Annotated in this window: 54 protein-coding genes and 4 tRNA genes (1 of these 58 only partly in view); 22 read left to right on the forward strand and 36 right to left on the reverse strand. The window is 72.5% G+C overall.

Annotated features, from left to right (window positions below; translation table 11 throughout):
- Positions 1 to 82: 82 nt before the first annotated feature.
- The 4 genes from ACRWNP_RS04970 to ACRWNP_RS04985 form a co-directional block, all read right to left on the reverse strand.
- Positions 83 to 862, reverse strand: coding sequence for a GAF and ANTAR domain-containing protein (locus ACRWNP_RS04970; RefSeq protein WP_431959699.1), 780 nt, complete (start codon positions 860 to 862; stop codon positions 83 to 85).
- 494 nt (positions 863 to 1,356) lie between these two features.
- On the reverse strand, positions 1,357 to 3,471 hold the full coding sequence (locus ACRWNP_RS04975) for a SpoIIE family protein phosphatase (RefSeq protein ID WP_431959700.1): 2,115 nt from the start codon (positions 3,469 to 3,471) through the stop codon (positions 1,357 to 1,359).
- A 135-nt stretch (positions 3,472 to 3,606) separates the two neighbouring features.
- Positions 3,607 to 3,679: transfer RNA gene (locus ACRWNP_RS04980), tRNA-Lys, on the reverse strand.
- On the reverse strand, positions 3,642 to 3,965 hold the full coding sequence (locus tag ACRWNP_RS04985) for a LuxR C-terminal-related transcriptional regulator (RefSeq protein WP_431959829.1): 324 nt from the start codon (positions 3,963 to 3,965) through the stop codon (positions 3,642 to 3,644). Before ACRWNP_RS04985 ends, ACRWNP_RS04980 begins: the two co-directional genes overlap by 38 nt.
- On the opposite strand from ACRWNP_RS04985, the gene ACRWNP_RS04990 reads away from it, so the two are divergent.
- From ACRWNP_RS04990 to ACRWNP_RS05010, 5 genes are all read left to right on the forward strand, one after another.
- Positions 3,877 to 4,176, forward strand: a complete 300-nt coding sequence (locus ACRWNP_RS04990; RefSeq protein ID WP_431959701.1) for a hypothetical protein — start codon at positions 3,877 to 3,879, stop codon at positions 4,174 to 4,176. The genes ACRWNP_RS04985 and ACRWNP_RS04990 overlap by 89 nt on opposite strands.
- A gap of 159 nt (positions 4,177 to 4,335) precedes the next feature.
- Complete coding sequence (locus tag ACRWNP_RS04995; RefSeq protein WP_431959702.1) at positions 4,336 to 4,707, forward strand: hypothetical protein; 372 nt, start codon at positions 4,336 to 4,338, stop codon at positions 4,705 to 4,707.
- Between the two features lie 293 nt (positions 4,708 to 5,000).
- Positions 5,001 to 5,147 carry a hypothetical protein gene (locus ACRWNP_RS05000; RefSeq protein WP_431959703.1) on the forward strand — a complete coding sequence of 49 codons (147 nt, stop codon included), beginning with the start codon at positions 5,001 to 5,003 and terminating at the stop codon, positions 5,145 to 5,147.
- 270 nt (positions 5,148 to 5,417) lie between these two features.
- Positions 5,418 to 5,711: a hypothetical protein gene (locus ACRWNP_RS05005; protein WP_431959704.1), complete on the forward strand. Its 294-nt coding sequence runs from the start codon at positions 5,418 to 5,420 to the stop codon at positions 5,709 to 5,711.
- Between the two features lie 70 nt (positions 5,712 to 5,781).
- Positions 5,782 to 5,854 (forward strand) — tRNA-Lys (locus ACRWNP_RS05010).
- 74 nt (positions 5,855 to 5,928) lie between these two features.
- Here the strand turns inward: ACRWNP_RS05010 and ACRWNP_RS05015 are convergent.
- Positions 5,929 to 6,684, reverse strand: coding sequence for an IclR family transcriptional regulator (locus ACRWNP_RS05015; protein WP_431959705.1), 756 nt, complete (start codon positions 6,682 to 6,684; stop codon positions 5,929 to 5,931).
- A 622-nt stretch (positions 6,685 to 7,306) separates the two neighbouring features.
- Here ACRWNP_RS05015 and ACRWNP_RS05020 point away from each other — a divergent pair.
- The gene (locus ACRWNP_RS05020; protein WP_431959707.1) at positions 7,307 to 8,791 is read left to right on the forward strand and encodes an NAD-dependent succinate-semialdehyde dehydrogenase; all 1,485 of its coding nucleotides are present in this window, start codon (positions 7,307 to 7,309) and stop codon (positions 8,789 to 8,791) included.
- A gap of 51 nt (positions 8,792 to 8,842) precedes the next feature.
- Here the strand turns inward: ACRWNP_RS05020 and ACRWNP_RS05025 are convergent, their stop codons facing one another.
- Together ACRWNP_RS05025 and ACRWNP_RS05030 are read right to left on the reverse strand one after the other, a co-directional pair.
- Entirely contained in the window at positions 8,843 to 9,937 is a 1,095-nt protein-coding gene (locus tag ACRWNP_RS05025) for an LLM class flavin-dependent oxidoreductase (RefSeq protein ID WP_431959708.1), read from the reverse strand.
- A gap of 67 nt (positions 9,938 to 10,004) precedes the next feature.
- A complete protein-coding gene (locus ACRWNP_RS05030; RefSeq protein WP_431959830.1) occupies positions 10,005 to 11,897 on the reverse strand; it encodes a putative bifunctional diguanylate cyclase/phosphodiesterase in 1,893 nt (630 codons plus the stop codon).
- A gap of 291 nt (positions 11,898 to 12,188) precedes the next feature.
- On the opposite strand from ACRWNP_RS05030, the gene ACRWNP_RS05035 reads away from it, so the two are divergent.
- Both ACRWNP_RS05035 and ACRWNP_RS05040 read left to right on the forward strand, forming a co-directional pair.
- Positions 12,189 to 13,445: a M6 family metalloprotease domain-containing protein gene (locus ACRWNP_RS05035; RefSeq protein ID WP_431959709.1), complete on the forward strand. Its 1,257-nt coding sequence runs from the start codon at positions 12,189 to 12,191 to the stop codon at positions 13,443 to 13,445.
- A 4-nt stretch (positions 13,446 to 13,449) separates the two neighbouring features.
- Positions 13,450 to 14,682 (forward strand): M6 family metalloprotease domain-containing protein, encoded by a 1,233-nt coding sequence (locus tag ACRWNP_RS05040; RefSeq protein ID WP_431959710.1) that lies wholly within the window; start codon positions 13,450 to 13,452, stop codon positions 14,680 to 14,682.
- Positions 14,683 to 14,742: 60 nt separating this feature from the next.
- Here ACRWNP_RS05040 and ACRWNP_RS05045 read toward each other — a convergent pair.
- The 7 genes from ACRWNP_RS05045 to ACRWNP_RS05075 all read right to left on the reverse strand — a co-directional run bounded on the left by ACRWNP_RS05045 (position 14,743) and on the right by ACRWNP_RS05075 (position 20,959).
- Positions 14,743 to 14,815 (reverse strand) — tRNA-Lys (locus tag ACRWNP_RS05045).
- Positions 14,816 to 14,868: 53 nt separating this feature from the next.
- A complete protein-coding gene (locus ACRWNP_RS05050) occupies positions 14,869 to 15,417 on the reverse strand; it encodes a bifunctional DNA primase/polymerase (protein ID WP_431959711.1) in 549 nt (182 codons plus the stop codon).
- A gap of 112 nt (positions 15,418 to 15,529) precedes the next feature.
- Positions 15,530 to 15,901 (reverse strand): hypothetical protein, encoded by a 372-nt coding sequence (locus ACRWNP_RS05055; RefSeq protein WP_431959712.1) that lies wholly within the window; start codon positions 15,899 to 15,901, stop codon positions 15,530 to 15,532.
- 77 nt (positions 15,902 to 15,978) lie between these two features.
- Positions 15,979 to 17,304: an AAA domain-containing protein gene (locus ACRWNP_RS05060; RefSeq protein WP_431959713.1), complete on the reverse strand. Its 1,326-nt coding sequence runs from the start codon at positions 17,302 to 17,304 to the stop codon at positions 15,979 to 15,981.
- Complete coding sequence (locus tag ACRWNP_RS05065) at positions 17,301 to 18,884, reverse strand: hypothetical protein (RefSeq protein ID WP_431959714.1); 1,584 nt, start codon at positions 18,882 to 18,884, stop codon at positions 17,301 to 17,303. Before ACRWNP_RS05065 ends, ACRWNP_RS05060 begins: the two co-directional genes overlap by 4 nt.
- Complete coding sequence (locus ACRWNP_RS05070; protein ID WP_431959831.1) at positions 18,875 to 19,927, reverse strand: hypothetical protein; 1,053 nt, start codon at positions 19,925 to 19,927, stop codon at positions 18,875 to 18,877. The genes ACRWNP_RS05065 and ACRWNP_RS05070 overlap by 10 nt, the downstream gene beginning before the upstream one ends.
- A gap of 147 nt (positions 19,928 to 20,074) precedes the next feature.
- A complete protein-coding gene (locus ACRWNP_RS05075) occupies positions 20,075 to 20,959 on the reverse strand; it encodes a phosphatase PAP2 family protein (RefSeq protein ID WP_431959715.1) in 885 nt (294 codons plus the stop codon).
- A gap of 258 nt (positions 20,960 to 21,217) precedes the next feature.
- On the opposite strand from ACRWNP_RS05075, the gene ACRWNP_RS05080 reads away from it, so the two are divergent.
- On the forward strand, positions 21,218 to 21,904 hold the full coding sequence (locus ACRWNP_RS05080) for a TetR/AcrR family transcriptional regulator (protein ID WP_431959716.1): 687 nt from the start codon (positions 21,218 to 21,220) through the stop codon (positions 21,902 to 21,904).
- 96 nt (positions 21,905 to 22,000) lie between these two features.
- On the opposite strand, the gene ACRWNP_RS05085 is transcribed toward ACRWNP_RS05080, so the two are convergent.
- Positions 22,001 to 23,494, reverse strand: a complete 1,494-nt coding sequence (locus tag ACRWNP_RS05085; protein WP_431959717.1) for a cellulose binding domain-containing protein — start codon at positions 23,492 to 23,494, stop codon at positions 22,001 to 22,003.
- Positions 23,495 to 23,800: 306 nt separating this feature from the next.
- Between ACRWNP_RS05085 and ACRWNP_RS05090 the strand changes: the two genes are divergently transcribed.
- Complete coding sequence (locus ACRWNP_RS05090) at positions 23,801 to 24,049, forward strand: hypothetical protein (protein ID WP_431959719.1); 249 nt, start codon at positions 23,801 to 23,803, stop codon at positions 24,047 to 24,049.
- Between the two features lie 76 nt (positions 24,050 to 24,125).
- Here the strand turns inward: ACRWNP_RS05090 and ACRWNP_RS05095 are convergent, their stop codons facing one another.
- On the reverse strand, positions 24,126 to 25,514 hold the full coding sequence (locus ACRWNP_RS05095) for a sensor histidine kinase (protein WP_431959720.1): 1,389 nt from the start codon (positions 25,512 to 25,514) through the stop codon (positions 24,126 to 24,128).
- Positions 25,511 to 26,188: a response regulator transcription factor gene (locus ACRWNP_RS05100; protein WP_431959722.1), complete on the reverse strand. Its 678-nt coding sequence runs from the start codon at positions 26,186 to 26,188 to the stop codon at positions 25,511 to 25,513. Before ACRWNP_RS05100 ends, ACRWNP_RS05095 begins: the two co-directional genes overlap by 4 nt.
- Positions 26,189 to 26,296: 108 nt before the next feature.
- Between ACRWNP_RS05100 and ACRWNP_RS05105 the strand changes: the two genes are divergently transcribed.
- On the forward strand, positions 26,297 to 26,848 hold the full coding sequence (locus ACRWNP_RS05105; RefSeq protein ID WP_431959723.1) for a hypothetical protein: 552 nt from the start codon (positions 26,297 to 26,299) through the stop codon (positions 26,846 to 26,848).
- A gap of 14 nt (positions 26,849 to 26,862) precedes the next feature.
- On the opposite strand, the gene ACRWNP_RS05110 is transcribed toward ACRWNP_RS05105, so the two are convergent.
- Both ACRWNP_RS05110 and ACRWNP_RS05115 read right to left on the reverse strand, forming a co-directional pair.
- On the reverse strand, positions 26,863 to 27,726 hold the full coding sequence (locus ACRWNP_RS05110; protein WP_431959724.1) for a spermidine synthase: 864 nt from the start codon (positions 27,724 to 27,726) through the stop codon (positions 26,863 to 26,865).
- A 34-nt stretch (positions 27,727 to 27,760) separates the two neighbouring features.
- The gene (locus ACRWNP_RS05115) at positions 27,761 to 28,180 is read right to left on the reverse strand and encodes a hypothetical protein (protein WP_431959832.1); all 420 of its coding nucleotides are present in this window, start codon (positions 28,178 to 28,180) and stop codon (positions 27,761 to 27,763) included.
- Between the two features lie 158 nt (positions 28,181 to 28,338).
- On the opposite strand from ACRWNP_RS05115, the gene ACRWNP_RS05120 reads away from it, so the two are divergent.
- A complete protein-coding gene (locus tag ACRWNP_RS05120; protein WP_431959725.1) occupies positions 28,339 to 29,667 on the forward strand; it encodes a tetratricopeptide repeat protein in 1,329 nt (442 codons plus the stop codon).
- A gap of 31 nt (positions 29,668 to 29,698) precedes the next feature.
- Here the strand turns inward: ACRWNP_RS05120 and ACRWNP_RS05125 are convergent, their stop codons facing one another.
- From ACRWNP_RS05125 to ACRWNP_RS05150, 6 genes are all read right to left on the reverse strand, one after another.
- Positions 29,699 to 29,959, reverse strand: coding sequence for an SUKH-3 domain-containing protein (locus ACRWNP_RS05125; protein ID WP_431959833.1), 261 nt, complete (start codon positions 29,957 to 29,959; stop codon positions 29,699 to 29,701).
- A 33-nt stretch (positions 29,960 to 29,992) separates the two neighbouring features.
- Positions 29,993 to 31,963, reverse strand: a complete 1,971-nt coding sequence (locus ACRWNP_RS05130; protein ID WP_431959726.1) for a hypothetical protein — start codon at positions 31,961 to 31,963, stop codon at positions 29,993 to 29,995.
- 5 nt (positions 31,964 to 31,968) lie between these two features.
- A complete protein-coding gene (locus ACRWNP_RS05135; RefSeq protein WP_431959727.1) occupies positions 31,969 to 32,790 on the reverse strand; it encodes a nucleic acid/nucleotide deaminase domain-containing protein in 822 nt (273 codons plus the stop codon).
- A gap of 38 nt (positions 32,791 to 32,828) precedes the next feature.
- On the reverse strand, positions 32,829 to 33,410 hold the full coding sequence (locus ACRWNP_RS05140; protein ID WP_431959728.1) for an SUKH-4 family immunity protein: 582 nt from the start codon (positions 33,408 to 33,410) through the stop codon (positions 32,829 to 32,831).
- Between the two features lie 54 nt (positions 33,411 to 33,464).
- Complete coding sequence (locus ACRWNP_RS05145; RefSeq protein WP_431959729.1) at positions 33,465 to 35,198, reverse strand: nucleic acid/nucleotide deaminase domain-containing protein; 1,734 nt, start codon at positions 35,196 to 35,198, stop codon at positions 33,465 to 33,467.
- Positions 35,199 to 35,371: 173 nt separating this feature from the next.
- Positions 35,372 to 35,992: a hypothetical protein gene (locus tag ACRWNP_RS05150; RefSeq protein WP_431959730.1), complete on the reverse strand. Its 621-nt coding sequence runs from the start codon at positions 35,990 to 35,992 to the stop codon at positions 35,372 to 35,374.
- A gap of 37 nt (positions 35,993 to 36,029) precedes the next feature.
- Between ACRWNP_RS05150 and ACRWNP_RS05155 the strand changes: the two genes are divergently transcribed.
- The 3 genes from ACRWNP_RS05155 to ACRWNP_RS05165 are packed head-to-tail and all read left to right on the forward strand — an operon-like array spanning position 36,030 to position 37,855.
- A complete protein-coding gene (locus ACRWNP_RS05155; protein WP_431959731.1) occupies positions 36,030 to 36,791 on the forward strand; it encodes a GNAT family N-acetyltransferase in 762 nt (253 codons plus the stop codon).
- A gap of 51 nt (positions 36,792 to 36,842) precedes the next feature.
- Entirely contained in the window at positions 36,843 to 37,658 is an 816-nt protein-coding gene (locus tag ACRWNP_RS05160) for a helix-turn-helix domain-containing protein (protein WP_431959732.1), read from the forward strand.
- Entirely contained in the window at positions 37,655 to 37,855 is a 201-nt protein-coding gene (locus tag ACRWNP_RS05165) for a DUF397 domain-containing protein (RefSeq protein ID WP_431959733.1), read from the forward strand. The genes ACRWNP_RS05160 and ACRWNP_RS05165 overlap by 4 nt, the downstream gene beginning before the upstream one ends.
- A gap of 22 nt (positions 37,856 to 37,877) precedes the next feature.
- On the opposite strand, the gene ACRWNP_RS05170 is transcribed toward ACRWNP_RS05165, so the two are convergent.
- The 4 genes from ACRWNP_RS05170 to ACRWNP_RS05185 all read right to left on the reverse strand — a co-directional run bounded on the left by ACRWNP_RS05170 (position 37,878) and on the right by ACRWNP_RS05185 (position 42,737).
- Positions 37,878 to 39,350, reverse strand: a complete 1,473-nt coding sequence (locus ACRWNP_RS05170; protein ID WP_431959734.1) for a GH1 family beta-glucosidase — start codon at positions 39,348 to 39,350, stop codon at positions 37,878 to 37,880.
- Positions 39,351 to 39,425: 75 nt separating this feature from the next.
- The gene (locus ACRWNP_RS05175; RefSeq protein ID WP_431959736.1) at positions 39,426 to 40,346 is read right to left on the reverse strand and encodes a carbohydrate ABC transporter permease; all 921 of its coding nucleotides are present in this window, start codon (positions 40,344 to 40,346) and stop codon (positions 39,426 to 39,428) included.
- A 5-nt stretch (positions 40,347 to 40,351) separates the two neighbouring features.
- Complete coding sequence (locus ACRWNP_RS05180; RefSeq protein ID WP_431959737.1) at positions 40,352 to 41,383, reverse strand: carbohydrate ABC transporter permease; 1,032 nt, start codon at positions 41,381 to 41,383, stop codon at positions 40,352 to 40,354.
- Positions 41,384 to 41,390: 7 nt separating this feature from the next.
- A complete protein-coding gene (locus tag ACRWNP_RS05185) occupies positions 41,391 to 42,737 on the reverse strand; it encodes an extracellular solute-binding protein (protein ID WP_431959738.1) in 1,347 nt (448 codons plus the stop codon).
- A gap of 157 nt (positions 42,738 to 42,894) precedes the next feature.
- Between ACRWNP_RS05185 and ACRWNP_RS05190 the strand changes: the two genes are divergently transcribed.
- The 3 genes from ACRWNP_RS05190 (at position 42,895) to ACRWNP_RS05200 (ending at position 44,956) form a co-directional block, all read left to right on the forward strand.
- Complete coding sequence (locus tag ACRWNP_RS05190; RefSeq protein WP_431959739.1) at positions 42,895 to 43,923, forward strand: LacI family DNA-binding transcriptional regulator; 1,029 nt, start codon at positions 42,895 to 42,897, stop codon at positions 43,921 to 43,923.
- 285 nt (positions 43,924 to 44,208) lie between these two features.
- Positions 44,209 to 44,397 (forward strand): hypothetical protein, encoded by a 189-nt coding sequence (locus ACRWNP_RS05195; protein WP_431959740.1) that lies wholly within the window; start codon positions 44,209 to 44,211, stop codon positions 44,395 to 44,397.
- Positions 44,398 to 44,452: 55 nt separating this feature from the next.
- On the forward strand, positions 44,453 to 44,956 hold the full coding sequence (locus tag ACRWNP_RS05200; protein ID WP_431959741.1) for a pyridoxamine 5'-phosphate oxidase family protein: 504 nt from the start codon (positions 44,453 to 44,455) through the stop codon (positions 44,954 to 44,956).
- Positions 44,957 to 44,963: 7 nt separating this feature from the next.
- Here ACRWNP_RS05200 and ACRWNP_RS05205 read toward each other — a convergent pair whose 3' ends face one another.
- Positions 44,964 to 45,740, reverse strand: coding sequence for an isocitrate lyase/PEP mutase family protein (locus ACRWNP_RS05205; RefSeq protein WP_431959743.1), 777 nt, complete (start codon positions 45,738 to 45,740; stop codon positions 44,964 to 44,966).
- Between the two features lie 107 nt (positions 45,741 to 45,847).
- On the opposite strand from ACRWNP_RS05205, the gene ACRWNP_RS05210 reads away from it, so the two are divergent.
- Both ACRWNP_RS05210 and ACRWNP_RS05215 read left to right on the forward strand, forming a co-directional pair.
- Entirely contained in the window at positions 45,848 to 46,060 is a 213-nt protein-coding gene (locus ACRWNP_RS05210) for a hypothetical protein (RefSeq protein ID WP_431959744.1), read from the forward strand.
- A gap of 67 nt (positions 46,061 to 46,127) precedes the next feature.
- On the forward strand, positions 46,128 to 46,637 hold the full coding sequence (locus ACRWNP_RS05215; RefSeq protein ID WP_431959745.1) for a flavoprotein: 510 nt from the start codon (positions 46,128 to 46,130) through the stop codon (positions 46,635 to 46,637).
- A gap of 331 nt (positions 46,638 to 46,968) precedes the next feature.
- On the opposite strand, the gene ACRWNP_RS05220 is transcribed toward ACRWNP_RS05215, so the two are convergent.
- The 5 genes from ACRWNP_RS05220 to ACRWNP_RS05240 all read right to left on the reverse strand — a co-directional run bounded on the left by ACRWNP_RS05220 (position 46,969) and on the right by ACRWNP_RS05240 (position 50,453).
- Positions 46,969 to 47,388, reverse strand: a complete 420-nt coding sequence (locus ACRWNP_RS05220; protein WP_431959746.1) for a PIN domain nuclease — start codon at positions 47,386 to 47,388, stop codon at positions 46,969 to 46,971.
- Positions 47,388 to 47,642 (reverse strand): type II toxin-antitoxin system VapB family antitoxin, encoded by a 255-nt coding sequence (locus tag ACRWNP_RS05225; RefSeq protein ID WP_431959747.1) that lies wholly within the window; start codon positions 47,640 to 47,642, stop codon positions 47,388 to 47,390. The genes ACRWNP_RS05220 and ACRWNP_RS05225 overlap by 1 nt, the downstream gene beginning before the upstream one ends.
- Before the next feature lie 524 nt (positions 47,643 to 48,166).
- A tRNA-His gene (locus ACRWNP_RS05230) sits at positions 48,167 to 48,239 on the reverse strand.
- Between the two features lie 91 nt (positions 48,240 to 48,330).
- A complete protein-coding gene (gene orn / locus ACRWNP_RS05235) occupies positions 48,331 to 48,942 on the reverse strand; it encodes an oligoribonuclease (RefSeq protein WP_431959748.1) in 612 nt (203 codons plus the stop codon).
- 5 nt (positions 48,943 to 48,947) lie between these two features.
- Positions 48,948 to 50,453, reverse strand: coding sequence for a helix-turn-helix domain-containing protein (locus tag ACRWNP_RS05240; RefSeq protein ID WP_431959834.1), 1,506 nt, complete (start codon positions 50,451 to 50,453; stop codon positions 48,948 to 48,950).
- A gap of 714 nt (positions 50,454 to 51,167) precedes the next feature.
- On the opposite strand from ACRWNP_RS05240, the gene ACRWNP_RS05245 reads away from it, so the two are divergent.
- Both ACRWNP_RS05245 and ACRWNP_RS05250 read left to right on the forward strand, forming a co-directional pair.
- A complete protein-coding gene (locus ACRWNP_RS05245) occupies positions 51,168 to 51,689 on the forward strand; it encodes a universal stress protein (protein ID WP_431959749.1) in 522 nt (173 codons plus the stop codon).
- A gap of 107 nt (positions 51,690 to 51,796) precedes the next feature.
- On the forward strand, positions 51,797 to 52,393 hold the full coding sequence (locus ACRWNP_RS05250; protein WP_431959750.1) for an acetate uptake transporter: 597 nt from the start codon (positions 51,797 to 51,799) through the stop codon (positions 52,391 to 52,393).
- 82 nt (positions 52,394 to 52,475) lie between these two features.
- Here the strand turns inward: ACRWNP_RS05250 and glmS are convergent, their stop codons facing one another.
- Positions 52,476 to 54,127, reverse strand: partial view of a glutamine--fructose-6-phosphate transaminase (isomerizing) gene (gene glmS, locus ACRWNP_RS05255; protein ID WP_431959751.1) — the 3' portion only. The gene runs 163 nt beyond the window's last position; the window shows 1,652 of its 1,815 coding nt (coding positions 164-1,815); its start codon lies off the right edge, out of view; its stop codon occupies positions 52,476 to 52,478.

Raw genomic sequence — 54,127 nt, forward strand, 5'->3', positions numbered from 1 at the left:
GCCCAGCCTATGCCCGACGCGCCGTCACCCGCCCGGCCGAGGAGGAAGCCGAGGAGGACGAGGTGACGTCCCCGCCGCTCTGTCAGCCGCCGGCCTCCCGCAGCGCGCCGGAGTCCACCGTGCCCGTCACGACGCCTTGCGCCAGTTCCGCCAGCCGCACCCGGTGGGTGCGCGCGTACCGACGCAGCGCCGTGAACGCCTCGTCGACACCGACACCCCAGCGCTCCGCCAGCACGCCCTTTGCCTGCTCCAGGACGACCCGGCTGTCCAGCGCCGCCTGCAACTGGGCGGCCAGCACCTCCCGTCGCTGCCGGGCCCGTTCCTGGAGTATCCCGACGGCGGCGGCGTCCGCGAACGCCCGCGCCAGCGCCACGTCCCCGCCCGGGGGATCCCCGGGCACCCCGCGGAACAGGTTCAACGCGCCGATCACCTCCGCCCGGCGCCGCAGCGGCACGGCGTACGTCGCGCGGAAGCCCCGTTCGAGGGCGAGCGGGGCGAAACTCGGCCAGCGGTCGTCGCAGCGTGCCAGGTCCGGGGCGGTGACCACGTCCGAACCCCGGTAGCAGTCCAGGCATGGCCCCTCCTCCGGCTGCCGCCCGAGGAGCTCGCCCGCGCCCCCGCGGCCGGCCGCGGTCCTCAGCCGGCCGCGCCCGTCGTCCAGCAGCAGCCCGGCCGCCGTCACGTCCAGCAGTTCCACGCAGCGGTCGGCCACCCGCTCCAGGAAGACAACCAGGTCGAAGTCGCCGTCCAGGGTGTCGGCAAGTTCCACGAAGACCTCGGCGAGCCGCAGCTCCCGCGCACTGTGCGTCCTTCCGGCCTGTGGGTCGGTCCTGTACTGCGGGGCGCCCGGTGTCGGCGGCATGTGGATGCTCCCCCCGAAGCATGTCGCGCCGCTCTCGCGGCGATATCGGTGCCCCGGGCGCTGCGGCCCCCTGCCCCGAGGCATGCGTGGGCGTTCTGTGGCCTCCAGCTCGCGTGAGGCCGGCTACGACTCGTCAACGACCGGACCACCGTGAGGTAACGCCTGGATCCACCCCCTCGCCCCTGGGGGCCGTCCCCTGGGTACGAAAGAGCCGCCGAAACCGGACCCGTTGGCTCACCGGTAAGGGCGCATGGGTCCGTTCCCCGGATGCCCGTCTTGATCGCAAGGCGTGAAACGAGTTGTTAACCGGCCATGTGAGCGATTTGGTCCGATGGTGGACGGGCCATCAGCAGCAGGACCGCGTCGGAGTCGGCCGCCGACATGCAGCGCACGGCCACCCGCAGCCCGCCGACCCCGGGCCCCCGTGGGGCAGCAGCGCCCGCTGGGCGGCCTCGGCCCCCGAGTGCACGGCTGCGCCCGCGGTCGCCGACGGCTCAGGGTTCGCCCGCCACCTCGTCGTCGGCCGCGGGCGCCCCCATCCGGGCGAGCAGCAAGGCGACATCGTCGTCGGGTGACTGGAGCCCGGCGCTCAGGACGACGTCGCAGGTGTCCTCCAGCGTGCGGTGGCGGCTCTTGAGCTTGAGGACGCGCATCAGCGTGCGCAGCCCCACGTCGATCGCCTGCCGGCGGTCCTCGACCAGCCCGTCGGTGAACAGCGCCAGCAAGGTGCCCTCGGCGAGCTTCCGCTCCACCGTGCGGAAGCGGATCCCGCCGACGCCCAGCGGTACCGCGCTGGGCAGGTCGATCAGCTCGGCGCGGCCGCCGGGCGGCACCAGCACCGGCGGCAGGTGCCCGGCGGTGGAGAACTGGCAGCGGCCCGTGGCGGGGTCGCAGACGGCGTAGACGCAGGTGGCGATGAAGTCGCCCTCTGCGCTGCCGGTGATGCTGTCCAGGTGCGCCAGCACCTCGTGCGGCGGCAGGTCGAGCCGGGCGAAGGCCCGGGTCGCCGTGCGCAGCTGGCCCATGATGGCGGCCGCGTGCAGGCCCTTGCCCATCACGTCCCCGACGATCAGCCCGACCTTGCCGTCCCGCAGCTGCAGGACGTCGTACCAGTCCCCGCCGACCTCCCGGACGGCGGGGATGTAGCGGGCGGAGATCTCCATCCCGTCCACACGCGGCGGCTCGTGCGGCAGCAGGCTGCGCTGGAGGGTGAGCGCGGCGTTGCGCTCGCCGGCGTACAGCCGCGCGTTGTCGATGGAGATGGCGGCCCGGGCGGCCAGCTCCACCGCCAGGGTCCGGTCCTCGTCGTCGAAGGGCTTCTGGTTGCGGGTGCGGAACATCCCGACCGCCCCCAGCACCTCGCCGCGGGCGATGAGCGGCGCGGCGAGGTAGGAATGCGCCCCCGCCCGTTTCAGCTGGGCGGCGGCTCGTTCGTCGCGGGCTATGCGGCGCAGCATGCGGCTGCTCACCCGGTGCACGACCACCGGCTGGCCCTCCCGCACGGTCTTGGTGATCAGCCGGTCGCCGGCGTACCGGGCCAGCTCCCCGACCGGGAAGACGGCGCCGATCGCCTCGCCGGACTCGGCGGCGGCGACGGCCAGCGCCCGGAACTCGGCCGACTGCTGGGCGCGCACCTTGGGCACCGGGCCGCCGCGCAGCACCTCGTCCAGGACGTCGACGGTGGCGATGTCGGCCAGCGTCGGCACCACCACCGAGGCCAGCTCCCGCGCGGTCTGCTGCAGGTCCAGCGTGGTGCCGATCCGGGTGCCGGCCTCGGCGATCACCGCGAGCCGGCCGCGGGCCTCGGCGATCTCCTCGGCGGCCTGGTGGCGCTCGGTGAAGTCCGCGATCGAGGCGGCCAGGCCCAGCACCCGCCCGGTGGGGTCCTGGATCCGGTAGTACGAGATCGACCAGGTGTGGTCGTGCTCCTGGTCGGCGTAGGTACTGACCACCGTCTCCATGTCCAGCAGCGGCTCCCCGGTCTCCAGCACCTGCCGCATCCGGGCCTCGATCGCCCGGAACTCCGAGCCCCGCGAGATCTCGCGCACCCGGCGCCCGATCATGGCGGCCGCGGGCAGGCCGTGCAGCTCCTCCATGGCCCGGTTGACGCGCACGATCCGCAGGTCGGTGTCGAAGACGGCCAGCCCGATGGGGGACTGGTCGACGAGGCTGCTGGACAGCGCCATGTCCGTCTCCACGCGCCGCACCGTGGACAGGTCGGCGCCCAGGCCCAGCGCGTAGAGGCCGCCGTCCACGTCGTGCATGCGCATGTTGCGGAACTCGACGTCCCGGGTCGTGCCGTCGGCGTGCACGATCGGGAACACGCCCTGCCAGATCGCACCCGCCATGACCTGCTTGAACAGCTCGGTGACCAGCTCCAGCTTCTCCGGCGCCACCAGCAGCAGCCCGGCGTTCTGGCCGAGGGCCTCGGCCGCCGAGTAACCGAACAGACGCTCGGCCTCCGGGCTCCACAGCACGATGTGGCCGGTGCGGTCCAGCACCATCGCCGCGACCTGCAGGAGGTCGAGCAGCCCCCCGGGCGGGGCGGCCCCTGGACTCGGCCGGGCCTCCCTGCCCGTGCCGGGCGGCGGCGGATCGTGCGCGCGCATGGCCTCCTCGTGAGCCCTCGCAGAGCTCTCACATCATCGCTAGGGGATATTTTCGCACCGAGTCACCGGGGGCGCCGCCCTTCCCACACAAATGAGCGAGGGCGCCCTTCCCGCAGGAAGGACGCCCTCTCGCTGTGCGCCGCCAGGGACTCGAACCCCGAACCCGCTGATTAAGAGTCAGCTGCTCTGCCAGTTGAGCTAGCGGCGCTCACCGACAGAGAGGATCCTACCTGACCAGCGGGGGTGCTTCCGACCGCGTCCTCCAGGAGTGCCGGATCGTCGTCCAGCCAGCCGAGGCGGACCATTCTCACCCCGGCCTGGAAGCGGCTGTCGGCCCCTATCTGCTGCATCAGCTCGGCCACTATCCGCCGCACCGTCCGGTCGGACAGGCCCAGCTTGCGGCCGATGGCCTCGTCCGTCAGCCCCGACGCGAGCAGCCGGACGACCTCCCGGTGCCGCGCGGCGGGCGCGGCGCCGACGTCGTCGGTGAACAGGTCGGAGGCCGCGGCCCAGCAGTGCTCGAACATCTGCCGCAGCACGGCCACCATGGCGGGGCTGCGCAGGACCATGGCGGAGCCCTCGGCCCCCTCGCCGGCCCGGTCGTCCAGGCCCAGGGCCGGCACGACGGCGAGCGTGTGGTCCACGATGATCAGCTTCATGGGCAGCGTCGCCGCCGTCCGCACTTCGCCGCCGTCGTTGGCGTAGGTCCGCAGGTGGGCGCGGACGTTCGGCACGGCCGCCGCGGTGGCGAGGTAGATCGATCGCTGCCGGACCCCGCGGTTGAACAGTTCGCGATTGCGGTCGTCGGCTTTGAACAGGGGAATCTCCCCCGGCACGGTGGGGTGCATCGAGAGGATCTCGGTCGTGGCGGTGCTGGCCCCCTCGTCGAGGATCGCGGCGATCTGCGCGGGCTGGGCGGCGACTTCGATCCGGGCCTCGGCCAGGTGCCGCATGTGCACCGGCTGGAATTCACCGGCCACTTGGCTGAGCGCGGCGTGCGCGTCCGTGATCGTCCTGACCAGTTCCTCGGTACGGCGCCGGCTGCCCTCGACCAGCTGCGCCATCGCCGTCGCGGGGGAGTGCACCGACCAGCCGCTGCGGGAGGAGGGGAACCTGGTCGTGAGGCCGAAGGACGCGAGCGTGTGCAGGGCGTCGTCGAGTTCGGCGCGGGACCAGCCGGTGAGCGAACAGACGCTTTCCGGTGTCCAGTCGGCGTCGGCCAGCGCCAGGGCGTAGAGTTCCTGCGCCCGGGCGCGCAGAAGGTCGTCGTCGGTCACTGCACGCACCCCCAATGCTTCACGTCACCCCCGGCTTCGATCAGGTTAAGGGGCGGGGCTCGTGTATGGACCCTTCGGGGCCCATCCGGTCCCATGTGTCCGCATAGGGCCATGTCCGAATCCGGAACGCGAAAACTACAGACCAGCGGCTTGTGATCCGACAGAATTCAGTCAGCCGTACGGTTCCTCCAGACCGGAGTAGCGCCCTCGGTCCCGTAAAACCCCAGCTCACACCTCCTGGACAGGCCTGCCATGTCATCGATTCGCCGCAACGTCATTCGTGCCGTAGTGGGTGTCGTCGCCGCCATCTCCTTGGGGCTGATCGGAGCGGCTACAGCTTCCGCACAGCCCATGCCCGGTGACCTCACCTGGGCGGTCGCCAACGACCTCACCTGGTAAATCCGGCGGGCAGACCCCCGAAGACAACAACACCCCCCATATAGCCACACCCCCTCCCCCCACGCTGATGGGCCCGGCATACCTCCCCCCTCTTGCCGGGCCCCTCAGCATGCCCACGCGCGGGGGGCGGCGGGTATCCGCCACGGCGGTTTCACGCCGCACGGAAGCGGTGCGCAAGCGGTTTCCGCGCCGGTGGACCTCCTGTGCATGGCATTCGCCCACCCTCCAAGTGCCCAGAGCGCACGACCTGTTCGGGGTGCCCGCCATGCCGTGCTGACCGCGACCGCCACCGCGTGCGCGCTGGTCGGTGGCACCCTTCTGCTGCCCGCCACGACCGCCGCGGCAGCCCCTGCCCAGGACGGGGCGGCGTCCGTGCCGCGCGCCGTCGACCACGACATCACCCTGGTCGCCGGTGACGTCGTGCACTTCACCGACCGCACCGGTACCGCGCAGGACGCCGTCACCGTGGACCGCCCGAAGGGCGCGACCGGGGGCGTGAAGATCCGGCAGAGCGGCGGCGGCACGGTCGGGCAGGAGATCGTCCGGGCGTTCGGCCTGGGCTGACGGGTCCGGTTCCGCGGTCGGAGGGGGTGGTCACGAGCACCCCCTCCGACCCCGTATGATTGTCCTGAACGCGCCGCTAGCTCAACTGGCAGAGCAGCTGACTCTTAATCAGCGGGTTCGGGGTTCGAGTCCCTGGCGGCGCACAGCATGAGGGCGCCCCTCCTCCGGGAGGGGCGCCCTTCGTGGTGTTCCGGTGTACGGCGCGTGCCGGGCGGCCTCAGATGGCCAGCGACAGCAGCACCGGCGCCGCGCGTTCGTTGAGCGTGTCGGCCGCGCCCTTGAGGCGGTGGGCCTGGGTGACGGGGAGGGAGAGGGCGAGACAGCCGACCGTCTTCCCGACGGTGATCGGGATGGCGGCGCAGACCGTTCCGATCGCGTACTCCTGCAGGTCCAGGGTCGGGGCGCTGGCCGGCTGGCTCTCCAGTTTGGTCAGCAGCACCTTCTCGCTGATCGTGGTCCTGGAGGTGAGCCGTACCGTCTTGTGCCGGGACAGGTGGTCGCGGCGCCCGTTGTGGTCGAGCTGAGTGAGCAGGCACTTGCCGACCGCGCTGGCGTGGGCGGCGGAGCGGAAGTCCACCCACTCGTTGACCTTGGGCGCTTCCGGGCCGTCGGCGAAGTCGATGATCTTGACCTCTCCGTCGTCGTAACGGCTGAAGTAGACGGCTGCTCCGACCTCGTCGCGCAGTGCCGCCAGGATCTTCTTGATCTTCTCGCCGAGCGCCAGGTCGCGGCTGGCGCTGCCGAGCAGGACCAGCGATTCACCGACCGCGTAGCCGCCGCCGGGCAGGGCGTTGAGATAGCGCTCGCGATTGAGCATGGCCAGGAGCTGACCGAGGTAACCGATGGGTACCCCGATCTCGCGGGCGAGCTGCTCGGCGGTGACGCCGTTCCTGTGCTTGTCCACGGTCTCGAGCACGCGAAGCGCGTGCTGGACCGCGTAGACCGGCGCGACCTGTCGGTGCTCAAGCGCCACGGTGTCCCCCTACAGGTGTGACCGTTTGCGTCCTTGCTGTAGCTGCTGGTCACGACTGCCGGGCGCGGCAGGCGTGTCCGGCAGCTGGGCCGCATTCCACGATAGCCTCAATGTGCTTTCCCGTAGAGCCCGTTGGAGCTTTATGTAGGGGGCGGCAGGCGTATACGCAGGAACGGGCCACTCTGGCATATGCCAAAGGCACGGACCAATTTTCCGCGGAGCACGCATTGAGGAATTCCCGGGTCCCGGCATGCTCCGGGGAACCGAGGATCCGCTCCGGCGGACCAGCACCTCCGTCGCGGCGCCCTCGTCGGTGCGGGCCGGCCGGCGCGGCGAGTTCCGGTCGGCGCGCGGGCGTCGATCCGCCCGGCGAGCGGCGCGTCCGCCCTGTCCTACTGCGGCCAGGGACCTCACCGAGGTCAGCGGCCCCCCGGCGCCGACCACGTCGACGGCCGTCAGGGCCGGTATGAGCGCGCCGAAGTCGGTGAGCGTGGGCCGCAGTTCCGGTACGCCGAGTCGGTGACCATGCCAGGGCCGCGCCTCCCCGGCGCAGTGGGGGCATCCATGCGAATCTGGTGGGGTACCCGATGTCCGGAACGTCCGCGGGAGGCAGGGAGCTGCCATGAGCGACAGCACCGAAGGGAACGGCAAGCGCGAGCAGCTGGTCGTGGAGCGGGTGCCGAAGGCACTGCTCGTCGGCGGCCACTGGCGGCCCGCGAGCGACGGGCGCGAGTACGAGGTGGAGGACCCGTCGACCGCGCGACCGCTGTGCGCCGTGCCGGACGCCGGGGCCGAGGACGCCAAGGTGGCGATGGACGCCGCGGCCGACGCGCAGGAGGGATGGGCGGCCACGCCGCCGCGTGACCGCGGGGAGATCCTGCGCCGGGCCTACGAGCTCATCGTGGAGCGGCAGGAGGAACTCGCCCTGCTGATGACCCTGGAGATGGGCAAGCCGGTCGCCGAGTCCCGCGGCGAGATCCTCTATGCCGCCGAGTTCTTCCGCTGGTTCTCCGAGGAGGCGGTGCGGATCGAGGGCGGCTGGCGCACCGCGCCCGACGGCTACGGCCGGATCTGGGTGATGCGCCAGCCCGTGGGCCCGGCGCTGCTGATCACCCCGTGGAACTTCCCCATGGCGATGGGCACCCGCAAGATCGGCCCCGCCGTCGCCGCGGGCTGCACCATGATCGTCAAGCCGGCCCACCAGACGCCGCTGTCCATGCTCGCCCTCGCCGAGATCCTCGGGCAGGCCGGGCTGCCGGACGGCGTGCTGAACGTCCTCACCAGCTCAAGGCCCGCGGAGATCAGCGGCCCCCTGACGGAGGACCCGCGCCTGCGCAAGCTCTCCTTCACCGGCTCCACGGGCGTCGGGCGGAAGCTCATCGAGCTCAGCGCGCGGCAGGTGCTGCGGACCTCCATGGAGCTGGGCGGCAACGCCCCCCTCATCGTCTGCCGTGACGCGGACCTGGAGAAGGCCGTGGAGGGCGCGGCCATCGCCAAGATGCGCAACATCGGCGAGGCCTGCACGGCGGCCAACCGGATCTACGTCCACCGCGACCTGGCCGAGGCCTTCACCGGGCGCCTCGCCGAGAAGCTGGGCTCGATGGTGGTCGGCCGCGGCACCGAGCCCGGCACCCAGGTCGGGCCGCTCATCGACGGCGCCGGCCTGGACAAAGTGGATGGCCTGGTGCGGGACGCCGTCTCGGCCGGGGCCCGCGCGGTCACCGGCGGTGCCCCGCTCGCCGACCGCCCCGGGTACTTCTACCCGCCGACCGTACTGGCCGACGTGCCGCCGGATGCGGCGATGCTCCGGGAGGAGATCTTCGGCCCCGTCGCGCCGGTCGTCACCTTCGAGGACGACGAGGAGGCGATCCGGCTGGCCAACGACACCGTGTTCGGACTGGTCGGCTACGTCTTCACGGAGAGCCTGCGGCGCGGGATCCGCTACGCCGAGGAGCTGGAGACGGGCATGCTCGGTCTGAACAAGGGCGTCGTCTCCACCCCCGCGGCGCCCTTCGGCGGGGTCAAGCAGTCCGGGACCGGCCGCGAGGGCGGCGCCGTGGGGATCGACGAGTACCTGGAGATCAAGTACGTGGCCGTGGACGTCTAGGGTCCGGCCCGAGCGGACCGGGCGGGGCGTGGGCGGGGCCCACGCCACCGGTCAGGCGCCGCCCGGCAGGCCGTACGCGTCGGCGACCAGCTCGTAGGAGCGCAGCCGTGCGGAGGGGGTGTGGGCGTTGGCCGTGAGCATCAGCTCCTGCGCCCCCGTGCGGCGCACCAGCGCGTCCAGGCCGTCCCGGACCGCGTCCGGTGTGCCGTACACCACGTTGCCGAGCCAGGCGCCGACGAAGTCCCGCTCGGCCGGGCTGAAGTCGTACGCCTCCGCTTCCTCCGGGGACGGGACCAGGCCCGGGCGCCCCATGCGCAGGCGCAGCATGGCCAGGGCGCCGCTGAGCACCTGCCGGTGGGCGTCCTTCTCCTCCTCCGCCGCCAGTGCCGCCACGCCGATCAGCGCGTAGGGCTCGTCCAGCACCTCCGAGGGCCGGAAGGACCTGCGGTACATCTCCAGCGCGGGTTCGGTGTTCGCCGCGGAGAAGTGGTGCGCGAAGGCGAAGGGCAGCCCCAGGGCCGCGGCCAGCCGGGCGCTGAAGGTGCTGGAGCCGAGCAGCCAGATCGGCGGCCGCGCGGGGGACTGCACGCCGCCCGGAACGGTGCCCTGCACGGGACCGGGGATGGCGTGGATGCGTGCGTAGGGGTGGCCGTCGGGGAAGTCGTCGTCCAGGAAGCGGATGAGCTCGGTCAGCGCCTGCGGGAACTCGTCGGTGCCCTCGTTCAGCCGGTCGGTGCGGCGCAGCGCGGCGGCGGTGGCGCCGTCCGTGCCCGGGGCGCGGCCGAGTCCGAGGTCGATCCGGCCCGGTGCCAGGGCCTCCAGGGTGCCGAACTGCTCGGCGATGACCAGCGGCGCGTGGTTGGGCAGCATGACGCCGCCGGAGCCGAGGCGTATGCGCTCGGTGTGGGCGGCGAGGTGGGCGAGGATCACGGCCGGCGAGGAGGACGCGACCCCGGGCATCGAGTGGTGCTCGGCGACCCAGTAGCGGTGGTAGCCGCGGGCCTCGGCGAGCCGGGCCAGCGCGACACCGGCGGCCAGGGCGTCGCGCGCGGTCAGTCCGCTGCCGACGCCCGCCAGGTCGAGGACGGAGAGCGGGACGGGTGCGCTGCCGAGGGCGGTGCCTCGTACCGGGTCGTTCGTGTCCACGTGCCTGCGTCGCCTCCTGCGGCCGGTGCCTTGCCTACGGCAACGGGCAACCGGCGTGCGGCTCCGGCTATTCCCCGGGTCCGGTGCCGGGTCCTGCGCCGGGGCCTGCGCCGAGGCCGGGCCCGTCGGCCGGCCCGTAGCCGCGCAGCGCCGCGATCCCCTCGGCCGGCACGGGCCGCGAGTACAGCCACCCCTGACCGGTGTCGCAGCCGATCCGGCGCAGCCGCTCCGCCTGCTCGGCGTTCTCCACGCACTCGGCGGTGACGGTCAGCCCGAGCCGGTGGGCGAGCTGCACCAGTGCCTCGACGATCGTCTCGTCGGCCGGATTTGGGTGCAGGCTGTCGCGGAAGCCGCGTACGAAGCTGCCGTCGAGCTTGAGCGCGGAGACGGGCAGCCGGCTGAGGTAGGCGAGGTTGGAGTAGCCGGTGCCGAAGTCGTCGATGGCGATGCGCACGCCCATCTCCTGCAGGGCGTGCAGTGCCTGCAGGGGCCGGCCTGCCGAGCCCATCACCGCCGACTCGGTGAGCTCCAGCTGCAGCAGCCCGGCGGGCAGCCCGGTGTCGTCGAGGATCTCCGCGACGTCGGCGACCAGGTCGGAGTCCCAGACCTGGCGCACGGCGACGTTGACGCTGACGAAGATCGGGTCGTCGGGCCAGTCCTTCTGCCACTGCCGGGCCTGGCGGCACGACTCGGCGAGCACCCAGCGGCCGAGCTGGACGATGGAGCCGTTCTCCTCCGCCAGCGGGATGAACCGGTTCGGCCCGAGCAGCCCGAAGTGCGGGTGCCGCCAGCGCACCAGGGCCTCCACCCCGCGCAGGCAGCCGCTGCCGAGTTCCACCAGGGGCTGGTACTCCAGCGCGAACTCCCCGCGCTCCACGGCCTGCCGCAGGGTGCTGGACAGCGCCTGCTTGGTCATCCGGTGGGCGTTGCGCTCGGGGTCGAAGAGCGTCCAGCGGGCCTTGCCGTCGGCCTTGGCCCAGTACAACGTGGTGTCGGCGGCCTGCATGATGCCCGTGGCGGTGGCCCCGGCGGCCTCCCGCTCGACGACACCGATGCTGGCCGAGACCGCCAGGCGCTGCCCGGCGAGGTCGAACGGCAGCTGCAGCGCGGTGAGTACGGATTCGGCGAGCCCGGTGGCCTGCCCGGTGCCGGTGGAGTCCTCGACGAGGACGGCGAACTCGTCGCCGCCCAGCCGGGCGACGAGCGTCCCGCTCCGCCCGAGGCGGGCCGCGCAGTCCGACAGCCGGCCGGCTACGGCCTTGAGCAGCCGGTCGCCGACCCGGTGGCCGAGGGTGTCGTTGATGGCCTTGAAGCCGTCGAGGTCGAGGTAGCACAGGCCGATCCGGCCGGTGCGGCTGTCGGCGCCCTCCAGCGCGGTGGCGAGCCGCTCGAAGAACAACTGCCGGTTGGGGAGCCGGGTGACCGGGTCATGCATCCGCAAGTGGCGTAGCTGCTCGCGCAGTTCGCGGGTCTCGCCCAGGTCCTCCACCGACATCAGGACGCCGCCGGGGACGGGCACCACGACGACCTCGGCCCAGACCGTGCGCCCGTCCGGCCCGCGCACGGTTCTGGTACGGCGCAACTCGCCGCGCCTTCCGGTCAGCACGTCCTCGTACTCGGCGTACTCCGGGCTCTCCGCGAGCGGGGGCACCTCGCCGCCGGCGCCGGCGAGGCCGACCAGCTCCGCCGCGGGGCGGGTGGTGAGCAGCAACGGGTCCGCGCCGAGCAGCGCGCCGAGTGCCGGATTGGCCTCGCGCACCCGGCCGTCGGAGTCGACCAGTGCCATCGGCAGCCGGGCCACGTTGAAGGCGGCGCGGTAGTCGCGTACCTCCGAGGCTGTCCGTTCCGGGGCCGAGACGTGACGTTGAGTGACCGTCGTGGCCGTCGCCTCGGGTTCGAGGTCCGGGCCTCCCGAGGGTGCGCCCACCGCTGGCTCCCGCATAGCTGTCGTCTCGCACATGTGGTCGTGGAGGAATCGAATGACCGCCAAGAGGCGGCGTTCATGCTGGAAATGTGCCGATCATAGACGTTGCGGAATTGCCGCTGCCACCGCCGTCGTGGTGATTCTCGGCACGCCGGATGCGATCTTGATCATTTGTGTTTGGCCGCTGAATTCCATTGACCGCTTTTCGTCACTCATTACGCACTGTAGTGATCGGACGGTCACCCGAGCGGCTCATCATAACGGGGCAAAACATAGCAAACCGTAGCAGCGTGATGTGGGCGTCCCGACCCCGTACGAGAGGTCCACGTGCCGCTGTCAGGGCTACCCATACGTGCGCACCGGCGGTTCCGCCGGAGCGTTCGCGGGCATGCCCCCGACGGGCTCCGGGCGGTCGTCGCCGCCGTCAGCGTCTTCGCGGCCGTTGTCGCGTGGACGCTGGTCACCGGCCCCGCGGCCGGGGGTTCCGACTCCTCGCTGTGCGCCCTGCCGCGGACCCGGGCACACCACTCCGAGGGCGTCAGCGGCTGGAACCAGGCCTATCCGCGGGCCCGCGGCGATGTTGACGCCCTGATGGTGTTCCTGGCGTTCCCCGACGCCGCCCCCACCATCAGTCCCGGCGAACTGGCGGCCGATCACTTCCCGGCCACCACGAACTTCTTCGCCCGGGCCTCGTACGGCACCTTCCGGCTGCGGCCGCGCATCCTGCCGCACTGGCTGCGCATGCCCGCGGCGTCCACGGCGTACGGCATCGGCCGGGACTGGAGCCCCGCCCTGCGCGCCCGCTACCTGCGGGACGCCGTGGTGGCGGCCGACGGGCAGGTGGACTTCTCCCGGTACGGGGTCGTCTACCTGGTCGCCGACCCCGACGCGCCCGGCGTCGACCCGGACGCCACCAAAGTGGTCAACCTGGGCAGACCGGTCCGCGTCGACGGCACGGACCTGCACCGCTTCGTCACCGTCTTCGAGGGCCACCCGCCGGACATCAACGTGCTGGCCCACGAGACCGGGCACGCCTTCGACCTGCCCGACCTCTACTACCGGCCGCCCCTGGGCAGCAACGCCGACTGGGACACCCACGTCGGCGACTGGGACCTCATGGGCAGTCAGTTCGGGCTGGCCCCGGACTTCTTCGCCTGGCACAAGTGGAAGCTGGGCTGGCTCGGGCCGTCCCAGGTCCGCTGCGTCACCGAGGGCGGCACCCACACCTTCCGCCTGAGCCCCGTCGAGCGGCCCGGCGGCGTCAAGCTGCTGGTGCTGCCCGCGGGCGTGGAAGGTGTCGTCGCCATCGAGGCCCGCGCCGCCCTCGGCAACGACCGCCTCACCTGCGGCCAGGGCGTGCTGATGTACCGCGTCCGGGCCGACGTCTCGTCGGGCGACGGCCCCGTCGACGTCGTCGACGCCCATCCGGGCAGCGGCGCCTGCTGGGAGTCCTCGGTGTACCCGCCGCTCGCCGACGCGCCGCTGCGGCCGGGGGAGACCTACGCCCTCGGCCGGTCGGCGCGCGTCCACGTCGCCGATCGCCACTCCGACGGATCCTGGACCGTCCAGGTCACCCAGGGCTGAGGCGATGCGCGGTCCCCGGGCGCTCGCGGTCCTGGCCTCGCTGCTCCTCTTCGCCGCCGGCGGCACCGCCGCCACCGAGGGGGCGCCCGCGGCGGCCCCGCCGGCCGACCGTCCCTGTGCGCTGCGAGCAGCGCCGGGCGTCACGATGTCCGAGGGGTTCGGCGGCGCGGACGGCCGTCAGTTCGCCCGTGCCACCGGCGAGGTGCGGGCGCTCACCCTGCTTGTCGACTTCCCCGACAAGCGCGCCCCGTACAGCGCCGCCGAGCGCTACCGCGAGTTCTTCCCCGCCGTGCGGCACTGGTTCTACCGCGCCTCGTACGGGAAGCTGCGCTACGTCTCGACGCCGGTGCTGCGCTACATCCGCATGCCGCGGCCCTTCCACTCCTACGGGATAGGGCGCGGCTACGGCTGGCGTACGCACACGGCCATGATGCGGGACCTGCTGCGCGTCGCCGACCGGAAGATCGACTTCTCCGGGTACGACCTGGTCAACGTCCTCGTCACGCCCAACGCCGGGCCGCCCGCCGAACAGGCCGTCCTCTCGGTGACCTGGACCGGCGCCTCGGCCGCCACCACCGACGACGGCACCAGCCTGGACCGGGTCTCGCTGGTCTACGGCCACGACCAGTCCGGCGCCCGGGTGCTGGGCCACGAGAACGGCCACGCCTTCGGGCTCCCCGACCTGTACTCCGTGAAGGACTTCGGCCACACCGACACCCTCGCGGGCCAATGGGACAGCATGTCCCTGGACTGGGGGCTGCAGGGCGATCTCTTCTCCTGGCACAAATGGCGCCTGGGGTGGCTCGACGACTGGCAGGTCGCCTGCGTCCGCGACCCGGGCGCCCGCTCGGTGCACCTCACGCCGGTCGAGGTGCCGGGCGGCCGCAAGGCGGTCGTCATCCCCCTCGGCCGGACCCGCGCGTACGTCGTCGAGGCGCGCGCCGCCCGCGGCAACGACAGCGAGGCCTGCCGCGAGGGGGTGCTGATCTACCAGGTGCGCACCGACGTCGATTCCGGGCAGGGGCCCGTCGCCGTCGAGGACGCCCATCCGCGCACCACCGCCTGCGAGTACAGCAGCGCCACCTTCAACGCCCTCAACGACGCCCCGTTCTCCTCCGGTGGCCGCTTCACCGACCGCGCCCGCGGCCTCACCGTCGACGTCCTCGGCCGTGACCCGGACGACGAGGGCTGGACCGTGCGGATCACCACCTCGCGCCCGCTGTGGGACGGCCCGTAGCGCATACGACGGGACGCATGACGAAGGCGCCCTTCCCGTAGGAAGGACGCCCTCTCGCTGTGCGCCGCCAGGGACTCGAACCCCGAACCCGCTGATTAAGAGTCAGCTGCTCTGCCAGTTGAGCTAGCGGCGCTCGCTGACGTCGTAGACATTAGCATCCGCTTGCGGGCGGGTGAAAATCGATAATCAACCGGCCTCGGCTCGGGCAGCCCGGACGCAGGCCCACAGCAGCACGTCGGCCCCGGGGAGCCACGGACGGCGTGTGTCGGGGGCGACCAGCCAGCGGGAACGCCCGTGGCCGGTGTCGCCGTACGGCGGGGGCAGGGCCACCGAGTCCCCGTCGCCGTGGCACAGCACCGGCGGCAGCCTCAGCCCCCACTCCTCCCAGGCCAGCAGCGAGGGGAGGCGCGTGGCCGTGCCCGGCTCGGCGAGCAGCAGCACCCGGCCGCGCAGCACGGCGGCCGGACCGGAGCCGGGGCCCGAGGACCACAGGTGCTCCAGGACCCGGCGCCCGAACAGGGCCGGCAGATTCACCGCGTCGAAGGCCGTGCCGCAGGGCAGCGCGCTCGGCGCCGTGGGCCGTGCGGACCACAGGGCCCGCACGCTGCGCGGGAAGGCGCTGGCGGAGGCCAGCCAATCGGCCCCGTCAGGGGTGGGGTACTGCGCGTACGGATATGGGCGGGAGGCGGACTCCGGCACGCCCCCCGGCCATGTGTGCCACTGCCAGTCACTCATGACCCATACAACTACCGTGAGTGAACGTTTCGCTACGCGACATCACGCGAAGGCCGGACACGCCTGCCATGTGTCGGGTACCGTGCCCCGCACGCATATGCCACGTGCGTCGTCAGGACAGCGCTGCGTCCCCGCCCCGCATCAGGCCCTCGCCGAACTCGATCATCCGCTTGGCGTAGTCCTCCGACCAGCCCGCCTGCTCGCCGATGGCGGCGGGAGTCAGCCGGTCGAAACGCTTGGGGTCGGCGAGCTGGGCCGCGGCTATGGCCTGGAACTCCGTCGCCCGGTCCGCGGCCGCGCGGAAGGCGAGGGCGAGCTCCGAGGAACGGGCCAGCAGCGCCCTGGGGTCCTCGATGGACTCCAGGTCGAAGAAGTGCTCCTCGTCCTCGGCCAGGGCGGCGGGCTCGAACAGCAGCTGGGCGGGTTTCAGGCGCGGGGCGGGCTGCTTGTCCGCCGCGCTGTGAGCCGACTGCGGCTCGGACATGAACGTACCTCCAGGATCGTCAGCGCCTTCCATTGTCCCGCCCCGCGCAAGAGTGCCCGGAGCGGACGGCGGGCGGGCTACGGCCGCCAGGTCACGCGGTGCTCGGACAGATGGGCCAGCACCGCGTGGTTGGCCTCCCAGCCGTCCGGGAACTTCACGGTCACGCCGAGCTGCACCGGCTCCGTCGAGGGGTGCTCGTCCAGCAGCTCCGAGACCCCCGCCCGGCACACCACGATGCACGCGTGCCGGTGGCGCGAGGCCAGCACGCACAGCCGCCCGGTCTCCAGGTGGAACGCGGTGGCGTCGGGACGTCCCGACAGGGGGTGCAGCACCACGGTGACGTCGAACTCCCGGCCCTGCAGCCGGTTGGCGGTGTCGACGGTGACCCCGGTCACGCCCAGGTCCGCCAGCGCCGCGCGGACCGCTGCCGCCTGGTCCCGGTGGGCGGTGCCCACGGCGATCCGGTCCGGGCCCACCGGCGCGGTGCCCCGCTCGGAGACCGCCACGCCGCCGCGGTCCAGCAGCCGCCGGACGACCAGCGCGACCGCGCGCACCGCCTCCGGGTCGGTCCGCGGGGTGCGCCGTGCCGGCAGTTCCAGCAGGCCCCAGCCGGACGCGGCGGCCTCGTCCACCACCCGGTCCGGGCCCGAGCCGTCACCGGGCACGCTGAAGGAGAGCCGCCGGTCCCCGTGGTCGGTGCCGCTGCGGAACGGGGTGTAGGGGTAGAAGGCGTGGGAGACCAGCGGCGCGGCGGAGGCCGGCAGCCGCCAGGAGACCGGCAGCCGGTGCTGCGGCAGCCCCGGGTTGTGGGCCAGCAAGGTGACCACCGCGCTCGCCGAGGGGTCATGGCTCAGCCCTGCCCACTGCTCGGCGCCGACCACGCTGAACGGGTCCAGCTGGCCGGGGTCGCCGACGAACAGCGCCCGCTCGAACAGCCCGGCCACCTGCAGCAGCGCGTCCGAGCGCATCTGGTACGCCTCGTCGACGATGGCGTGCCGCCAGGGCTCGGCGTCCTTCACGAAGGCCCACTTCGCGGCGGTGGCGATCACCACCTTGGCCCCGGCGAGGTCGGCCGCCTTGGTCGACTTCAGCACCGCCTCGTGGCGGTCGAGTACCGGGTCCGGCGGCGAGTCGCTGCCGTGGAGCCGGCCGATCGGCAGCTTGGGGTCGGCGGTGGCCAGCCGGTCCACCAAGTCGTCCACCTGCGCGTTGGTCTGGGCGACCACCATCAGGGACTCACCCGCCGCGACCAGCTCCTGGGCGGCGCGCACCACCAGCGTGGACTTGCCGGCGCCGGGCGGCGAGTCGACGACGACGCCGCGGAACGCGCCGTGCAGGGTGTCGTGCAGGATCCGCTCGGTCGCGGTGCCGGCCGCCTGGGCGGCGTCGCTCACCGGGCTCACAGATAGTCCTCCGTGGTCGCGGGGTCAGGGCTCTCGGCGACGGCGGCGACGCCGCCGGCGGTGGCCGCGGTCGTGCCCGCGGTCGCGGCGCCCGGGGGCCCGCCGTGGGTCCACGGGGTGTCCTCCGGATCCGGCAGCCCGGCGCCGCCGCGCGGCGCGTGCTCGAACAACGTCCAGCACACCTCGTCCCCTTCCGCCGGCACCGTGCCGGGATCGGGGACCTTGCCACGGCCCATGCCGTTCACCACCCGCAGGAGCACCGCCCCGGGTCCGGCCCACTCCACGAACTGCGCCTGCTGCGTACGTCCGTCCGGCAGCGCGCGGTAGAGCTTGGCGGCCTCGTCCAGATGCGGCCGGTCCTGTGTGAGGATCGTCACCAGGGGACGCGGCTTGGGCACCTTGCCCTCGCTCATCGCCATCTCCACCCGGTCCACCCGGCCCGCGAAGGCCTCCCCGGCCAGCCGCCGCACGGCCATCACCAGCGGGTCGTCCAGCGCCTCCTGGGCCTCCAGCCGCACCTGCGCGGTCTCCCGGCCGGCGAGCTTCTGCGCCGCCGACACGGCGTCGTCGCGGCGCGGCTGCGGCGGCTCCCCGGCGCGCACACGGTCCCGGTGCGAGGTGTACGACCACCGGTCGCGCTTCCAGCGGTCCGCGACGTGGTCGCCCTCGGGCAGCTCGCGCAGCAGGTCCAGCGACCGCCACACCGCGTCCCAGGTGGGACGCATCTGGCCGGCCAGCAGGTGGGCGATCTCCTCCCCGGCCCCGCTGATCCCGGCGTCGTAGCGGGCGGTGGCCGGGGCGAGCACCGTGTTGTCGAAGACCGGGTCCGTCGCGGGACCGGCGGGCGGGTGAAGCAGCAGACCGTCCGGACCGCGGTGGGACTCCGCCCGGCGGGCCGCCTCGGCGCCCGTCGTGCCGTCCGGAGGGTCGATCCAGGCCAGCAGGGCGCCCAGGTGCTGGTCCTCCAGGTTGCTCTGGCCGGTCGCCCAGTGCCGGGTGAGCAGTTCCGTCGCGGACAGCAGCAGGGCGGAGCCGGGGGTGCGGGCGCGTTCCCCGTAGTGGGTGAGCCAGCGGCCGAGCAGCGGCACCCTGGCCGGCACCGGATGCGGCTCGTCGGGGTCGTCCTCGGTGGTGCGGCGGAAGCGGGTGGAGCGTCCGAGCAGGCGCACGTACTCCACGGCGGGGGCGTTCGCGACCACGATCTGGGGTGCGTCGGCGCAGACCTCCGGCTCTCCCCCGGCCTGGGGGCCGGGCGGCGCCCCCACCCGGGTGCGGGTGGCCGGCTCGGTCTCGGTGTCGTCCGCGTAGGACTCCAGGTAGGGCAGCACGACCTGCGCCAGCTCGGCCAGGAAGGCGAAGCGCAGATCGCGGTCGCGCGGCTGCGGCACCGCCAGCAGCCGGGGCTCGTCCCGGTCCGTGCCGACGAGGGCGCCCAACGGGGCGCCGACCTCGCCCGCGGTGGTCAGCGGGACGAGGACCAGCGGCCGGTCCGACAGATGGCGATGGCGCACCGTCGCGAGCGGTGTCGCCCGGCCGGTCGCCATGGCCTCCGCCCGGGCCAGCACCGAGATCAGCGACATCCCAGCGCCTCCGCCCGCAGGGCCTGCGCCCGCCGCAGCGCGGCGACCGCGGGATCCGTGGGGGTCCCCCCGGCGGAGCCAGGGGGAGGATCGCCCTCGGTGCCCCGCGCGGCCGCCAGCACCTGCTCCACCTCGGTCAGCGCGCCCAGTTCACCGCGCACGCCGCGGCCGAGGACCTCCACCGCGCCGCACGCCCGGGCCTGTTCGCGGCAGTGGAAGGACAACTCGCAACTGGCCAGGCACTCGGGCGCGTACGCCGCGGGCAGCCGGTCCACCGCGTCGGAGAGCTCCGCGGCGGGGCGGGTCGCCGTCCGTCCGTCGTCCGCGAGCCGCAGGTCGAAGGTCGTGCCCTCGGGCAGGGAGGCGGCGATGTCCTCGATCCGGGTCAGCCGGGTCAGCTGCCGCCGCGTGACCGCCAGCTGCTTGCGCACGTCGACGAACTCGGCGGCGGGAAGGTTGGAGAAGTCCTTGGGGCACACCAGCAGCACCCGGTGCTCCGGGGTGCCGAACCCCAGCCGCTCCAGCGCCAGGACGTACACCGCGGCCTGGCGGGCCGCCGCGCCGACCTTCACCGCGTCCGCGGAACCGTCGAGGATGGGGAAGGACTTGACCTCCACCACCGTCCACGAGCCGTCCGGCCGCACGGCGATGGCGTCCGGCTCGAGGTAGACCGGGGAGTCCGCGACCTCGAGCACGAGCAGGGGGTGGTCGAGCAGCGTCCACCGGCCCGCCGCGGTCGCCTCCTTGAGCGCGAGGCGGGTGCGGGCGACCCGGCCCTCGGGACCCGGGGCGGACAGGTCGGGCAGCACGGCCTCGGCGGTCCCGGGCGCGCCCAGCAGGCGCAGCAGTTCGGCGCAGTCGTCGGCCTTCACCCGGGCCTCGAAGGCATGGCCCCGTACGAAGGCGAACTGCGACTGCCCGAAGGGCGCGGGGTTGCCCAGGACGCGCGCCACCGCCGCCTTGTCCACCCCGGCGGCGTCCAGCAGCGCCCGGCGCCGGCACCCGGGGTTCGCGGCGAGCGCCGCCAGGGCGCGCGCGTCCATCGGGCGCGGCACGGTCGTCGGGCCGCGCAACGCGGCCAGCCGCTCTCGCAGATCGTGCGTAGTGCTCACCCGCGCAAGTCTCGCACCCCCCACCGACAGCGTGGGCCACAATGCGGACGCCGGCGGTCCGCGGCCCCGGCCGGAGCCTCAGCGCCGCGGTTCGACCGCCGCTCCGGGGAGGATCCCCACGTCCGCCGGAGCGACGTCGCGGGAGGTCGCGACGACCGTGGAGGAGGCGGGCCGCGGTGTCGCGAACCGGATGCGCGCGGCGTCCCGTATGAGGTCCACCACACGCAGCGCCGGGGGTGCCAGCAGGAGCCCGATCCCCATCACGGCGGCGCCGGCGAGGGCGTCCAGCAGGTAGTGGTTGGCGGTGCCCATGACCACGAGGGCCGTGCCGAGGGGGTAGAGGACGCCCACGGCGCGGACGAAGGACGTGCGTCCGTGGCGCCAGAGCATGATGCCGCACCACAGGGACCAGCCGACGTGCAGGCTGGGCATGGCCGCGTACTGGTTGGTCATCCCGCCCAGCCCGCGCGGCGCGCTCGCCTCCGCGCCCCACCAGCCGTACGAACCGTACTGCGCCATGGTGTCGATGAAGCCGTGGCCGGCCGCCAGCAGCCGCGGTGGCGCGGTGGGCATGAGCGTGAAGCCGATCAGCCCGATGAGGGTGGACACCAGCAGCCAGGTGCGCGCAAGGCGGTAGACGGTCGGCCGCCGGCGCCACAGCCAGACCAGCACCAGTGGGGTGATCAGGTAGTGGAGCGAGGCGTACCAGAAGTCGGCGGGAACACCGAGCGCCCGGTAGCGGCTGAAGAGGGAGTTGATGGAGCGCTCCGGGTCGATGCGGAGCGCGCGTTCGAGGTGGAGTATGGCGATGCCGTGGTCGGCTGCCCGGCCCACGTCGCCGCGTACGAGGAGGCGGCCCGCGGTGTAGAGGCCGTAGACCACCGCGATCAGCGGCAGCTCGGTCCACCAGCGAAGACCGCCCCGGTAGGCGGACGCCCGCGGGGCGGTGATGCTCATGGTCATCCGGCCGTTCTCCCCCCATCTCTCCCTGTGAGAGTCATTTCGGTCTACCGTACGACGTACGCTAACCAACCCGGGCACCGCCCCCGCCTATTCCCTTCACCCCCGATTCGTCCAGGGTTCAGACAGTTGTGCTCGGGAAGACGTGCGAAAAGACGCCCCGCCACCTCGCCGGGTTGCCCGGGAACGCGGGAGAATCAAGGAACCCGCTCAACCCGCCGACCGCTCACCCACGATCCCCCGACCGGACACACATCCCTCATGACTGTCACCCCGCCGGCCCGCTCCCCACGGCGCCGCGTCCCCCGCAACACCTTGAACCCGGACCGCATCCTCGACGCGGCCGTCGCGCTCCTCGACCGCCACGGGCCCGAGGCCTTCACCATGCGCGCGCTCGCCCAGGAGCTCGGCGTCGGCACCATGGCCGTCTACTCCCACTTCAAGGGCAAGGACGAGATCATCGACGCGGTCAACGAACGGCTGCTCGGCGAGATCGAGCTGCCCTCCGGCGGCTCCGGCCCGCCCCGCGGGCAGCTTATTGAACTCTGTGTCGGTGTGTACCGGCTTTTCAGTGAGCACCCCTCCGCGCTCCAGCTGCTGACGAGCCGCCCGCTCCGCGGCGACGAGGCCATCGCCGTCATCGACCGGATGCTCTGCCTGCTGATCGAGGCGGGACTGGACCCGTCCGCCGCCGCGCGCGCCCAGGTGGCGCTGATGCAGTACACGGTCGGCGCCGCGTTGTGGGTGGTGCGCCGCAAACGCGCCGAGTGCGAGGAGGCCGAGGCCGGACTGCGCGAGCGGATCCGCGGCCGGCTCGCCGACCTGCCGCCGGACAGCTATCCCTCGCTCGTGGGGCTGGCCCCCGAGCTGGTCGCCGCGCAGCAGTCCGGCCGCGCGCAGTACGAGGGCGGGCTGTCCGCGCTGCTGGACGGTCTGCTCCGCACCTGAGCGCGCGGCGCGCACGGGAGCGCCCCGGCCGGGGCGGGGTGCTGAACTGCCGGCCGGGGCGCCCGTGTGGGGGGAGGGGGGTGGTCGCGTGCGGCCTCAGCCGCGGTAGGCCGCGAAGGCCCTGGAGAAGGCGCCCGCCTCCTGGACGATCGAACTGCACGTCGCGTCGGCGGCGTTCCTGGCGCCCCCGGCGCACTGCTTGTCCCGCGTGCCCGACCACATCGACAGCCGGCCCAGGCCCTTGGACCGGGCGAAGGTCACCAGCTGCGTCGCGTCGTCGACCTTGAAGACCTCGGTGGCCACGTCGTTCACGCCGATCATCGGGGTGACCGCGACGGCCCTCCAGGCGGCGGCGTCCGACAGGCCGAGCACGCCCTTGAGTTGTCCCTGGGTGGCGGTGGCGGCGTCGATCGCGTAGCCGCCCATGTCGCCGCTGAAGGAGGCGCCGTAGTCCATCGCCATGATGTCGACCGCGGCGATCCGCACCCCGTGGGACCTGGCGTCCGCGAGCAGGCCGACACCGTCCTGGGTGAGACCGGTCGGCATCACCGGCAGGGTGTAGGAGACCTCCAGGCCGCCGTGGCTCGCCTGGAGTCGCGCGATGGCCTGCGCCCGGCGGGTGTTGGCGGCCGTGTCGGCGATGGCGCCGCCCTCGACGTCGAAGTCCACCTTGGTGAGCTGGTAGGTGTCGACGACCTCGGCGTACGCCGCGGCCAGCGCGGAGACCGAGGAACAGGTCGTCGCCAGCTCCGAGCCGGACGCGCCGCCGAAGGAGACCCGGACATCGCCGCCGGCCTTGCGCAGGTCGCCGATCTGGGCCGCGACGCCGTCGTTCGCCAGGTCGCCGACCCCGCCCCACTTGGGCGTGCAGCCGCCGCCGTCGGTGACGAAGGCCAGGTTGTACTGCTTGACGCCGGTCGCCCGGGAGTGGGCGAGCAGGTCGAAGGCCGGGTAGAGCGAGGTGTCGACGTACGGCGCGAAGCCGGCGGAGGACGGCGAGCCGGTGCCCGCGGTGGGGCTCGCGGTCGCGGACGGGGTCGCGGTGGCCGTCGGCGACGCCGTCCTGGTGGGGGTGGCGGTGGGCGTCCTGCCGGAGCCCGGTGCCGTCGGGCTCGCGGTGGCGGTGGGGCGTCCGCTCGGGGAGGCGGTCACGCCGTCGTCGACGGAACATTTCACGCCGTTGATCAGGCAGTTGACCGGGTCGCCCGCCTTCGTGGCGGACTTCGTCACGAAACCGACCTCGGCCGCCTTCCCCGCGGCGATGTCCTGGTTCCAGCTCGCCGGGCGCACGGTGACGTGCTGCCCGGACACCGTGTAGGTGGCGTTCCAGAGCGAGCTGATGCTCGTGCCCGCGGGCAGGTCGAACTTCAGCGTCCAGTCGGAGAGCGTCGCGTCCGAGGAGTTGGTGATCTCGTACCGGCCGGTGTAGCCGGTGCTCCAGTGGCTGGTCCTGCTGTACGCGGCACCGACGGTGGCGGCCTGGGCCGAGCCCGCGAGCGCGAAGGCGCCGGCCGCGGCGACCGCGCCCGCGGTCACACCTGCGAGGAGGGCGGCCTTGCGGGTGGGACGACGACGATGTGAGTTCCTCATGGAGCGGCACGCTAGCGATGCCGATTCAGGCAAATGCCCAGAGATGGGCGGGCGTTCGATCTTTTATGACGCGCTTAAGGGAGCCATCGGGGCCGGTTAATGGTTCAGACCTCTGGGGGGGCGTTCGGGCGCGGCGGTGAGTCGCCGCATGTCAAGCCCCGAAATTCCGGGAAGTGACGTGGCGCGCCGGGCCGGGGTCAATGGAGGCATGGGTTCACGCGGAACGCCTGACCCGGGGGAATCGTCCGGCGGGACCGTCCGGCCGGTTCCCGCACCGCAGCAGACAATCACCGAAGGAGAACTCCCATGACTCACACACTTCGCACCCGGCGCCTGCTGGTCCTCACCGCTTCCGCCGCCCTGGCCGCCGGCGGCGCGCTGATCCCCACCACCGCGTCCGCGGCCCCGGCGCCGGCGAAGGCCGAGACCGCGGTCACGCAGACCTCGCACCAACGGGCCGGCGCCGTGCACGGCTACGTCAATGACGACTACTGCTACGCCGGGGAGGACGCCTACTACGTCTATTACGACTACTGCGACGTCTACTGGGGGTGACCGGCGGCGTGGGATCCGGCCAGGGACGTCCGGCCGGGTCCCAGGGGCAGCGGAGCCATCGGGCCCGGTGGGTGGATCAGCCCTCCGTGGCCGCGGCGGAGCGCTTCAGCCGCCTGCGGCGCACCACCCGGTGGTTCCGCTTGCCGCCCGCGGCGAGTGGCCGCAGGGCGATCCACACCCGGATCTCGGCACCTCCGAGCACCGAGGAGCCGAGCCGTACGTCGCCCCCCGTCGATTCCGCGAGGCGCCGTACGATGTCCAGCCCGAGGCCCGTCGAGCCGTCTCCGCCCGCGCCCTGGCCGCGCCGTAGCGCGGCCGCCGGGTCCTTGATTCCCGGGCCTGCGTCGGAGACCAGCACGATCACCGCCTCCTGGCTGCTGTGGACGTCCACCGCGAAGGCCGTGCCCTCGGGGGTGTGCCGGAAGACGTTGCCGAGCATGGCGTCCAGGCAGGCCACCAGGTCGGTCCGCGCCACCGGCACCCGCACCGGGCGTTCGACGCCCGCGGTGCTCACCTCGCGGCCCTGGTCCTCGGCGAGCGCCGACCAGAAGGCCATCCGCTCCCGGATCACCTCGGCCGCGTCGCAGCCCACCGTGACCGGCTGGCTCTGCGCCTGCTGGGCCCGGGCGGTGCGGATGATCTGGTCAACCTCGCGTTCCAGCTGGGCCACCGCGTGCCGGGTCTGATCCCCGGCCGGACCGTCACCGAGCGAGGCGGCGTTGAGCCGCAGCACCGTCAGCGGGGTCCGCAGCCGGTGCGAGAGGTCGGCGGCCAGCTCCCGCTCGTTGGCGAGCAGTTGCACCACCTGGTCCGCCATGGCGTTGAACGCCGCCGCGGCGGAGCGCAGTTCGGCCGGGCCGTCCTCCGGGACGCGTACGGTCAGGTCGCCGCGCCCGAGGCCGTGCGCGGCGTCCGCCAGTCGCTTGGCGGGGCGCACCATGCGGGTGCCGAGCCGGTCCGCCACCGCCACCGCGCCGACGATCAGGCCCAGGCCGACCAGGGCCAGCACCGCCCAGGCGGTGGTGACCCCGCGGCTGACCTCGCCGTCCGGCACGAACACCTCGACCACCGCCACCGAGCCCGAACCGACCGCGGTCGGCTGCAGCAGGGCGTAACCCCCGGCCACCGGGACGGTGGCGGCCCGGCCCAGTTCCGACGCCCGGTCCAGGTCGGCGTCCGGCGCGTGCGGGTGGCCGATCTCCACCCCGGCGGTGCCCTCCGTCGCGGGCACCCGCACCGCGATCCGGCCGTCGGCGCCCGCCTGCGTCGAGGCCACCGCCCGCTCCAGCTGGGTGCGGTCGGTGGTGATCGCCAGCGCCGGCCCTATGGCCGCAGCCTGCCGCTCCGCGTTGCCGATCGCCCGGTCCCGGGCCATCTCCTTGACGGTGAGTGCCAGCGGCACCGCGAAGGCGACGACGACCATGGCCGTCACCGCGACGCAGACCTTGACCAGCGCCCACCTCACCGCGGTGGCTCCAGCTTCACTCCCACCCCGCGCAGCGTGTGCAGATAGCGCGGGCGGGCCGCCGTCTCGCCCAACTTGCGGCGCAGCCAAGACAGATGGACGTCGATGGTCTGGTCGTCACCGTACGACTGCTGCCACACCTCGGACAGCAGCTCACGCCGCGCCACCACCACGCCCGGCCGGGCCGCCAGGAAGGACAGCAGGTCGAACTCACGGCGGGTCAGGGCCAGCGGCGTCCCGTCCAGGGCGGCCTGGCGGCGCAGCACGTCGATCTGCAGCCCGCCCACCCGCAGCACCCGGTCCGCCTCGCGGGTGCGGGAGCGGCGCAGCACCGCCGCCATGCGCGCCGACAGGTGCTCGACCGAGAACGGCTTGACGAGGTAGTCGTCGGCGCCCGCGTTGAGCAGCCGCACGATCTCCGACTCGTCGTCCCGCGCCGTCGCGATGATCACCGGCACGTCCGTGATGCCGCGCAGCATCTTCAGCGCCTCGGCCCCGTCCAGGTCCGGCAGGCCGAGGTCCAGGATCACCACGTCGAATCCGACCTGCGCCACCTCCCGCAGTGCCTCCAGGGCCGTGCCCACGCTCCGTACGGCGTGCGCGGCCTCGGTGAGGTGGCGGATGAGGGCGGAGCGCACGAACTGGTCGTCCTCGACCACGAGCACACTTGCCATGGCCCGCAACCTAGCCCATCTGGGGGATACCGGGTGGGCGCGAGCACGTCAGACCGGGAAGCGCAACCCCCGGCTCCGTTTCGGGGGTGCGTCCGGCACTATGGGCGGATGCGAAGAGCACTGGCGCACGCCGGAGCGTGGACGCTCGCCACGAGCGCCGCCGTCGCGCTGTCGTGGTTCGGCGTCCACCACGTGCTGGCGGGCACGGCCTACGACCCGCCCCGGGCCCTGCCCATCTCCGAGCCCGTCTCCGACAAGGTCGCCGCCCCCACGCAGTCCGCGAGTCCCGCGGCCGGCCACCGCGCCGAGGCGCGGGGCTCCGCGCCGGCGCGGAACGCCAAGGCGTCGCCGCGCGCCCCGTCCACGGCACCGGCCCGCCCGCCGGGTTCGCCCACTCCCGCCACGTCCTCGTCCGCCGACACCGGCAACGTGCACAGCTACACGGTCGAGGGCGGCCGGGTCGTGCTCGACCTGGGTGAGCGCTCCGCGACGCTGGTCTCCGCGACGCCCGACTCCGGCTGGGAGATGAAGGTCTGGAAGCAGCCCGAGTGGATCCGGATCGACTTCGTCTCGGCCACCACGACCTCTTCCTTGTTCTGCACCTGGAACGGGCATCCGCCCACCGTCGACACGTACATCGCGCAGAACTCCGGGGGCTAGTCGGGCAGCCGGGCCTAGCGGAACACCGACTCCGGGGGAGCGGGCGAGGCCGCCGCCGTGGTGTCCGTGACCGGAGCCGCGCCGCCCGCGAAGGCGTCCAGCTCCCTGCCGTGCTCGACCCGGCCCGGATGCGGGTCCGAGGCCACGCGCCGGGTGAACTCCGCCACGGGCAGTTCGCTGTCCGCGGCCACCAGGATGACGTTGCCGAAGCGGCGTCCCCGCAGCACCGCGGGGTCCGCGGCCAGGCACGCGTGCGGGAAGCACGCCCGAAGCGTCGCGATCTGCGCCCGCAGGAACTCCAGCCGCCCGCCGTCCGCGACGTTGGCGGCGTACAGTCCGCCGGGCGCCAGCGCCCGCCGCACCTGCGCGAGGAAATCCGTACTGGTCAGATGGGCGGGCGTACGGGCCCCGCCGAAGACGTCCGTGATGACCAGGTCCGCCCAGCCCTCCGGCACCTTGGCCAGGCCCTCGCGGGCGTCGCCGCCGCGCACCTTGATGCGCCAGGTCCGGTCCCAGGGCAGTTCCCGCCGCACCAGCTCCACCAGCGCGGTGTCCAGCTCCACCACCTGCTGCGTCGAGCGCGGCCGGGTCGCGGCGGTGTAGCGGGCCAGGGTCAGCGCCCCGCCGCCGAGGTGCAGCACGTGCAGCGGGCGGCCGGGCGGGGCCGCCAGGTCGACGACGTGGCCGAGCCTGCGCTGGTAGGAGAAGTCCAGGTACCCCGGGTCGTCCAGGTCGACGTGCGACTGCGGTGCCCCGTCGATCAGCAGTGACCAGCCCCGCGGCCGGTCCCGGTCCGGCACGAGCTCGGCGAGGCCTCCGCCGACCCGCTCGCGTATGCCGTCCGGTGCCTTCGTCGTCCTCGTCCTGCGCGCTGCCATGCCACCCAGTATGGGCGGCGGCCGAGGCGCGGACTCAGAGCCGGTCGGCCAGCTCGATCATCCGGGCAGCCTCGCCCAGCGCGTCACGCAGCACCGCCGGGTCCGTCACGGCGCTGTCATCGTGCGGCGGCACCAGCCAGCCGGTGCCGGCCACCGGGGGCTCGCGCAGTTCGCCGGGGACGGTGAGGCCGCCGCCCGCGGTCTGCGTGCAGGCGCTGCCCGGCATGTCCCAGCCGTCGGCCGTGCCCCGCGGCACCAGGAAGCCGAGGCTGTCGCCCGAGCTGTCGTGCAGCACGGGTCCGAGACCGGTCCGCATGCGCAGGATGTCCACGGCCTCCAGCCCCTGCCGGGCCGGGACGGTGACCAGATCCCATGGCTCGTCCAACAAGGCGAATCCTCCTTGGGGTCGGACGGTGGGGGTTGCAGGATGTCCAACGCGCGCGGACGTCAACAGCTACGCCCCCGCGACGCCGCCAGGGGTGGCGTTTCATGGCGAATGGAGGGTGAGATATCCCTTTTGTAGCCAAACCACCGGTACTCGGGCCCTCACAGCGAGTACGGTCGTCGCGCCGCCACCCGGCACCGCACCGACCGTCCAACGGGAGCCCGGCGATGCACTCGTCACCTTCCACCCCCAACACAGCCTTCCGGCGCCTGCGCGGAGACCGGTCCCCCGGTGAGTTCGCCGCCGCCGTGCGCCGCGCGGGGCGGGACATCGGCGAACAGGTCAGCTGCGACGCCCGCTACATCGGCCGCGTGGAGTCGGGGGAGATCCGCTGCCCCAACTACGCCTACGAGCGGGTCTTCCGGCACATGTTCCCCGGCCGCGACCTGGCGGACATGGGCTTCGAGCCGCGCGAACTGGTCCGCGGCCGGCGCGTCGCGGCGGCCCCGGCCCCCCGGCCGACCCCGTACGAGACCGAGACCGAGACCGACGAGGAGAGCGACGTGCTGCGTCGCGCGTTCATGACCGGCGGCCCGGCCGCCATCGCCACGACCCTGGTGCTGGGGCCCGCCGCCGCGGCGGAGACGGTGCGGAAGGTCGGCAGACCCCAGGCCCGCGCCGTCCGCGCGGCCGTTCGCGAGATCCGCCTGCACGACGACCGGCACGGCGCCGGCGCGCTCTACCGGCAGGCCGGCCACTCCCTGGGGGCCGCCTACCGCCTCCTCGACGAGGGCACCTACAGCCAGGCCGTCGCCGGGGACCTGATGGGCGGCGCCGGCGAACTCGCCATCTCCGTGGGATGGCTGGCCCACGACTCCGGGCGCCTGGCCGACGCCCGCTCCTTCTACGGCGAGGCCCTCGCCACCGCCCGCATGGCCGGCGACCGCGCCCTGGAGGCGCACGCCTTCTGCAACGCCTCCTTCCTCGCCCGTGACGCCGGCCGGCCCCGCGAGGCCGTCCGCGCCGCCCAGGCCGCCCAGCAGGCCGCCCGCCACCTCGGCTCGCCCCGCCTGCTCTCGCTGCTCGCCCTGCGCGAGGCGGGCGGCTGGGCCGGCCTCGGCGACCGCGCCGGCTGCGAGCGCGCCCTCGCCCGCGCCCAGACCCTGTTCGGCCGCGGCCCCTGCGCCGCGGACCCGGAGTGGATGACCTTCTACGGCGAGGCCGAACTCGCCGGGCTGGAGGCCCAGTCCTGGTCCGCCCTCGGCGACCACCACCGCGCGGTCGAGCACGCCCGGCGGGCGGTCGGCCTGCAGGCGCCGCACTTCACGCGCAACGCCGCGCTGTACACCGCGGAACTCGCGGGCAACCTCGCCTCCGCCCGTCGCGTCGACGAGGCCACCGACGCCGGCATCCGCGTCCTCGACCTGCTGGGCCGCGTCCAGTCCCCGCGCGTGCGGGGCATGCTCTCCTCCGCCGCCCAGACTCTCCGGCCGTACTCCCGGCGCCCGGACGTGGCCGAATTCCTGCGCCGGCAGGCGGAGTCATGGCCCGCGTGAACCGGCGTGGTCCGGCGTCGACGGGGCCGCGTCAGGCGTAGAGGTCCTCCGCGTCCCGCAGAGTGCTCCCGGAAAGGCGGCGGGCGAAGGCCTCGTAGACGTCGTGGCCCAGGAAGTACGGCCCGCTCCAGTGCCGGTAGAACACCCGGCCCAGGTCGTCCGCCAGCACGATCCCGAGCTCCGACGTCTCGTACCCGACGGGGAGGACCGGTCGGCGCAGGCCGCCGGCCGGCTCGGCGAAATCCTCGGCGTCGCCCTCGTAGCCGACGTCGGGCCGGACGACGAGGGCGATCTCGGGGGCTTCCCGCGTACGGTTCGCCCACCGCTACGTCCACAGCCGGTCGAAGTGGAGCCGGAGGCCGTACGTCCCGCCGGGGCCGGTGACGGTGAGGGCGCCGTCGGGCGTGAGGGCGATGCCGTCGGCCCGGTGCAGCAGCGGAAGAGGGTGGACGCGGGCGCCGAGCAGGTCCCAGACGCCGGCCCGGCCGTCGGCCCAGGCGGCGACGGCGACCGGGCCGTGGGCGGGGGTGTCGGCGGCGGTCAGCGCGGTGATGACGGAGTCTCGCCGCTCCACGGGCTCCGGCATCGGTTCGTCCGAGGTCGCCCACAGGCGCAGGGTGCCGTCCAGCCCGCCGCTGAGGCAGAACGACAGGTCGTGCCGGGCCGAGTGGACGTGGGCGACCGCGGAGACGGGGGCCTGGTGCAGGGGGCGGCTGAGGGGTTCGGGGTCATACGCGGGGGAGCGCCAGACGTGGACGCGGCCCGCGGCGTCACCGACGACCAGGAGACCGGAGGCGGGCACCGAGGCCAGGGCCGAGGGGCCGTCCGGGTTGTGGCGGTGGGCGGCCTCGCCGAAGGCGACCGTGCCGGGCGGGACGGCGTGCAGAAGCCGGTCGCGGTCGAGGAGCAGCAGGCCGTCGCCGAGGGCCGCCAGCGCGAGGGGCCGTAGCTCGGTCGGGGAGGGCACCCTGCGCAGGTCCGCGCCCGTGGCCGGGTCGAGGGCGTGCAACCGGCCGAGGGGATCGGCCGCCAGCAACTCCCCTTCGACCGTGCCGGGGCCGAGCGCGGTGAAGGACTCGCCGGGGCGGAACCACTCGGCGGTCCAGGTGTGCCGCTCGGCGATGGGACGCAGCAGCGCGGCCATCTGCGGCGCGGCGGCGAGCGCGGCGGCCTGCAGGACGGCGGCGCGCTCGGGGTCGCTCATGCCGGGCGTCGTCAGCACGGGCGCCGCGCGGCGCCACACGGGGGCCAGCGCCGCGGGGGCCGCCGTCGCGGTGTCCGGGTCCGAGAGGGCCGCCGTCAGGGCGGTCGCGGAGCCGTGGACGAGGAAGCCCGCGTCGCGCAGCAACCGGTCCGCCGTACCGGCGCCGACGGCGTGGCCGAGCACGTGCTCCCGAGCGTAGGAGCTGGTCGGGGCGCGGGACTTGAGGACGTCGACGATGCGTTCGTCCAGGCCCGCGACGACGGGCCCGCCGGGCGGCGCCTCGTACCCGGCTCCCTCGGGCAGGCGCTCCACGGCGGCGGCGACGGCCGCCCGTGCCGCCGGGTCGCCGGTCAGGTGCGCGTGCAGCAACTCCCACACGTCGGCGGGGACCGGGCCGCGCAGAGCGGCCAGCGTGTGCAGCGCGGGACGGGCCGGCTCGGGCAGCCGCGCCCACCACAGGGCCGGTACGTCGCCCTCGGCGGGAGGCCCGGGGACGGTCGCGGCGAGGCGGGCCGTCGCCGGGTGCGGGAACACCTGGTCCGCGGTGAAGGCGGCGCCGGCGGGGACCAGCCCGGCGTACCAGGCGGCGAACGCCGCGCGGTCGGTCAGCGCGGGGTCGTCCAGGTCGACCACGAACGCGCCGTCCGGAACGCTTTCGGCGTCCCGGGCCTCGAGCAGCATGCGCACGTGCGGGAAGGCCAGCAGGGGCTCCACCAGGGCCTCCCGGCAGCCCGGCCGGGCATGGTGCAGGTCGGCGAAGCCGAGGGTCAGCGGACGCGGATCGGCATGGATGTGACCCAGCAGGTCCTCCGGGGAGAGCGGCCCGTATCCCAGCTGCCGCCCCAGTTCCCAGGACACGGCGTCCGCGGTCAGTCCGCGGGCCGGGGTCAGCCCGTGCACCATGGTGCCGGGGTCGCGCTGCGCGCCGGCCACGAACCACGCCAGCAGATGGCTCTTGCCGGACCCGGGGGAACCGGTCACCGCCAGCGGTGCCATGGCGCCCGACGTCGCCCACTCCAGGACCCGCCGCGCGGCGGGCCCTCGGCCGGCCCCGAGAGCGGGCCGGTCCGCCGTCCCCAGTTCCCCCGTCATGTCCCTCAGCCCTCCTGTGCCGCCGCCTCGCGCAGCTTGCGGATGCCGGTGGCCCGGGACTCGGCCGTCTCCCCGTAGGGGAAGTTGTGCGTCAGCCCGGCCTCCGGGAAGAGACGCGCGAGCGTCATCGAGCAGTAGTGCCCCGGCATGAAGCACGACTCCAGTTCGGTGTGGATGCGCCTGACCTGCTCCGGTTCCACCCCGGCCGCCCGCAGGTTCGCCCACAGCCGCTCCTCGGGGTGCACGCAGATCCCGCCCGAGGAGGTCAGGATCTTCGCCTCCCCGTCGGCGTCCACGACCTCGAACGCCGCGAACCACTCCGCGCTCGCGGTGTCCCGGATGTCGTCCAGCACCTGCGGCCACCAGTCCTCGCGGTCCGCGAACGCCGTCCCGTCCAGTTCCCGCAGCCGCGTCTCCAGTGTCGCGAACGCCTGCGACGCCGCCTCGGGCCGGTCGGTGCCCGCGATCGCCGTGAGGGCCTCGTCCAGCGCCACCAGGCCCCGGGTGAACGCCTCCAGCGTGCCGTTCACATGCCGCTCGGGCTCGTCGTAGCCCACGAGGACTCCGCGCACGGCGCCGTCCGGGGCGAGGCAGATCTCGTACCCCCGGTCGGTGCCCAGGCGCAGGTACTCCCGCGCGCGCTCGGGCACCTCCTCTTCCTGCGCGTCCGCGAAGGCGACCAGGGTCTCCGGTTCCTCGGGCGACGTGGCGAAGTACGGCCCCACCTGCAGCGGGACGACCACCCCCGGAGCACTCGCGAAACGGCGGACGCCGCCCTCGCCGAACCGCGCCACCACGCTTGCCGTCACCTCTGGGCGGCCGTCCATTGCCTGTCGTCTCCTTCTTCTGGTCCTCCGGCGCCGCCTCAGCCGGCCACGCCGTCGAAACCCTTCGAGGCATCCTGGAGGAACAGGGACCACGGGCTGTTCTCGTTTTCGAACGCCATGGGCTCCAGTGGACGCAGCTCTGCGAGGAGCCGGTCCGCCGCCCCCCGCGGGTCCCAACGCGCCGCGCGCACAGCGGCGTCCGGGAACTGCGGGTCGTAGGCCGGGCGTTCGCGTTCGGCGGCGCAGAGGAAGTACGCGAGCGAATGCAGGTCCTCGTGGAGGGGGAACATCTCCGGCTCCGCCTCGGGCAGTGCCCAGACCCGCCCGGACGCCCCGTCCAGGACCACGTGGTCGTAGTGCAGCTGGGCCAGGTACAGGAAGCCCGCGGCGCCCGGAGGGGCGTCGTCACCCAGGTGCCAGTCGTGGATGGTCGTCATGTGCGTCGGGAAGTCCGGGTCCAGCACGAACAGGCCGCTCTCCTGGAGGGGCAGGCCGATGCTCCGCAGGAACGCGCGGGAGGGCCCGTGGGCGATGAGGGACATCGCCGGGTCGTCCAGGGTGACCAGCTCACCTGGAGGGAAGACGGACTCCAGCATGGCGCGTGTCACCGTCGGCGGCATGATCCCCTCTCCTGCACATCATGGGTGTGGGCGGTCGTTCGCGGGCTGCCGATCCTACCGGCGGCCCGCCCTGAGGTCGTCGAGGTACCCCTTCATGATCGCGTTGCCCCTGTCCTGGGATGCGGCGTCCCCGTACTCCACGCTGTGGCTGACATCGACGTGCGGCATGTACCCCTCCAGCCAGTAGGCGCAGGTGGGCGACTTGTCGTAACAAGGTTCCCGCTCCGTGTACATGTGCGTGACGTGTCCGTCCATCCCCCTGTCCAGGAACGGTGTCGCCAGGCGCTTCTCCGAGTGGTAGGGGCGATCGCTGTAGGCGACCAGTACGAACTCATGGTCGTTCGCGTCGTCACGGTAGTGGGCGGCGGCGAAGTTGTTGCTGGTGAAGGTCTCGTCCTTCGTGCCCTGCTTGTCGTACGTCCCGTAGTGGCCCTTCGCGTGGCGTGCCCTGCGGGTGGCGTCCGCCAGGGGGGTGGACGACAGCGGGACCTCGGTGGACTCCTTCTTCTTGGCGGGCTTGCCGCCGGGCAGCTGGCGCACGGTCCGCTTGCCGGGCTGCGGGATGCTCGTCCGGTCCGTGGTGTTGCCGTCACGGTCCTCCAGGAGCCGTGTGATACCGGACTTCTTGTCCTCGTCGGTCAGATCCACGAGCCGGCCCTGGTCGTCCAGGCGCCTTATCTGTCCGTCCGACTCCAGCACGTAGACCGGCTTGCCCCTGCCCGTCTTCTGCAGCTGCTGCAGCTCGGTCGCGATGCTGTCATCGTTGTCGCGGTGGTTCTGGTGCATCTGCTTGAGGCCCTTGCGCATGTCGCCGCGCACATGGCCCACGGCCTTCTCGGCCGCCTCGCCGATGCCGTCCACGATCTTCGTGGCGATCGGCATGATGTGCTCGGCGATCTCGCCGCGGCCGCTGGTGCGGCCCTTGGCGTTGCGTGCCCGGCCTATGTGCCCCTTCGACTTGCCGTGCAGGGAGCCGGTGATGCCGTCGAGCTGGGTGTCGATCCGGTCGAAGCTGTCCCCGTCGCTCTGGAAGTGAGTGCCGCCACCACCCCCACCCCCACCCCCACCGCCACCGCCACCCCCGCCGCCTCCGGCGCTGGCGAGGGTGAAGCTGTCGGCCTGCTTCTTGGCCCCGTCGACGCCCTCGCCGAAGCCCTCCTTGCCGGCGTCGGCGGTCCGGCCCAGGTCGACGCCCTTCTGCAGGCCCAGGGCGTTGGAACCGACCTGGATGATCAGGTCGGCGGCCATCGACTCCAGGGCGGCGTAGATCGGGGCGGTGGCGATGGACATCAACTGGTCGACGACCTGGTTGATGACCTCGCGGAAGATCTTCTTCACGATCATCCGGGTCGCCTGGGTCGCGGCGGCCCCGGCGAAGCTCGACAGGCCCAGCGTGAAGGGGGCGGAGGCGATGGTCGAGGCTATCTCCACCGCCAGGATGCCCAGTTGGATGATCGCGGCACCTTTGGCGACCTCGATTGCGATTGCCACCCCGTCCAGCGCGACGGCGCCCATCCGCGCGGCCTCGGCGAGATTGGCCAGATGTGTGCCCTTGACCTTGCCCCAGTGGGCCTCGAAGGCGTCCATGGCGGCGCCCGCGTTCGCGCCCAGCAACTCCTGCACGGCGGTGTGGGCGTCCATCGCGCCGCCGTCGACGTCGTCCGCGAAGTCCCGCAGCGACGTGGCCATCTCGCGGTAGTCGTCCTCGTCGACGTTCGGCCAGGCAACGCCGATCAGGTCGAGCACGTACGCCAGCTCGTCGGGCAGCACGACGCCCACCGTGGACACCCCCGTGTCTTTTCTTGACTGCAGCAGCAGAGATTTTGACGCTACGTGAGAGGCATCAGTTCCTCAACTACCGGGGTTATGACGGACTGTGTATCGGACGCGCCACCTAAGCACGCTGTCGTCGCGCACGGTGATCCGGGCTCACGGCGCGGTGGTACGGCCACGGCCGCCCCCTACCGCTTCGGCCGCACCACGACGCCCGCTCGGTGGTAGGCGCCGTAGGACATGGCGTCGCTCCCGTCGAGCAGGATCACGTGCGCGCCGCCGCGGGACCAGCGGATGTGCCGAGTGGCGTCGATGTCCTTGTACGGCCAGGGGCCCGCGGGTTCCGGCTCCCCGAGGCGGTCGCGCAGCAGCGCCGCCACACGCCGGTACTCGGCGTCGTAGTCCTCCGCCGTCGCATCGCGCCGCACGTCGGGGCGGCTGTGCCAGGGCCCGAACTCGTTGTCCCACTCGGCCGGGTCGTCGGGGTCGGCGAAGTACGCGAAGGGGTGCAGGACGTAGCTCCCCTCACCGCACCCGGCGTGGGCGCACACGGCGTCGGGGGAGCCGTCGTCCATGCAGCCGGGAGGTTCGCCGAGTTCCAGCCACCAGTCGTCGACGCCCTCCTCGCGCCCCGGGAGGAACTGGACCTCCCACCAGCCGATGACGGGTCCTTCCTCCTCGTCCTCCGGGACCTCCCAGCCGTTGGCCACGAACGCGTCCTCGACCGCCCGGCGGCTCCACGGCAGTCCGGCCAGCGCGACCATCCGGTCGGCGAAGTCGCCGTCGGCCTGGAACAGTTGCATCGCCATGGGCCGTGACCCTAGCGGTCCCGCCTAGGCTGCCCTCATGTCAGCACCGGAAATGCCGCGGATCCGCGCCTTCGTGGCGGCCTTCGCCCGCCGCCAGGCGGCGCGCACCGTCGGCCTCCCCGGCGGCTTCGCCGCCCTCGACGACGCCTACGCGTACTCGCACGGCAACAACCACGTGGTCGTGGACGGTGCCGTGGATCCCGGGGCGCTGCCCGCCCTCGCCGACGAGGCGCTGGGCCACCTGAAGCACCGCGCGATCACCGTCCTGGACGACGCGACGGGCACCGCCTGCGCCGGGACCCTGGTCCGCGCGGGCTACACGGATTCCGTCGAGCTCGTCATGCTGCACACCGGCCCGGTCCCGGACGGCGGCCCCGCGGAGGAAGTGGACCTCGACGCCTTCCGGGAACCCCTCGCACGGCGTTGGCGCGGCTTCCTCCCGGAGGCCGACGACGAGGCGGTCCGGCAACTCGTGGACCGCCGCGAGGCCCGGCGCCGCGGCGCGGACGTCGTCCGCTTCATCGGCGCGCGGACCCCGGAGGGCGACGTCGCCTCCTGGGCGGATCTCTACATGGACCCCGCCTCCGGCATCGCCCAGATCGAGGACCTCGTCACCTCCGAGGCCCACCTCGGGAACGGCTACGCCGACGCCGTCCTGTCCACGGCGTTGCGCCAGGCCGCCGACGCCGGGTGCGCCACCCGTTTCCTCGTCGCCGACGCGGACGACTGGCCCCACCGCTGGTACGCGCGCCGTGGGTTCACCGTGATCGGCCGCTTCCACAGCTTCGCGCGCGACTGACGGTGCCGTTCCGTAGTCTTGTCGGCACGGAGAGTGTGGGGGTGGATGTGGATGACCGACGAGGTGACCCAGCCGCCGATGGCGTGGCGGTACTGCGGCAACCAGGTCAAGCTGTGGCGTGAGCAGGCGGGCGTCACCCGCGAGCAGTTGGCCCGCGAGGCGGCGTACGGTTACGAGACGGTGAAGTCCATGGAGCAGGGCCGCCGCCGGCCCAGCTCCCGTTTTCTGCAGATCGCGGATCAACTGTGCGGTGCCCAGGGGAAGCTCGCCGCGGCGGAGGCGTACCTCAAGCCGGAGAAGTTCCCGGCGAGGTCGCAGAACTTCTTCCGTTACGAGGCGGAGGCGGTCAGCCTCTGGTCGTACGAACCGCTGCTGATTCCCGGGTTGCTCCAGATCGAGGCCACCGTGCGCGCGCTGCTCGGCGCGCACCGGCCGCCACTGGACGACGCGGTCCTGGAGGAACGGGTCCTGGCGCGGCTGGAACGCCAGGCACTGTTGCGGCGCAGTCCGCCCGTCGAGTTCAGTTTCGTGGTGTACGAGGCGGCCCTGCGCTGTCCCGTGGGCGGCTCGGCAACGACGAAGCGGCAGCTTCTGCACCTGCTGGAGGTGGCCGAGCTGCGCAACGTCTCCCTGCAGGTGCTGCCCTTCGCTGCCGGTGCTCACCCCGGACTCAACGGGCCCATCGTGCTGCTGGAGACCCGGGAGCACGAACGGCTCGCCCTCACGGAGGGGCAGTCACTCAGCCTGCTGACCGCGGACCCGGAACAAGTGGGTGCGCTGACACAACGGCATGGCATGATCCGGACGGAGGCCCTCGGAGCCGACGAGTCGGCGCGATTCATCAAGCGGATGGCGGGTGAGGTATGAGCGGCGAACCGTCCTGGCGCAAGTCGACGTACAGCGACACCGAAGGCAGCAACTGCGTCGAGGTCGCCACCACCCCCCACGGCGTGCGCGTCAGGGACAGCAAGGACCCGGACGGCCCCTCCCTCTCCTTCACCCCCGCCGCCTGGACGGAGTTCCTGCGCGACGTGGGACGGGACGCGGCGCCCCCCTCCGAATAGTGCGCCGCGTCCCGCCGGTCCGTCACGACGCGGCGTCGGTCTCCGCCGTGTCGGGGAGCGCGCCCGTGCGGGCGACGCCCGCGTACCAGTGGGCGCTGGACTTCGGGATGCGCTCCTGCGTCTCGTAGTCGACCCACACCGCGCCGAAGCGCTTGCCGTACCCGTACGCCCACTCGAAGTTGTCCATCAGGGACCACAGGAAGTAGCCGCGCACGTCAACGCCGGCGCGCATGGCGCGGTGGACCGCCTCCAGGTGGACGCGCAGGTACTCCACCCGCTCGGGGTCGTGCACCGCGCCGTCGGGGCCCACGGAGTCCTCGTAGGCCGCGCCGTTCTCCGTGATGAGCAGCGGCAGGTCGGGGAACTCGCGGTTCAACCGGGTCAGCAGGTCGTACAGGCCCGTGGGGTCGACGGACCAGCCCATCGCCGTCCGCTCGCCCGGGGGCTGGTGGAACGCGACGTCGTCCGCGCCCGGCCAGGGGGAGAACTCGCTGGCGCCGTGGCTGTCGCTGCGCGGCCCGTCGACGGAGTCGCCGGACGACACGAGCGTGGGCGTGTAGTAGTTGATGCCCAGCACGTCCAGCGGGTGGCGCTTGATCGTGGCGAGGTCGCCGTCCTGGACGAAGGACCAGTCGGTCAGGCGGCGGGTGTCCTGGAGCAGGTCCTGCGGGTACGCGCCCTTGAACAGGGGGCCGGTGAAGACCCGGTTGCCGACGGCGTCGATGCGGCGCGCGGCGTCCACGTCGGCGGGGGAGCTGGTGAGCGCGCGGACCTGGTGCAGGTTGAGCGCGATGCCCAGCTGGGCGCGGGCCGGGAGGACCGAGCGCAGCGCCTCGGCGGCGCGGCCGTGGCCGAGGTTGAGGTGGTGGGCGGCGCGCAGGGCGGCGACCGGGTCGGTGCGGCCGGGGGCGTGCACGCCGGAGCCGTAGCCGAGGAAGGCGCTGCACCAGGGCTCGTTGAGGGTGGTCCACAGCTGGACGCGGTCGCCGAGGGCCCCGGCGACGATCCGCGCGTACTCGCCGAAGCGCTCCGCGGTGTCGCGGGCGGGCCAGCCGCCGGCGTCCTCGAGCTCCTGCGGCAGGTCCCAGTGATAGAGGGTGACGGCCGGCTGGATGCCGTGCTCCAGCAGCTCGTCGGTGAGCGCGCGGTAGAAGTCCAGGCCGCGCTCCACCGCCGGCCCGCGGCCGGTGGGCTGGACGCGGGACCAGGAGACGGAGAACCGGTAGGCGCTCAGGCCGAGGTCGGCCATGAGCCGGACGTCGTCACGGAAGCGGTGGTAGTGGTCGGCCGCGACGTCGCCGGTGTGCCCCTCGAAGACCTTGCCGGGGGTGTGGCTGAAGATGTCCCAGATCGACGGGGTGCGCCCGTCCTCGGCAGCGGCGCCCTCGATCTGGTACGCGGCGGTGGCCGCACCCCACAGGAAGCCGGGCGGGAACCGGTGGCCGCTCACCGCGGCGGTGCGGCTCGGTGCGGGACGCATGTCGGAAGCTGTCATACGGGAGCGCTCCCATCGGGACGAGTGAACAGGATAAGGAGAGGGGAAGGGGCGCGGCCGCGGCCGGGGGAGGGCTCAGCCCTTGACCGCGCCCTGCATGATGCCGCCGACGATCTGCTTGCCGAAGATCACGAAGACCAGCAGCAGCGGGAGCGTGCCGAGCAGCGCGCCGGCCATGATCACGGACTCGTCGGGGATGTAGCCGCGGCCGAGGCTGGTGAGCGCGACCTGTACGGTCGGGTTCTCCTGGGTCAGCGCGATGATCGGCCAGAAGAAGTCGTTCCAGGCCATGACGAAGGTCAGCATGCCCAGGACCGCCATCGCGGGGCGGGCGGCCGGGAAGACCACGTGCCAGACGATCCGCAGGCTGCTGGCGCCGTCGACGCGGGCGGCCTCGATGAGTTCGGTGGGCAGGGCCTGGGAGAGGTACTGCCGCATGAAGAAGACGCCGAAGGCGCTGACGAAGGTCGGCAGGACGACCGCCTGGAGGTGGTTCGTCCAGTCCAGGTCCGCGATCCACAGGAAGAGCGGCACCACGCTGAGCTGGGGCGGCACCATCATGGTGCCGATGGTCAGCATGAGCAGGAAGGTCTTCAGCTTGAAGTGCAGTTTCGCGAAGGCGAAGCCCGCGATCGTCGAGAACAGCACCGTGCCGACGGTGATGCTGCCCGCCACGACGACCGTGTTCAGCAGCGCCGTGCCGAGGTTGGCGTCCGTCCATGCCGTCCGCATGTTGCTGAAGAGGTTCGCGCCGAACCAGAACGGCGGCGGGGTCTGCGCCAGCCGCGTGTTCGTCCGGGAGGCGGCTATCGCGGTCCACACCAGGGGGAAGAGCGATATCGCCGTGAAGACGATCAGTACGACGTAGGTGACCGGGCCGGCGTGCATCTGCCGTCCGGCCTTGGGCGCCCCGGGGGTGTGGCGCTTCGCCTTGCGGGGTGCGTCAGCCGTGCGGGCCGGGGCCCGCTCCGGCGGGTTGGTCGAGATGGTGGCCATCGCCGTCACCCCTCCTGGCTCTTGTGCAGCCGGCGGGCGACCAGCCCGTTGACGGCGGCGATCAGCAGCAGGAGCAGGAACATCGCCCAGGCGATGGCCGAGGCCCGCCCGAGGTGGTAGTTCGTCCAGCCCTGCTCGTACAGGTACAGGCCCAGCGTCTGGAACTGGTGGGAGGAGCCGCCCTTCTCGCCGCCGGGGCCGCCGAAGAGGAACGGCTCGCCGAACAGCTGGGTGGCGCCGATCGTCGAGACCACGATCGTGAAGAGGATCGTGGGCCGCAGCATCGGGATGGTCACGTGCAGGAACTGCTGCCGGCGCGAGGCGCCGTCCAGCGCGGCGGACTCGTACAGATCGTGTGGCACGGACTGCATCGCGGCCAGGTAGATCAAGGTGTTGTAACCGGTCCAGCGCCAGATCACGATCGAGGAGACGGCGATCTGCGAGGACCAGGTGCCCGCCCGCCAGTCGATGTGGTGGCTGAACCCGAGGTGCTCCAGCGTCCAGTTGATCATGCCGTAGTCGGTGCCGAACATCAGCGTGAAGACCAGCGTCGCGGCGGCGACCGAGGTGGCGTACGGGGTGAGCATCGCGACCCGGAAGAAGGTCGAGCCGCGCAGCCTGTAGTTGAGCAGGTGGGCCAGGCCCAGCGCGATCAGCAGCTGCGGGACGGTGGAGATCACACCGATGGTGAACGTGTTCTTCAGGGCGTTCCAGAAGAACTCGTCCTCCAGCAGACGGGTGTAGTTGTGGAAGCCGACGAACTCGCGCGCGTCGAGGTTGGTCAGCTCCACCCGGTAGAAGGAGGACCAGCCCGTGTAGATCAGCGGGAAGAGGCCGAAGGCGGCGAAGAACAGGAAGAAGGGCGAGACGAAGGCGTACGGCATCGCCTTGACGTCCCACCGGTAGCGGCGGCTGCGCCGGCGGGCGCGTCGCTCGTCACGTGCGTCGCGCGGCCGGCCGGAGCCGTCGCGCGGGGCCGCGCCCCCCTTGGAGGGGGGCGCGGTCACCGCGGCCATGCCGGAGATCTCCGAAGCCATGCGGATCTCACTGGTCCAGCGCGTTGTCGATTTCCTTCTCGGCAGCCGCCCAGCCGGCAGCAGGCGACTTGCCCTGCTGCTCGACCTGCAGGATGCCGACGTCGGTGATGGCCGTGTAGATCTGCTGGTCCTTCGGACCGATCACCAGGGTCGGGATGCTCTTGGCCGCGTCGGCGAAGATCTGGCCGATCGGCGCGTTGTTGAAGTAGGCGTGCTTGGCGTCCCTGACGTCGGGCAGGTCGTAGGCGCCCGGGGCGCTCGGGAAGCTCGCCTGCTTGGCGAAGACCTTGGCCTGCTGCTCCGGTGCGGTCAGCCACGCGGCCAGCTTGACGGCCTCTTCCCTGTTCTTGCCGGCCGAGGGCACACCCACGAAGGAGCCGCCCCAGTTGGCGGGCTTGGGCGCCGCGGCGACGTCCCACTTGCCCTTCCCGGCGTCGCCGGCCTTCTCCTGGATGTAGCCGAGCATCCACGACGGGCAGGGGAGCGACGCGAAGCGGCTGTTGGCGAAGCCCTGGTCCCAGGCCTTGTCGAAGAGCTTCAGCTTGGCGGTCATCTTGCCGGTGGTGGCCTCCATGGCCAGGTCCCAGGCCTCCTTCACGGAGGGGCTCGTCTTGTAGATGACCTTGCCGCTGCTGTCGTAGTAGCGCTCGGAGGCGGAATTGCTGATCGCCTGGTACAGGCCCGCGGCCGAGTCCAGGAAGGTCGTGCCCTTGGGCGCGTTCTTCGTGTAGGTCTGGCCCGCGTCCAGGTACTTGCTCCAGTCACCGGCCCACAGCTTGCCGACCTCTTCGCGGTCGGTGGGCAGACCCGCCTGCTTGAACAGGTCGGTGCGGTAGCAGATCGCCATCGGGCCGATGTCGGTGCCGAGGCCGACGGTCTTGCCGTCGGAGGTGGTGGCCTGCGCCCACTTCCAGTCGAGGTAGTCCGATTTCTCGACGCCGGCGGCCTTGGAGAGGTCCTCGAACTTCGCCGCCTGGGTGGACACGATCTCGTTGATGTTGCCGACCTCGATGGCCTGGATGTCGCTCAGGCCGCTGCCCGCGGCGAGGTGGGTGAGAAGCTGCGGGTAGTAGGCGTCGTTCCGCTCGATCACGTTCTCCTTGATTGTGATGTTCGGATGTGCCTTCTCGTACTCCTCGTACAGGCCGGCCTGCTTGTAGCCGAAGACACCGAAGGTGCCGACCGTGAGGGTGATCTTGCCCTTGGCGTCACCCTCCGAGCCACCGGCCTTGGCCGGCTCGTCGCTGTCCTTGGAGCAGCCGGCGAGCAGGCTGACTCCCAGCGCGGTCACCGTGGTTATCGCGACGGCCGCGGTACGGCCTCGCGGCCGGGACGACTTCCTTGTCGTGCGCATTCGGATCCTCCGAGTACGTGCGGGAAGTGTACGTTTTCGCTAGGGTGGGAGCGCTCCCATATGTGATGTGTTGAAGAGTCTCCGTTCCCCGATGAGGTGTCAAGGGAGTGGACGCTCTAAGTTGGCGCGGTTACCACCTCGTGATTGGGAGGCCGACATGGTGTTGGGTGGACGGCGCAGCGGCAGACCGACGCTTGAAGAGGTCGCCGCGCGCGCCGGAGTGGGCCGGGGCACGGTCTCCCGGGTGATCAATGGATCACCCCGGGTGAGCGACCGCGCCAAGGCCGCGGTGGAGGCTGCCATCGCCGAACTCGGCTACGTCCCCAACCGCGCGGCGCGCGCCCTGGCGGGCAACCGGACGGACGCGATCGCCCTGGTCATCCCCGAGGCGGAGGCCAGGCTCTTCGCCGAGCCGTACTTCTCCCACATCATCCGCGGCGTGGGCGCCGAACTCGCCGACACCGACATGCAGTTGCTGCTCACGCTGCTGCGGACGCCCAAGGAGCGGCAGCGTTTCGCGCAATACCTGGGCGCCCACCGCGTCGACGGTGTCCTGCTGGTCTCGGTCCACGAGGACGACCCGCTGCCCGACCTGCTGGAGCAGCTGGAGATGCCGACCGTGCTGAGCGGCCGCCGCTCCGACCTGGAGTCGGTGTCGTACGTCGACTCCGACAACGTCGGCGGCGCCCGCTCGGCCGTGGCCCACCTGCTCGGACTCGGACGCAAGGCCGTGGCGACCATCACCGGGCCCCTGGACATGTACGTCGCCCGCTGTCGCCTCGACGGCTACCGCCAGGCGGTCGATGCCGCCGGGCTGGTGTACGACCACGCGCTCGTCGCGGCCGGCGACTTCACCGAGGAGGGCGGCCGCGCGGCGATGCGGGCGCTGCTGGAGCGCCGGCCCGACGTCGACGCGGTCTTCGCGGCCTCGGACGTCATGGCCAGCGGCGCACTGCAGGTGCTGCGCGAGCGGGGCCGGCGCGTACCCGACGACGTGGCGCTGATCGGTTTCGACGACTCCGCCATCGCCCGCCACACCGACCCGCCGCTGACCAGCGTGCGGCAGCCGATGGAGGAGATGGGCCGCACCATGGCGCGGGTGCTGCTGGAGGAGATCGCGGCGAGCACCGCCACCCGCCGGCACGTCGTGCTGTCGACCGAGCTCGTCCGCCGCGAGTCCGCGTGAGCACCGTCCGGTACCGGAGGGCGGACGCGCGGAGCCGGATCCGCACGCCCGCCCGGCCTGGTGGCGCGCGTCCCCGCCGAGGGGCCGGGGCGCCGGTCAGGGGCGTGGGCGCGCTCGCGGCGGTCCTGGCCGACCGTAGCGCCACGTGAGGTGTGCGCGCGGCCGGAGGAGTCGGCGCGGACTTCGGGAGTGAGCCCCGCCACGTGAGGAGGCTCACGGTGTGACTTGGGCCCACGGGGGCGGCATCCGCGGTTCCTTGTCACACCCCTCTCCTAAAATCAGGGCATGCCACCGACCGTTCTGGACCGTCGATCCGTCGAAGCCGCCAATGAGGCCATACGGCGGTACGTCGCGGGCCGGCGCACCTGGTCGCGCGCCGAACTGGCCGAGCTGGACCGCCTCCGCGGGATCTGGCAGGCCGCCCGCCAGGGCCAGGGCGACGTCCCGGGCCGCCGCCTTCCGGGCGAGGGGTGATCCCGCCCCGGCAATGCCGACAGAGGATGTCGGGTATGCCGGGGAGCATGGCGGCATGACGACCAGCTGGACAGACTTCCAGGAAGCACAGCCCGGCCTCGCGCAGGCCGTGCGCACCCGATTCGGCGGCTACAAGCACCACGTCCTCGGCACCCTCCGTGCCGACGGCTCCCCCCGGCTCAGCGGCATCGAGGCCGAGTTCCGGCTCGGCGAGCTGTGGCTGGGCATGATGCCCCGCTCCCGCAAGGCCCTCGATCTGCGGCGCGACCCGCGCTTCGCGCTCCACGTCAATCCCGGCCCGGACACCTCCATGGACGGGGGCGACGTACGGATCTCCGGACGCGCCGTCGAGGTCACCGACCCGGCGGCGATCGCCCGCTTCACCGGCGAGGTGACGGTGCCCGAGGGGCCCTTCCACCTCTTCCGCGCCGACATCGCCGAGGTCGTGCGCGTCTACGTCGAGGACCCCGACCTCGTCCTGGAGGTGTGGCGGCCCGGCGGTCCGCTGCGCACGGTGCGCCGCGGCAACGACGAGGCGCCCCCGCGCACGGATGTTTGACGTACCGTCAGATCTCTGTGAAGGGACTGTCACCGCGCGCCACGGCCGCGAGGAGCCCGGCGAAGTACCGCTGGACCATCTGGTGGAGCTGATGGCCGAAGCTGATCCGTGCCACCCCCAGTTCCGCCAGACGGCCCGGTGAGGGCCCGCCGGGCCAGGACAGCACGTTGACCGGGCGGCCGTCCACGCCCTCGACCACGGCCCGGACGGTGGGCTCGTCCAGCGCCCCGATCGGATAGACGCAGTCCGCGCCGGCCTCCAGGTACGCCCGGGCCCGGGCCACCGCGTCCGCCAGCCGATCCGCGGGAGCGGCATCGGCGCGGAGGAAGGAGTCCGCCCGGGCGTTGATCACCAGCTCCGGATCCGCCGCGCGCAGGGCGGCGATGTACGCCGCCTGTTCCTCCGGGCCGACCAGCTGTCCCGAGCGGGGGTCGGTGTCCTCCAGGTTGCAGCCCACGGCGCCGGTCGCGGCCAGCCGCTCCGCCAGCTGCGCGGGCGCCAGCCCGTAGCCCCGCTCCATGTCGGCGGTCACCGGTACGGGGACGGCCCGGGCGATGCGCGTGACCGCGGCGAGCATCTCCTCCCCGGGCGTGCCCTCCCGGTCCTCGTAGCCCAGGGCGGGCGCCACGGCCGCGCTCCCGGTGGCGACCGCCGGGAAGCCCGCTTCGGTCACGGCACGCGCCGAGGCGGCGTCCCAGACGTTCGGCAGGACCAGCGGGCGGCCCGGCACGTGCAGGGCGCGCAGACGGGAGGCGAGGGCCTTACGGGAGAGCTCGGTGTTCATGCCCTCCACGCTACGAGCGCGGGCGCGGGACGCCGAGGGCCATTCATCCGTCGGGCGGCAGGGCCACTTCGGGTGCGCCGCGTGCCGGGGTGCCGCAAGCTGGACGGGTGAGCCCGACCACCCCGATCGTCGTGTCCCCCGTCCAGGCCGGCGACCCGCCGTTCCGCATCGTGCAGATCGACGGGGAGCCCGTCGGCATCGCCCATGACCTGCTCGACGTCGTCCGCATCGCCCACGACGCCGGGCGGGAGCACGTCGACTTCGACGACCCGCAGGCCGTGCGCTGGCTCGGCGGGGGCAAGTACCACTGGGCCCCGTGAGGCCCGCCGGGCGACCGGTCCTCCGTACGGTTGCGTAAGATCCATTTCCCGCGATTGGGTGGTCCGTATGACTCGGACCCTCTACCTCTTCGCCGGTGCCGCCCCGCCCGTCTTCGACATCGCGCGGGTCATCGAGGACGCCCAGGTGCGCGGCTGGGACGTCTGCCTGGGCCTGACGCCCACCGCGGCCCGCTGGCTGGAGCCGAGCCTGGACGGACTGGCCGCGCTGACCGGCCGCCCGGTGCGCCACGAGTACCCGCTGCCCGGCCGGCCCGAGGTCTGGCCCCCGGCCGACGTGATCCTGGTGGCCCCGGCCACCTTCAACACGATCAACGGGTGGGCACTCGGCCTGACGGGGACGTTCGTCACCGGAACCCTCGCCGAGGGCATCGGCAAGCGCGTCCCGATGGTGGCGATGCCGTCCGTGAACGCGGCGCTCACGCAGCACCCGCAGTTCGAGCGCTCGCTGGAGACCCTGCGCGCCGCCGGGGTAACGATCTTGTTCGGCCACACCGGGACCGGGCCCGAGTACCCCTGGCAGCCGGCGCTCGCCGCCGCCGAGGCGGTCGCCGGCTGACGCGCCACGGCCGGGGCCGCGTGGTCCCGGCCGACGGCTCCGGTCGCCCGGGGCGCTCGTTCGCCCGGGGCGCTCGTTCGCCCGGGGTGACCGGCCCCTCGTCGATCAAGGTGAGTGACGGGACTCGAACCTGTTTCGTATGGCGATGGATGCGCATGAGCGGGGGAGAACGTGCCCATGCCGCACCACGTGCCGGATGGAGATCCGGAGTCACCCGTGCGCAGGCGGTCCGCAGTCAGACCGCGGCCGACCTGGCATGGCTGATCTTGCTACGGAACGCGTGACCGAGGCTTCCGGCCCGCCGACTTCGCCCGGTGGACGGGCGGCCCGTTCAGCGGTCCGCGCTGCCGGGCGGTACGACCCATTCGGCGGGTTGTCCCGTCAGGGAGGCGATCATGTCGAAGTCGCCGTCGTAGTGGAGGACCGTCCGCTGGTGCCGTTCTGCCGTGGCGGCGATCAGTAGGTCGGGGAGGGACAGTGCCCGGTGGAAGCCCGCGTTGAGAGCGTGGCGCTGGACTTCCAGGGCGCGGACGAAGGTGTGGTCGTCAGCGCGGATGTAGTCGAAGGCGTGGAGCCAGGTGCTGATCCGGGTCGCCTCGGAGCTGTCCCGTGCAGAGTGGATCATCTCGTACTCGGTGGGCTGGCACACTGCAAGGAGGTAACGCTCGTGCAGGGGCGCGAGCACCTCCTTGACACTCGGTTTCGTCCAGCGGGCGAGGGCGGACTTGTCGATCAGGTAGCGGTCCTGCATCAGGCGGCTGGGCGTCCGTCGCGGTCGCCGTCGTGCTTGAGAGAGCCGTCGGCGTTGCGGGGGCCCGTGTTCTCGACGATCTCACTGAAGTCGAACTCGCCGGCCTCCATGGCGTCGAAGCCCTCCTGTCGCAGGTGCCTCTTGACGGCGTCTTCCATGGCGAGGCGGACGGCTTTGGCCTTTGTTTTTGCTCCGAAGATGCGCATGGCTTCGGTGACCATGTCTTCATCGAGGTCGATGACTGTTCTGGCCATGCGAATGGTCCCTCCGCTGCTAGCCCTGCCAATTAAACGATACCTTTTATTGCCGAAGACAGATGTCGTTTCGGTTGGAGGTCTCATCGTGGATGGCCGACCCCGACACCGCGGCAGGGCTGGGTAAGGCGGGCCGAAGCGAGGTGTCGGCGGTCTCTGAACACGGTTCACGGAACGGCGACACGCGACTACTCGAACGCATGTCACCCTGTCCGAGGAGTTCCTCCCTCCTCGCGTTCCCGGTCTGAAGGAGGCACTGGCGAGCATCGACGGGCGCGGTGACCTGCTGATGGACGGGTCCATGGCTCTGATCAGGCCCCGTCACTCGGTGGGCGGATCGATGCACGAAAACCACACAGCATGTGACTGGGTACTTATGTCGAGCGAAGCTCCATGTGGACTTACGGCCATCGCTCCTTCCCGGGCGACTCAGATCGCGGGGGGATGGGCCGTGGTGTGGCCGCGGCCAAACGGCAGCCGGGCCCATGACCCGCGTTTGCGCAGGTCATGGGCCCGGCCCATAGGGTGAGTGACGGGACTCGAACCCGCGACATCCTGGACCACAACCAGGTGCTCTACCAGCTGAGCTACACCCACCACGACCGGTGCTTTGTGCTGCTCCGTACCGGCCGAGAAAAAGTGTACAGGGTCCGGGAGGGTGCTCGCTGCCACGTTTCCCGTGGCTCGCTCACTCCGCCGTTTCCGCAGGCAGGACGTACTTCGCGGCGATCGAGCGCGCCGTTTCGGTGTCGGGTCCCGGCTGGGGCACGAAGACCGCCTCGCGGTAGTAGCGCAACTCCGCGATGGACTCGCGGATGTCGGCCAGGGCGCGGTGGTTGCCGTTCTTCTCCGGGCTGGCGAAGTAGGCGCGGGGGTACCAGCGCCGGGCCAGTTCCTTGATGGAGGAGACGTCCACGATGCGGTAGTGCAGGTGCTGTTCGAGCGTGGGCATGTCCCGGGCGATGAAGCCGCGGTCGGTGGAGACCGAGTTGCCGCACAGCGGCGCCTTGCGCGGCTCGGCCACGTACTGGCGGACGTAGTCCAGGACGAGCTTCTCCGCCTCCTCCAGCGTCACGCCGCCGTCCAGCTCCTCCAGCAGGCCGGAGGCGGTGTGCATCGTGCGGACGATCTCCGGCATGCTCTCCAGGGCCTCGGCCGGCGGACGGATGACGATGTCCACCCCATCCCCGAGCACGTTGAGCTCCGAGTCGGTGACGAGCGCCGCCACCTCGATCAGAGCGTCCTGGGCCAGGGAGAGCCCGGTCATCTCGCAGTCGATCCACACCATCCGGTCGTTCATACGTCTCACCCTACGGGGCGATCCCGCGGAGCAGGCATAGTCGCGCTGCGACTGCGTCCGTCGCGGCCCTCCCGGTCACCGCGTGGCCGCCGGGCGCCGTGCGGCTCGCGGGGGTCGAAACGGCTGCCGGGCTGCTCCGGGATGCGCGCCGCGTAGGGCGGCTCGGCGTCGGTCTTGAGCGCGCCCGGGCCGGCGCCGGGACCGGCCTGGCCCACGATCTGCTGCAGCACCCCGCCGTGTCCGCGCTCCGCGGGGCCGCGGCGCGGGGCCGGCACCGCGCCGCCACCCGCCTCGGGACCGCGCGGTTCCCGGGTGGCGGGCAGCACGGGGTCCGGCTCGTCCTGTGGGCGCCGGGCCCGGAAGGCGGCCCGGTACGAGGCGGGGGAGGAGCCGAGCTGGCGGCGGAAATGGCCGCGCAGGGCGACGGGCGAGCGGAAGCCGCAGCGCGCGGCGACCTCGTCCACGGAGTAGTCGGAGGTCTCCAGCAGCCGCTGTGCCTGCAGGACGCGCTGAGTGATCAGCCACTGCAGCGGCGCGCTGCCGGTCAGCGTGCGGAAGCGGCGGTCGAAGGTGCGGCGGCTCATGTAGGCGCGGGCGGCCAGGGTTTCCACGTCGAACTGCTCGTGCAGGTGCTCCAGCGCCCAGGCGACGACCTCGGCGAGCGGGTCGCCGCCGATCTCCTCCGGTAAAGAGCGGTCGAGGTGCCGGGGCTGGCCGCCCCAGTCGCCGCGCCGCGGGGGTACCACCAGCCGGCGGGCGAGCGCGTTGGCGGCCTCGCCGCCGTGGTCGCTTCGTACGACGTGCAGGCACAGGTCGATGCCGGCGGCGGTGCCCGCGCTGGTGAGTACGTCTCCGTCGTCGACGAACAACTCGCGCGGGTCGACGTGGACGGACGGGTAGCGCTTGGCGAGGGTCGGCGCGTACATCCAGTGCGTGGTGGCGGGGCGGCCGTCCAGCAGCCCGGCGGCGGCGAGCACGAAGGCACCGGTGCACAGCCCGATGATGCGCGCGCCCTCCTCGTGGGCGCGGCGCAGCGCGTCCAGCGCCTCGGCGGGCGGGGGCTGCGAGATCGAGCGCCAGGCGGGCACGACGACCGTGCCGGCCCGCGACAGCGCCTCCAGGCCGTAGGGGGCCGACAACTCCAGCCCGCCGGTGGTGCGCAGCGGGCCGTCCTCGCCGGCGCAGACCAGCAGCCGGTAGCGCGGGACGCCCGCGTCCTGGCGGTCGATGCCGAACACGGAGAGCGGGATGGAGCTCTCGAAGATCGGGCCGCCGCTGAACAGCAGTACGGCGACCACCTCCTGACGGCGTCGCGCCGACAACTTGCGTGGTCCGCGGCCCTGTTGTGCGGTGACGGACGGGCCTGACGGAACGGAGGTGCTCACCGCGGCGCCAGACGCTCCCGGGACGTGCGGGACGCCCGGTGTCCCCGTCGACGTGGACGGTGCGGTGGACATGCCGGCGGCCGACTGGATCTCCGCCATGGTGCCGGTCCTGGACTCCTGTGTCATGGAGCTCAAGCCCCCCTCGGTCGTCTGGTCCTCTCGGTCCTGCACGGGTCCCCCGCCGTTGTCGCTCAAGATCGAATCTACTCGTTCCGCTGTACCCGCAGTGGCAAGTTCACCACCTGCCGGTATGTCGACATGACCACGTGGCGTGAAGCATTCGATCACGAAGCGTTCCCCTCGTGAAGTGTGCCTTCCGGGAGTGATACCGGCGCACAACGCCCGTGCGCCCCCTCATTCCGCTTCCGCCCTGGTGGCGGCGGGGGTTGCGGTACAGGATCCCAAGTCCCTTTCCCTGATGGGAAATTGGCCGAAAATAATGGGAAGTCCTGTACGCGCCCCTGGTCAGCGCCCCGTCGTACGCCCCTTGTGTGGCCGGGGAACGCGCGCGCCCCCGGCGTCCCGCGGGGCCGGGAGGACGATTCCGGATATGGCCGGAGGCGGACAGCGGGACAGGGCCGGACGCGGGGTGACTTGTCCGATTGGCGGCGGGGCGTTGCGCTCGGCGGCCGGCTCCGGCATTCTCCTGGAAACTCCGGGGTAGGGGGACGCTGTGAGGGCGCCTGCGCATCTGTGCAGGGGCCCCCAGTCGCCGTACTCTGGAGTCAGCGGGAAGGGCAGCCCCTTACCGGTCGAAATCAGGCCGGTCCCGCGGCCCCCGCACTGTTGTTGTCCGCCCACTCGGCGCCCCCGGCGCCGACCTTGCCGAGAAACCGCATCATGGCCGGTTACGAGCTCCCCGAGCCCGCCGACGGAAAGCCGCTCGCCGAATCGGCGGCGGTGCCGGAGGCGGCCTGCGAGCCGCGCACTTCCTGTGATCCCGCGTTCCGGCACGGCGTGGTCGTCGGTTTCGACGGCTCCGTGTCCAGTGAACGGGCCCTCGCGTACGCCATCGGCATGGCGCGCCGGTCCGGTTCCGCGCTGATCATCGTGCACGTCGCCAACCGGCTCCCGGCGACGGTGTGGGCGGGCTGCGAGCCGCCGGTCTTCGTCGATGTCCCCGACCACCGCACCGAGGTGCTCGGCCTGGAACTGGCCTGCGCCGACCACCTGACGGAAGTGCCGTGGATCCTGGTGGAGCGCGGCGGCGACATCTGCCACGAGCTGGAGGAGGTCGGCCGGGAGTACGAGGCCGACGCCATCGTGGTGGGTGGGACGCACGGGATCATCGGCAAGATCTTCGGGTCGGTCGCCGGACGCCTCGCCCGCCGTGCGCAGCGTCCTGTCGTGGTCATTCCATAACGATTCGGTGCACGAAGCCGTGAATCCGGCCCCCGCGGGATTGCTTGTGCCCTTGTGAAGGGTATCTCGTCAGCAGTTTCTTCCCTCGTACACGAAGGGGGCCCGCGGTGGACAACGACGTCTCCACGGCACGCACCGCAGGAGCCGGCGCCACGGCTCTGGGATATCTGGCACTCGGCCTGACACTGATCGCCTTCGGGCTGCTCAGCACGGGCGTATTCGACAACACCGCGGCGGCCGACGCCGCGGGACTCGCACTCGTCGTCGGCGGCGTCACGCAATTCGTCGCCGGCATGTGGGAGTTCTACGGTGGCAACGGCTTCACCGGCACCGCCTTCGCCCTGCTGGGCGCCTTCTGGGTGACCTGGTCGGCGGAGTCCGGCGCGGGCGCGAGCAAGGAGGTCACCGGGCTGTTCATGCTCCTGTGGGCGCTGCTGGCGCTCAGTCTGACCATGGCCGCGTGGCAGATGGGCGGCGTGGCGCAGGCGGCCTTCGGGCTGCTGACCGTGTCCACGGCTCTGTTCGGCATCGCGGCACTTGCCTCCAACGGTGGCCTCGGCAAGGCGGCCGGCTGGGTCGGCCTCGCGGCCGGCGCGGTCGCCTGGTACGGCGGGACCGCACTGCTCACCAACGCCACGTGGGGCCGGCGCGCGCTCGCCGACGGCTGGCGGCTGGCCATGCCGCACCGCGGGCACGCGGCCTGACCACCGGGGAGGGCGGCTCCGAGGCCCCCCGCGCCCTCGGGCGCGGGGGGCCTCGTCGTCCGACGGCGGGTCCCCCGGGGGCCTACTCGACGGTGACGGACTTCGCGAGGTTGCGCGGCTTGTCGATGTCCCGGCCCAGGGCGAGCGCCGTGTGGTAGGCCAGCAGCTGGAGCGGGATGCCCATCAGGATCGGGTCGAGCTCGTCCTCGTTCTTCGGGACGACGATCGTGTGGTCGGCCTTCGCCTGTTCCTGGTGCGCGACGGCCAGGATGCGGCCGCTGCGGGCCTTGATCTCCTCCATCGCGGCGCGGTTCTTCTCCAGCAGCGAGTCGTCCGGGACGATCGCGACGGTCGGCATCGCCGGCTCGATCAGGGCCAGCGGGCCGTGCTTGAGCTCGGAGGCCGGGTACGCCTCGGCGTGGATGTAGGAGATCTCCTTCAGCTTCAGCGACGCCTCCAGCGCCACCGGGTAGCCGCGCACCCGGCCGATGAACATCATCGACTTGGCGTCCGCGTACTCGGCCGCCAGCTTCGCGATGTCCTCCTCCTGCGCGAGGATCTCCTGGATCTGCTCGGGCAGCCTCCGCAGGCCCTCGATGATCCGCTTGCCGTCGGCCACCGAGAGGTCGCGGATTCGGCCCAGGTGCAGGGCGAGCAGCGCGAAGGAGACGACGGTGTTGGTGAAGCACTTGGTGGAGACGACACAGACCTCCGGGCCGGCGTGCACGTACACGCCGCCGTCGGTCTCCCGGGCGATCGCGGAACCCACCACGTTCACCACGCCGAGGACGCGGGCGCCCTTGCGCTTGAGTTCCTGCACCGCCGCCAGCACGTCGTAGGTCTCACCGGACTGCGAGACGGCGATGTAGAGCGTGTCGGGGTCCACGACCGGGTTGCGGTAGCGGAACTCGGAGGCCGGTTCCGAGTCCGCCGGGATGCGGGCCAGGCCCTCGATCAGCGAGGCACCGATCAGACCGGCGTGGTAGGAGGTTCCGCAGCCGAGGATCTTCACGCGGCGGATGCCGCGCGCCTCGCGGGCGTCCAGGTTCAGGCCGCCCAGGTGCACCGTGGAGAACTTGTCGTCGATCCGGCCGCGCAGCACGCGGTCGACCGCGTCGGGCTGCTCGCTGATCTCCTTGTGCATGTAGGTGTCGTGACCGCCCATGTCGTAGGAGGCGGCCTCCCACTCCACGGTCTCGGGGGTGGCCGTGGTGCGGGTGCCCGAGGTCGTGTACGTGCGGAAGTCGTCGGCCTTCAAAGTGGCCATCTCGCCGTCGTCGAGGGTGACGACCTGGCGGGTGTGGGAGATCAGCGCGGCGACGTCGGAGGCGACGAACATCTCCTTCTCGCCGATGCCGAGGACCACCGGCGAGCCGTTGCGGGCCACGACGATCCGGTCGGGGAAGTCGGCGTGCATGACGGCGATGCCGTACGTGCCCTCGATGACCTTCAGCGCCTCGCGGACCTTCTCCTCCAGGGACCCGGCCTGGGAGCGGGCGACCAGGTGGGTGATGACCTCGGTGTCGGTCTCCGAGGCGAAGACCACGCCGTCGGCCTCCAGCTTGGCGCGCAGCTCGGCGGCGTTGTCGACGATGCCGTTGTGGACGACGGCGACCTTGCCCTCGGTGTCGAGGTGCGGGTGCGCGTTCTCGTCGCTCGGGGCGCCGTGGGTGGCCCAGCGGGTGTGGGCTATGCCGGTGGTCCCGGCGAAGCGCTTGGGGATCCGCGCCTCCA

The sequence above is a fragment of the Actinacidiphila sp. bgisy160 genome, from assembly GCF_965342435.1.
Taxonomy (GTDB): Bacteria; Actinomycetota; Actinomycetes; order Streptomycetales; family Streptomycetaceae; genus Actinacidiphila.

Coding starts and splice junctions, on each gene's coding strand:
- ACRWNP_RS05050 (WP_431959711.1), bottom strand. CDS start 15,417: ATGAGTGACTGGCAGTGGCACACATGGCCGGGGGGCGTGCCGGAGTCC.
- ACRWNP_RS05220 (WP_431959746.1), bottom strand. CDS start 47,388: ATGCAGGACCGCTACCTGATCGACAAGTCCGCCCTCGCCCGCTGGACG.
- ACRWNP_RS05245 (WP_431959749.1), top strand. CDS start 51,168: ATGGCCGGTTACGAGCTCCCCGAGCCCGCCGACGGAAAGCCGCTCGCC.
- ACRWNP_RS05020 (WP_431959707.1), top strand. CDS start 7,307: ATGAGCGACAGCACCGAAGGGAACGGCAAGCGCGAGCAGCTGGTCGTG.
- ACRWNP_RS04990 (WP_431959701.1), top strand. CDS start 3,877: ATGGCCTCGTCCGTCAGCCCCGACGCGAGCAGCCGGACGACCTCCCGG.
- ACRWNP_RS05055 (WP_431959712.1), bottom strand. CDS start 15,901: ATGTCCGAGCCGCAGTCGGCTCACAGCGCGGCGGACAAGCAGCCCGCC.
- ACRWNP_RS05225 (WP_431959747.1), bottom strand. CDS start 47,642: ATGGCCAGAACAGTCATCGACCTCGATGAAGACATGGTCACCGAAGCC.
- ACRWNP_RS05110 (WP_431959724.1), bottom strand. CDS start 27,726: ATGGCAGCGCGCAGGACGAGGACGACGAAGGCACCGGACGGCATACGC.
- ACRWNP_RS05075 (WP_431959715.1), bottom strand. CDS start 20,959: ATGACCATGAGCATCACCGCCCCGCGGGCGTCCGCCTACCGGGGCGGT.
- ACRWNP_RS05120 (WP_431959725.1), top strand. CDS start 28,339: ATGCACTCGTCACCTTCCACCCCCAACACAGCCTTCCGGCGCCTGCGC.
- ACRWNP_RS05185 (WP_431959738.1), bottom strand. CDS start 42,737: ATGCGCACGACAAGGAAGTCGTCCCGGCCGCGAGGCCGTACCGCGGCC.
- ACRWNP_RS05105 (WP_431959723.1), top strand. CDS start 26,297: ATGCGAAGAGCACTGGCGCACGCCGGAGCGTGGACGCTCGCCACGAGC.
- ACRWNP_RS05240 (WP_431959834.1), bottom strand. CDS start 50,453: ATGACACAGGAGTCCAGGACCGGCACCATGGCGGAGATCCAGTCGGCC.
- ACRWNP_RS05040 (WP_431959710.1), top strand. CDS start 13,450: ATGCGCGGTCCCCGGGCGCTCGCGGTCCTGGCCTCGCTGCTCCTCTTC.
- ACRWNP_RS05140 (WP_431959728.1), bottom strand. CDS start 33,410: ATGCCGCCGACGGTGACACGCGCCATGCTGGAGTCCGTCTTCCCTCCA.
- ACRWNP_RS05065 (WP_431959714.1), bottom strand. CDS start 18,884: ATGTCGCTGATCTCGGTGCTGGCCCGGGCGGAGGCCATGGCGACCGGC.
- ACRWNP_RS05190 (WP_431959739.1), top strand. CDS start 42,895: ATGGTGTTGGGTGGACGGCGCAGCGGCAGACCGACGCTTGAAGAGGTC.
- ACRWNP_RS05090 (WP_431959719.1), top strand. CDS start 23,801: ATGACTCACACACTTCGCACCCGGCGCCTGCTGGTCCTCACCGCTTCC.
- ACRWNP_RS05200 (WP_431959741.1), top strand. CDS start 44,453: ATGACGACCAGCTGGACAGACTTCCAGGAAGCACAGCCCGGCCTCGCG.
- ACRWNP_RS04975 (WP_431959700.1), bottom strand. CDS start 3,471: ATGCGCGCGCACGATCCGCCGCCGCCCGGCACGGGCAGGGAGGCCCGG.
- ACRWNP_RS05170 (WP_431959734.1), bottom strand. CDS start 39,350: ATGACAGCTTCCGACATGCGTCCCGCACCGAGCCGCACCGCCGCGGTG.
- ACRWNP_RS04970 (WP_431959699.1), bottom strand. CDS start 862: ATGCCGCCGACACCGGGCGCCCCGCAGTACAGGACCGACCCACAGGCC.
- ACRWNP_RS05080 (WP_431959716.1), top strand. CDS start 21,218: ATGACTGTCACCCCGCCGGCCCGCTCCCCACGGCGCCGCGTCCCCCGC.
- orn (WP_431959748.1), bottom strand. CDS start 48,942: ATGAACGACCGGATGGTGTGGATCGACTGCGAGATGACCGGGCTCTCC.
- ACRWNP_RS05205 (WP_431959743.1), bottom strand. CDS start 45,740: ATGAACACCGAGCTCTCCCGTAAGGCCCTCGCCTCCCGTCTGCGCGCC.
- ACRWNP_RS05085 (WP_431959717.1), bottom strand. CDS start 23,494: ATGAGGAACTCACATCGTCGTCGTCCCACCCGCAAGGCCGCCCTCCTC.
- ACRWNP_RS05195 (WP_431959740.1), top strand. CDS start 44,209: ATGCCACCGACCGTTCTGGACCGTCGATCCGTCGAAGCCGCCAATGAG.
- ACRWNP_RS05165 (WP_431959733.1), top strand. CDS start 37,655: ATGAGCGGCGAACCGTCCTGGCGCAAGTCGACGTACAGCGACACCGAA.
- ACRWNP_RS05215 (WP_431959745.1), top strand. CDS start 46,128: ATGACTCGGACCCTCTACCTCTTCGCCGGTGCCGCCCCGCCCGTCTTC.
- ACRWNP_RS05160 (WP_431959732.1), top strand. CDS start 36,843: ATGACCGACGAGGTGACCCAGCCGCCGATGGCGTGGCGGTACTGCGGC.
- ACRWNP_RS05180 (WP_431959737.1), bottom strand. CDS start 41,383: ATGGCTTCGGAGATCTCCGGCATGGCCGCGGTGACCGCGCCCCCCTCC.
- ACRWNP_RS05150 (WP_431959730.1), bottom strand. CDS start 35,992: ATGGCGATGCAACTGTTCCAGGCCGACGGCGACTTCGCCGACCGGATG.
- ACRWNP_RS05175 (WP_431959736.1), bottom strand. CDS start 40,346: ATGGCCACCATCTCGACCAACCCGCCGGAGCGGGCCCCGGCCCGCACG.
- ACRWNP_RS05070 (WP_431959831.1), bottom strand. CDS start 19,927: ATGGACGCGCGCGCCCTGGCGGCGCTCGCCGCGAACCCCGGGTGCCGG.
- ACRWNP_RS05100 (WP_431959722.1), bottom strand. CDS start 26,188: ATGGCAAGTGTGCTCGTGGTCGAGGACGACCAGTTCGTGCGCTCCGCC.
- ACRWNP_RS05130 (WP_431959726.1), bottom strand. CDS start 31,963: ATGACGGGGGAACTGGGGACGGCGGACCGGCCCGCTCTCGGGGCCGGC.
- ACRWNP_RS05030 (WP_431959830.1), bottom strand. CDS start 11,897: ATGTGCGAGACGACAGCTATGCGGGAGCCAGCGGTGGGCGCACCCTCG.
- ACRWNP_RS05135 (WP_431959727.1), bottom strand. CDS start 32,790: ATGGACGGCCGCCCAGAGGTGACGGCAAGCGTGGTGGCGCGGTTCGGC.
- ACRWNP_RS05155 (WP_431959731.1), top strand. CDS start 36,030: ATGTCAGCACCGGAAATGCCGCGGATCCGCGCCTTCGTGGCGGCCTTC.
- ACRWNP_RS05000 (WP_431959703.1), top strand. CDS start 5,001: ATGTCATCGATTCGCCGCAACGTCATTCGTGCCGTAGTGGGTGTCGTC.